Genomic DNA, 57,671 nt, shown 5'->3' with positions numbered 1-57,671 from the left:
CGGCCTTCACTGGGACGGCGAAGTTGTCTGGCAATCAACACGTCACGACGCCTACCGGGAACGTCTGGCCTGGCTCGCTGAGCAAGGGCTCTCATATAACTGCACCTGTACCCGCGCGCGCATACAGAGCGTGGGGGGCGTCTATGACGGCCACTGCCGCACGCTCAACCACGGCCCGGAAAACGCCGCCGTTCGTCTGATCCAGCGTGCCCCTGTGCTCCACTTTAACGACCTGCTCTCTGGCGACATTCATGCGGATGAACGGCTGGCGCGGGAGGATTTTATTATCCACCGCCGTGACGGGCTGTTTGCCTATAACCTGGCGGTGGTGGTGGATGACCACTTTCAGGGCGTCACCGAAATTGTGCGCGGAGCCGATCTGGTTGAACCTACGGTGCGGCAAATAGCGTTGTATCACCAGTTTGGCTGGACGGCACCGGATTACATTCATCTGCCGCTGGCCGTCAACGAGCGGGGCGATAAGCTGTCGAAGCAAAACCACGCCCCCGCTCTGCCAGATGGCGATCCGCGCCCCGTTTTGATCGACGCGTTACGATTTCTCAACCAGAATGTAACCAACGAATGGCAGGATCTTTCCATTGACGAATTGCTGAAACAGGCCGTTGCCACCTGGTCGCTCTCGAGCGTGCCAAAAATCCAGCATTCTCAAATGCGTTGCGCTGAGCTATGATTAGCCGCTTTTTTCATAACAAAACACACTACGAGGTGTACCATTTTTACCCGAGTCGCTAATTTTTGCCGTAAAGTGCTAAGCCGCGAAGAGAGCATGGCGAATGACGCTATTGCGCAACCACAGATGTCGGTTATCCCGCGTGAGCAGCACAATATTTCCCGCAAAGATATCAGTGAAAATGCCCTCAAGGTGCTCTATCGTCTGAATAAAGCGGGCTACGAGGCCTATCTCGTTGGCGGTGGAGTACGTGATTTACTGCTGGGCAAAAAACCCAAAGATTTCGACGTGACGACCAGCGCCACGCCCGAACAGGTGCGTAAATTATTCCGCAATTGCCGTCTCGTTGGCCGCCGTTTCCGTCTGGCACACGTCATGTTTGGGCCGGAAATTATTGAGGTGGCGACGTTCCGTGGTCACCACGAAGCGGGCGCATCCGATCGCACAACTTCCCAGCGCGGCCAGAACGGTATGCTGCTGCGCGACAACATCTTCGGTTCGATCGAAGAAGATGCCCAGCGTCGCGATTTCACCATCAACAGCCTTTACTACAGCGTGGCGGATTTCACCGTGCGTGATTACGTCGGCGGCATGCAGGATCTGAAAGAGGGCCTGATTCGCCTGATCGGCACGCCGGAAACCCGGTATCGCGAAGACCCGGTGCGGATGCTGCGCGCCGTGCGTTTCGCCGCCAAGCTGGATATGCGCATCAGCCCGGAGACGGCAGAGCCGATCCCGCGTCTGGCGACGCTTATCAATGACGTACCGCCTGCCCGCCTGTTCGAAGAAGCGCTCAAACTGCTGCAAGCCGGTCACGGATTTGCCACCTATAACCTGCTGCGCGAATACAACCTTTTCCAGCCGTTATTCCCGTCCATTACCCGCTACTTCACCGAAAATGGTGACAGCCCAATGGAACGCATGATTGCGCAGGTGCTGAAGAATACCGACACCCGTATCCGCAACGATATGCGTGTGAACCCGGCGTTCCTGTTTGCGGCGATGTTCTGGTATCCGCTGCTGGAAACGGCTCAGCGTATTACCCAGGAAAGCGGCCTCGCCTATTATGACGCTTTCGCCCTGGCGGCAAACGACGTGCTGGACGAAGGCTGCCGTACGCTGGCCATTCCGAAACGTATTACCACGCTGGTGCGTGATATCTGGCAGCTTCAGCTGCGTATGTCCCGTCGTCAGGGCAAACGCGCCTGGAAGCTGATGGAGCATCCTAAGTTCCGCGCGGCCTTTGATCTGCTCTCTCTGCGTGCTGAAATTGAACGCAACCAGGAGTTGCAGCGTCTGGCGCAGTGGTGGGCCGAGTTCCAGGTCTCCGCACCGCCGGAGCAGAAAGACATGCTCACTGGCCTTGATGAAGAGCCGGCGCCGCGTCGTCGTCACCGTCGTCCGCGCAAGCGCGCACCGCGTCGCGAAGGCACGGCATGACCCTCGCGTATATCGCTATCGGCAGCAATCTGGCCTCTCCTCTGGAGCAGGTTAATGCTGCCGTTCAGGCGCTGGGTGAGATCCCCCAGAGCCGCATTGTGGCAGTCTCCTCGTTTTACCGTACACCGCCGCTCGGCCCGCAGGATCAGCCTGATTATCTGAATGCCGCCATGGTGCTGGACACCGCGCTGGATGCCGAAACGTTGCTGGATAACACCCAGCGCATTGAGCTGCAACAGGGTCGCGTGCGTAAAGCAGAGCGCTGGGGGCCACGTACCCTTGACCTCGACATCATGCTGTTTGGCAACGAGGTGATTAACACTTCACGCCTGACGGTGCCGCATTACGACATGAAAAATCGCGGATTTATGCTCTGGCCGCTGTTTGAAGTCGCCCCCGATCTCACCTTCCCGGACGGCATCCCGCTCAGGGAGATCCTGGAAAACCTCCACGCAGAAAAACCCGCTCGCTGGTAAGCCTGTGCCCCCGCGCATCAGCCACAAAATAATTGTGGCTAATAGACGACCTAAAATCATTGTTCCCTCGAATGTTACTGTTAGAATGCGCAAAGATTCGCTTTGGGTTATCAGGAAACAGTATGAAACCAACCACCATCTCCTTACTGCAGAAATGCAAACAGGAAAAGAGACGCTTCGCCACCATCACCGCATATGACTACAGCTTCGCCAAACTGTTTGCCGAAGAGGGGATCAACGTCATGCTGGTCGGGGACTCGTTAGGGATGACGGTACAAGGACATGACTCTACCCTGCCGGTCACGGTCGAGGATATTGCTTACCACACCCGAGCCGTGCGCCGTGGTGCACCTGCCTGCCTTCTGCTTTCCGATCTGCCGTTTATGGCCTACGCCACGCCGGAGCAGGCTTTCGACAATGCGGCGGCCGTGATGCGCGCCGGTGCTAATATGGTCAAAATCGAAGGCGGCGCCTGGCTGGTGGAGACGGTAAGAATGCTCACCGAACGCGCCGTGCCGGTGTGCGGACATTTGGGCCTCACACCACAGTCCGTCAATATCTTTGGCGGTTACAAGGTGCAGGGCCGCGGTGATGCCGCGCAGGCGCTGTTTGACGATGCCCTCGCGCTGGAAGCAGCGGGCGCACAGCTGCTGGTGCTGGAATGTGTACCGGTTGAGCTGGCAAAACGCATCACCGACGCGCTGTCTATTCCGGTCATCGGGATTGGGGCTGGCAACGTGACCGACGGTCAGATTCTGGTGATGCACGACGCCTTTGGCATCACCGGCGGCCATATCCCGAAATTCGCCAAAAATTTCCTTACTGAAGCGGGCGACATGCGCGCCGCGGTCAGGCAGTATATTGCCGACGTCGAATCCGGTGTTTACCCGGGTGAAGAACACAGTTTCCATTAAGGAGTCTCGTTGTGCTAATCATTGAAACCCTGCCGCTGCTTCGCCAGCATATTCGCCGTGCACGACAGGAAGGTAAACGTATCGCACTGGTCCCGACCATGGGTAACCTGCATGACGGCCATATGAAACTGGTCGACGAAGCGAAAGCCCGTGCAGATATCGTGGTGGTCAGTATCTTCGTTAATCCGATGCAGTTTGACCGCGCGGACGACCTGGCGCGCTATCCTCGTACGCTGCAGGAAGATTGCGAGAAGCTGAAAAAGCGCCATGCGGACTTCGTCTTTGCGCCGGCACCTGCAGATGTCTACCCTCAGGGTACGGAAGAGTCCACGTACGTTGATGTCCCGGGCATTTCGACCATGCTCGAAGGGGCCAGCCGTCCAGGCCACTTCCGCGGCGTGTCCACCATCGTCAGCAAGCTGTTCAATCTGGTGCAGCCGGACGTTGCCTGCTTTGGTGAGAAAGATTTCCAGCAGCTGGCGCTGATCCGTAAGATGGTTGCCGACATGGGTTATGATATCGAGATCGTGGGCGTGCCGATTGTACGCGCCAAAGACGGTCTGGCGCTCAGCTCCCGTAACGGTTATCTGACCGCTGACCAGCGTAAGATTGCCCCAGGATTAAGCAAAGTCATGAATAGCATGGCAGAGCAACTGTCGGCGAAAGAGTTGACCACTGAAGAGATCGTGGCCCTGGCTGAACAAGCGCTGAACGATAAAGGCTTCCGCGCTGACGATATTCAAATCCGTGATGCTGACACGCTGCTTGAGTTAACCGACGCCAGCAAGCGCGCGGTTATTCTGGTGGCTGCATGGCTCGGCCAGGCGCGCCTTATCGACAACAAAGTGGTTGAACTGGCATAACCTTCTTACCCTCCCCTCTTACAGGAGGGGTTAACGCATGATTAAAGGTACACGTAATGATTCGCAAAATGCTGCAAGGTAAGCTTCACCGTGTGAAAGTCACGCAGGCCGACCTGCACTATGAAGGCTCCTGCGCGATCGATCAGGATTTTCTCGACGCGGCGGGTATTCTTGAAAACGAAGCGATTGATATCTGGAACGTGAACAATGGCAAACGCTTCTCCACCTACGCGATTGCCGCAGAGCGCGGGTCTAAGATCATCTCCGTTAACGGTGCCGCCGCGCACTGTGCAGACGTAGGGGATATTGTGATCATCGCGAGCTTCGTCATGATGTCCGACGAAGAGGCGCGCCGCTGGCAGCCTAAAGTCGCCTATTTTGAAGGCGACAACGAGATGAAACGCACCGCAAAGGCGATTCCGGTACAGGTTGCCTGATGCCGCCAGGAGCGGAGCCTTCAGGTTCCGCTCCTCAAAGGTAAAGAAAACATCCTTTTTTTGTATACATAGCCTCTCCCTCATTTATTTCCCCTATTTTCTCCTCTCTTAGCGTTTCTCTTGGTTTAAAAAAACATTATTCTGAATGATATAATTAAAGGAATGATCTTTATCATTTATAATCTAAACAATCCAATATAATTTGGCCGCAATAAAAATCGTCTCTCTCCGTTCATTCAAAACAAATTTAAAGATCATTTTCAATAACTTATCAAACATTCAATTTTTCTAATAATGGCTTTTAGCAATTTTAAATACCCAACCCATTCATAGATCCCTATCATCATTTTGCTTAAATTAAATCTGTACAATGTTTTTAAATGGAATTTTAATCATGTTAAAAAAGACGTTATTAGCTTCAGCTGTAACTTTGTTTGCAATGGGTTCATTTTCAGCAATTGCAGGCACCGATATCGGTTTAATCACCTTTGACGGTGCGGTAACAGACACAACGTGTAATATTTCCACCGCCAATGGTGAATCACAAAATAATATTACTATTACCTTACCGGTTGTTAAAAAATCTGATGTTGAATCAACCACCGTCGATACCGGTGTCGGCTCTAAGAATTTTGAACTGCTGCTCACCAACTGCCCAGGAACATTAAAGACTGCTTCAGCAAGCTTTATGTCAAAAAATATGGGTGCCATTGCAAACGGTACTATTGAACCTGACGCCAACGTAGCAGGCTCAGCAACCAACGTTGCACTTGCCTTGTATAATAATGCCCCTACCGAATCTTCTCGTATTATGGTCGGCCAGCCTGCTAATAATACGCAGAAAGCCAATCTCACCGCCGGTTCCGGCAAGCTGTTCTACCGCGTTGCATACGTTCCGGGCTCCAACTGGGTGAAAGACACGAACCCAGTGCAGTCAGGTAAAGTCAGCGCCAACGCGTACTTCACCATGAGCTACGAATAATTTTATCCCTCCCGTTAATGTGCCCTGTTGGGCACATTTTTGCCTATTTTTTGAGAGTAAACATGCACGTACTGAATATTAAGAGCGGACTAAAAGCCCTGCTGCTGGCCTCGGTGAGCGTTTTTGCTTTTAACGCCAGTGCAGATATTGTGATTTCCGGCACTCGTGTCATTTATCCTGAATCGGCAAAAGACGTAACGGTGTCAATGGATAACCGTGGCACCCGGCCTCTGCTGGTACAGACCTGGCTTGATGATGGAAGAGATACCACTAACCCTCAGGAGCTGAAACTTCCTTTTATTGTGACACCGCCCGTTTCGCGTGTTGAACCGCAAAAAGGGCAAACCGTCAGAATCACCTGGCTGGGTCAGGCATTGCCAAAAGATAAAGAGTCGCTGTTCTGGTTTAACGTTCTGGAAGTTCCGCCGAAGGCTAAGGAGAGCGATAACCAAAGTATGCTTCAGCTTGCTTTCCGTACCCGCATTAAACTCTTTTTCCGTCCCACTGGGTTAAAAGGGGAACCGACAGACGCGGCCAAAAATCTTAAGTGGTCCCAAATCCGACAAGGGCAAAAAATCGTTTTAAGTGCGAAAAATGATTCGCCTTATTATGTTTCGCTGGCAAGTGCGGCGCTTATTTCAGGCAGTAAAAGTTACGAGATCGAAACGCATTATATTGAACCGTTCTCAAGCCAGACGATGAATGTGAAAAATTACACCTCATCCGGAAATAGCAAAATAACCTGGCAAGCCATTAATGATTTCGGTGGAATTGATAAGTATGAGTCTATACCGCATTGATTCCCTGTCAGCTTCAGAACATTCACAAAAACTATAATTAGCGTTGCCCTGGGACAGAGTTCATCATGCACTTTAGACGTTCGCTACTATGTTTATCGATAAGTGCGGTATTGCCGTTATGTGCATTTGCTGCTGAAAATAATAACGAAGAAGACGTGCAGTTTAACGAGCAGTTTCTTTATAACACTGGCGCATCCATTGATATCAGTCGTTTTTCAAAAGGCAACCCTGTTATTGCCGGAACCTATAAGGTGAAGATGATCGTAAACGGGAAACCTTCCGTTACCACGGTTCTTCTGTTTAAGGAGAATGGCACACCGCGCGCCACTCCTTGCATCACCCCGAAACTACTCACGCAGGCAAATGTCACCACCGAGCAACTGAAACACCCTGAGGAGGATTCTGCTGACACCTGTGTCTCTATGCCAGACGCCTATCCCGGCTCGCGTGTGGCTTACGATCCCTCCACACAGGAGTTAGACCTTTCCATTCCTCAGGCTTTCGTCATTCAGCGTCCTGCGGGATTTGTCGATCCTTCACTGTGGGAAGACGGGATCCCGGTGGCCATGCTCTCATGGGATCTTAACGGCTGGCACGCAGACATGCCGGATTCCAGCACTGATACGGCCTATGCAGGTCTGCGCTATGGGGCAAACCTGGGGCCATGGCGACTCCGCGCGCGAGGCAACCTGAACTGGGATCAGGATTCCGGTACTCATTACGCCAGCCAGGATATCTATCTTCAGCGTGATATCACGCCGCTGAAAGCGCAGTTTATCGCCGGCGATTCCTATACCCGTGGCGACGCCTTCGATTCCATTAGCCTGCGCGGGGCGCGTTTATATAACGATGACCGTATGCTTCCGAATGGTATATCGACCTATGCGCCGGTGATCCGAGGGGTTGCAAACAGCAACGCCAAAGTCACGATCGCCCAAAGCGGCAATACGATTTACGAAACCTCCGTCCCCCCAGGACCGTTTGAAATCACGGATCTCAGTACAACAGGTTACGGTAGCGATCTTATCGTCACGGTAGAAGAGACGGATGGGAGCAAACGTTCCTTCTCGGTCGCCTATTCTTCCGTCGCACAAATGCTACGTCCTGGCTACTCCCGATGGGATGTCGGCGTGGGTGAACTGCGTGACGACAGCCTGCGCGACAAACCAAAGGTGGGATATGCAACGGGCTACTATGGCTTAACCAATACCTTCACGGGGTATGCGGGCCTGGAATATACCGATAGCGATTTCTACGCCGCATTGTTGGGTCTTGCCATGAATACCGGAGTTGGTGCATTCGCTCTTGATGTCACGCATTCGGATGCCCGGATAGACGGCTTACGACATCTCACGGGCGAAAGTTATCGCGTCTCCTACAGCAAACTCATGGAAGCCACGAATACCTCTTTCAACGTCGCCGCCTACCGGTTTTCGACGTCTGACTATCTCAGCCTGAACGATGCGGCCTCGTTGACCAATGAGATCAAATACCGTGACAGGGAACGTAACCCGGAACGTAACAACAGCGACGTGTATCAGACCTTCCAGCGCATGAAAAACCAGATCCAGGTGAATATCAGCCAACCGCTGAATATTGCCGATCTTGATTTGGGATCGCTGTACGTCAACTCAACCTGGCAGGACTACTGGAATGAAAGCAGTTCGTCGGCGCAATACTCGGTTGGCCATAGTCATTCGTTAAGCTGGGGAAGTTATAGCCTCACCGTGCAGCGCACCTACAATGAGTTTGGGGAAAAGGATGACAGCGTCTATCTGAACCTCACAATCCCCTTCGACACGCTGATGGGTAACAGCAAGCGAGCGGGTGGATTCTCCTCACTTACGACGGGCATCGGCAGCGATTTAAAAGGCGGCAGTAGCTTTAACGCCAGCGCCAATGGCAACACCGAAGATAACCGTTTCAGTTACAGCATTACCGAAAGCACCACGCGTTACGACGATACGTTAAATCAGTTAAGCGGGTACGGCAGTTACAACGGCCCGCATGGACCGCTAAGCCTTTCCGTCTCCGCCTCAGATGACGGTACACGACAATATTCTGCCAGCTATAGCGGCGGAATGGTTCTGCACTCGGGTGGCGTAACACTCGCCCCAGGCAGCATCAGCGAAAGCGATACGCTTGCCTTAATTAAAGCTGAGGGGGCAGAAGGCGCCCGCGTCTCTATCGGAAACGGTGAAATCGGCGCCTCAGGCTATGCCCTTATGCCCTATCTGTCCGCTTACCGTGAAAACAGCGTTGGTCTTGATATCAGCGAAATGCACTCTGACGTGGAAGTGAAAAATACCCGCTCCACCACCGTTCCCCGTAGCGGTGCCGTTGTGCTGGTTAACTTTGAAACCGATCAGGGGCGCTCAGTGTTAATGGAACTGATGCGTGACGATGGCGGGTTTATCCCGTTAGGCGCCGATGTGCAAACCGATCAAGGCGTATCCGTGGGTAGCGTGGGTCAGGCCGGGCAGGCCTGGATCCGCGGAATTGAAGATAAAGGGACGTTAAACATCGTCTGGGGAAATGAGCCCGGCACATCCTGTACCGTCTCCTACCACATCCCACCGGATGCGAGAAAGATTGGACCGACAACGCTGCTGACGGGCCAGACCTGCCGCGTCACAGCCTTATAAAGGGAGTTAAAACATGCTTTTTAGAGCCTGGAAAAAAACAGGGTTATTTATTTTAAGCACGGGGCTAATGGCGCTGTCGCTGGAAACACACGCCGATAATCTCGATATTACCTTTACCGCAAATATCCGTGACACCACCTGCGATATGAAAATCGAAGGCGGCAGCGGTGATGGCACCAGCAACGTTATCCCCATTGGGACTAACGGCAAGGTGCGCCTGGATTACATCATCCTGAAAAATGCCAAAGCCACGACCAACTTTAAACTCAAAATGGTCTCATGCCCGCCGAGTCTGGCATCGCTGAAAACCACCATCAGCGGTAGCGCCAGCCCGCTGACGACGGCAATTAAGAACTCACTCTCCGGCGACGGCAGTGCGGAAAATATTGGCGTGGCGATTTCCCGTACCGCCACCCCGAATGCCCCTTTTGTCATTAATTCATCCACCGATACACAGCGCCTCGTCTGGTCGAGCGGAGAGATAAGTGCTGGCGAGGTACCACTTCTGGCAACGCTGGTGGAAACCGCAAACGGCCAGGGCACGACCGGCAATTTTAGCGGTATCGCTACGTTTAATTTCACCTATGAATAACTGGCAGCAATGCGGAGCGTTGATATGAAAATGAAAATGACATTACTGGTGCTTGCAATGACTGCCACCCTGCCTTCCGTTGCGTTAAGTGCGATTACGGGGACGACGAGCGTGCAGGCAACGTTTACATCCACCATTGAGGCCGGGACCTGTAACGCGGAGATCCAAAACGCCAGCGGAGCCCCGATTGACATTTTGCCGTTTGGCGATGTGTTTAAGTCTGACCTGGTGAGCCAGAGCCGACGAGAAGCCTTCAAAATCGCCTTTACGAACTGTGCCGGGGTAAAAAACGCCACCATTCAGGCCATGCCGGGTGCGGGCGGGTCGTGTACCGGTAACGCGTATGCAGCCGGGCATAACGTCGGTTTTGAAATCTGGAAAGGCTCTGTCGACTCAGGCTCCATATTGAACTGCGCCACTGTCCCGACGTCTGTTATCAACCTGTCTAACGGGACGGGAAATTTTGAGATGGATGCGCGCATCGTCATTGCAAAAGGTAAAACGATTTCGGACGTGACGACAGGTTCGGTCAATGCGCCCGTGACGTTTACCGTGACCTATCAATAATGTTTATTCAGACAGGTAGCTTAAACAGGATGTGCCAGTCCCGCTTAATCTTAAGAAATGCGATGTCATGGCTGGCCCTCTGCCTGGGGTTTCCCGCAGCGGGTTTTGCCTCCAGCCTGGAAATGGATATGACGGCAAACATTATCAACAATACGTGCCAGGTCAGTATTCCAGAAAGTGGAAACGTAACGCTGCCAACGGTGGGGAAACCGTGGTTTTACACCGCGGAGGGCACCGATCGACTTCAACCAGCAGACCCCGCGGGAGGAACACGCTTTATGATTCAGGTTGTGGACTGCAGCGGGGATGAATCGGGATCCGGGCAAGCGCTGCACTTTACCTTTAAACCGCAGTCTGCCCACATTGATGGGATTTCAAAACAGATATTCAGTAATGAAACATCCGCCCTTGCTGGCGGCGCTGAAAACGTGGGGATTGTAATTTTTTCTGAATCCAATAATCAAAATGTCCTCGACAGCGAGGGGCAGTCTGATGTGGAGGTCAAAATAGCGACCCCATCAGACCAACAAAGCTATTTGAAAGCGTATAACTTTTACGCCCGCTACCAAAATTACGGCCCGGTCAGCGCAGGAAAAGTGACCGCGCGCGCATTAGTCAGCGTGACATATCGCTAACAGGCAACGCTAAAAGGAATAACTATGGCACAGCGTCCTGGGATAACTGTTTCCCCACGTTTTTACGGTTTTATTATTTTATTTATGTGCTTAACCATGAGCGCCTTCTACGCCCATGCAGCCGAGGAGTGCCAGGTTGGTAGGGCTAAGCCACGTTCGGTTGGCGATTTCACAGGCGGAAAACCAACGCTGAGAGCCGTTGATGCCGTCACCACTCCTACAAAAATCAGCTCACTCTATCCCTTAAGCCTAACCCCCCGGTTAATGAGCGTATGTTCAGGCGGACAGCATGGAGAAAACATCTTCACCGCAACACGGGCTAACCTGCAGGTTGGTAGTATTGACGGAAAAGCCTTATTCAAAACCAATGTAACCGGCATTGCTTATGCACTGGCGTTTCGCACAAAAGGTACGGGAGTTACGGCCTATTTTGCCCCCAGCACAACCTGGTATCTGACGTTGCATATGGAAGATCAAGATGAATTATTGCAATACCAAACCTGGGAGGCCGCGGTCGAGTTTTATCAGCTTCCCAGCTTTGCCGGGGTTCCCGCAGAGGTGGTCTCCGTTGGCCCTGTCGGAGGGACTATCGGAGACTTTGGTATCGGCGATCCCTATGCGCCTAATGATGACCATCCAGGCACAACCATCAGCATCGCCGACATGGCATTTAAAACCCCTATAGAAATACCGACCTGCACCCTTACGGCTCCTAAAACCGTAGACCTGGGGGATTATGGTGTATCCGATATCGAGAACGATAAAACCATAAACGCCAATTTTGGGGTGACAGGGAATTGCACCAACACCCGTAAAGTCACCGTGAAGTTGACCACCAGTAAAACAACCGGGACTGATGGCTCATTACTCGCCAACACCGCATCGTCGAACGCGGCAAAAGGCGTGGGCGTGTTACTGAAGTGGCCGAACAACAGGCAGATAGTGCCTAATTCAACTAGCAGCTTTACCGCACAAGAGAACACTACCCTTGCCCTATTCAGCTTGTTACTTACGGCCCGGTTAGTTAAGTCTGATACAGAAAAAGTCACTTCAGGCACGTTCAGCGCCATCGGCACCCTGCAGTTCACCTACGAGTAGCTTAGCCCTGCGGCTGGTTGCTGATCAGCCGCGACATGGTCTCCAGCGAATCCGTTCTTAAGATGTACAGGCGTTTCAGTAAGAACGGATTATCCCCCGGCTTGACCTTCCCTTTTACCGTTGTCACTGCGAGGTGAAAACCGGCGTCATTCGCGGCTTTTATGGCTTTATTGTCATAGCCACCAAACGGATAAGAGAGATACAGCACGCGCGGGTTAAACTGCGCCAGCGCCCGGCGCGAGCGTTCGAAATCAAACAAAATCACGTGGTAGCTGCGGCTCAGTAGAATCGGATGCTTGTTACCATCCACGCGGTGCAGGAAGTGCGTGTGGGACTGAATATCAAACACGTCCTGGATGCCCTTCAACTCCTGAACGCTCATAAACTGCAGTGATTTCGGATCCCACTTCTGCGGATGTCGCTTAATGCGGGATGAGATGATAAACGCCGTGGCGTTAAACCCGTACTCTTTCAGAATCGGGTAAGCATAGCGGCTTACGGATTTCAGTCCGTCATCAAACGTAATCACCACCGATTTGGCCGGCAGGTTCAGTTTGTTACGCACATACCCTTCCAGCTGATACATCGTCAGGGTGGTATACCCCTGGTCACGCAGCCAGGCCATCTGGTTATTGAACGCGCGCACGCTGGTGGTGGTAGAGGTATGCCGGAAGCGCGTGTTCTCTTCATCACGCAGAATATGATGGTAGGTCAGCACCGGGAGGCCATTATCTTCCTGCGCGTCCAGGCTGCTGATCCATGCCAGGCGATTGCCGATACGGATCTGGTACCACGTCTGGTTTAAGCGGTCTTTGAGTTTGCTTAAAACCGGATACCGCAGATTGGCGCTCAGCGTACCGAATGGCGCACTGCCGCTGGACGGCGCGTTGTAGACCGGTGTGTCTTTCCAGGTGATCAGGTTTTGATTACTGAGCGGCTTATTAAGATCGCCAAGGCTGTCCTCAACGCGCTGCTTTCCCTGCACCTGCTCCAGATGGCCTTTATCGATAAATCCTGTCCCGAAGCCGAAGCGAAACTCGTAATAATCCGCAGCGGTAGGCACAACGGCAAGGATCTGTCCGGCTCTGACATGGCCGACGTTAACGACCTCGTTTCCCACCTGCGCCCAGATAGCCGCATCTTCAGTGGTTTGCATGTACTGGGCTGGAAGACCTTGCTGACTTAATAAACTGGCTGATGCCCCGCCAGAGAGAACCAGCAGGCACAGGAACAAAATACGCGTGAACATGTATGTGATATCGGTACGAATAAACTGGTGCCATTGTAACAAATGCACCATCAATACCAATGTTTAATTCTTATACAGGTCGTGAAGAAGAACGAAGGGGGGATTTTTCTGCTGCTGATGCCACAAGCTGCTGACGCCCGGCTCACCCTGCGCCACGATGGCATCGCGAAACTCTGCGCTGCTTAATAATTCACGCCGTGGATACATTAACTCAAGCAGGGGAAGATCAATACCGGAGATCACTTCGCAGCAGTCGTGTTTGTGGCTCAACAGAGCAGCCGCGCGATACGGCGCTGCGCCAGATTTATCGGTGAGAAAGATAACGCCTTCGCCAGTGTCGGTTTCATGCAGGGCATCACACATCATCCGGCTCAGCATGTTGGTGCTCAGCCCTTGCCAGTAATTCACCGCACGACATTGCGCCAGTGGACCAAACCTGGCTTCAAGCTTTATCAACATCTCCTGCGCCTGTTCATCGTGGCAGGTAATGACCCATCCCAGCATAACTCTCTCCTTAGCAGGCGAGTAGTTTAGCGAAGTGAAGATTAGCTTACGGTGATAACAGTCAAAGAAAAGGCCCGGCAACCCGAAAGTCACCGGGCGGAAGGTTAGCTGCGCAGTCCGCGTCCGCGCTGGATTAAGTACCAGCACAGCAGGTAGAAGGCGACGATAAACACCACCAGCACCGCAACGGTAGTGAACAGTGGTACGTCAGTAATGCCGAGGAAGCCGAAGCGGAAACCGCTGATCATGTAGACAATCGGGTTCAGGTGCGACAACGCCTGCCAGAACGGCGGCAGCAGCGTCAGGGAATAAAACACCCCACCCAGATAGGTCAGCGGCGTCAGCACAAAGGTCGGGATCAGGCTGATATCGTCAAACGTTTTGGCAAACACCGCGTTCAGCAGACCGGCAAGCGAAAACAGGATCGCCGTCAACAGCAGCGTCAGCCCCACGAACAGCCAGGAGTGCACCTGGAACGGCACGAAGAACAAGGAGATAGCCGTCACCAGGATCCCGACGCACAGGCCGCGCGCCACACCACCGCCAACGTAACCCGCGATGATTACATGCGTTGGCACCGGTGCCACCAGCAGCTCCTCAATGTTGCGCTGGAACTTAGCGCTAAAGAAAGACGAAGCCACGTTGGCATAGGCGTTGGTGATCACCGCCATCATGATCAAACCCGGAACGATAAACTGCATATAGGTAAAGCCATGCATCTCACCAATGCGGGAACCAATCAGATTACCGAAGATGATGAAATAGAGCGTCATGGTGATCACCGGCGGCACCAGGGTTTGTACCCAGATGCGCATAAAGCGGTTAATCTCTTTCGCCCAGATGCTTTTCAGCGCGACCCAATAAAGATGCGTCATGCCTTGTCTCCTTGTTTATCCTGCACCAGAGAGACAAACAGCTCTTCCAGTCGGTTCGCTTTGTTACGCATACTTAAAACCTGAATGCCCTGGGCACTCAACTGGGAGAAGACGCTGTTAATGCCCTGCTCCCGCAATACTTCCACCTCCAGCGTGGAGGTGTCGACCAGGCGATACTGGTACCCTTCAAGCTTCGGCAGCGCGCTTTTTGCCGCCAGATCCAGAATGAACGTTTCTGATTTGAGCTTCGAGAGCAGATCCTTCATTGAGGTGTTTTCCACCAGCTCGCCGTTCTGAATGATGCCGATGTTGCGGCAAAGCATTTCCGCTTCTTCAAGGTAGTGCGTCGTCAAAATAATGGTGGTGCCTTTGTCGTTGAGATCTTTCAGGAACCCCCACATTGAGCGACGAAGCTCAATATCTACCCCGGCGGTGGGCTCGTCGAGGATCAACAGTTTTGGCTCATGCATCAGCGCACGGGCAATCATCAGACGGCGCTTCATGCCGCCAGACAGCATACGCGCACGTTCGTTACGTTTTTCCCATAGATCAAGCTGCTTCAGGTACTTTTCGCTGCGAGCTAACGCTTCTTTTCGCTCAACGCCGTAGTAGCCCGCCTGGTTGACGACGATCTGCTGCACCGTCTCAAACGGGTTGAAGTTGAACTCCTGCGGTACCAGACCGAGCTGACGTTTGGCGTTGACCACATCTTTTTGCAGATCGTAGCCAAACACGCAGACCCGGCCAGAGGTCTTATTGACCAGCGAGCTGATAATGCCGATGGTCGTCGATTTCCCCGCGCCGTTCGGCCCCAGAAGCGCATAGAAATCCCCCGCTTCTACTTTGAGATCTATCCCGCGTAGCGCCTGAACGCCGCCCGGATAGGTTTTTTTAAGCTGCTCAAGCTCCAGTGCAATCGCCATGAATTAAACTTACCTTAGGTTCTGACACACGTTGTGTGGTTTCATTAAAAGTCGGGTTACCCTATAGTAGCGCAACGCAATCACTTGGTTACAGGTCGCTAACCTCCATGAACAACATAGATACACTCATCAGCAACAATGCACTATGGTCAAAAATGCTGGTGGAGGAAGACCCCGGTTTTTTTGGAAAGCTCGCGCAAGCGCAGAATCCACGCTTTCTCTGGATTGGATGTTCCGACAGCCGTGTTCCGGCTGAGCGACTGACGGGCCTTGAGCCCGGCGAACTGTTTGTTCACCGTAACGTTGCCAACCTGGTGATTCATACCGATCTCAACTGCCTGTCTGTCGTTCAGTACGCCGTAGACGTCCTTGAGGTCGAGCACATCATTATTTGCGGTCACTACGGCTGCGGCGGTGTGCAGGCCGCTGTGGAAAACCCGGAACTGGGGCTCATCGATAACTGGCTGCTGCACATCCGCGATATCTGGTTCAAACATAGCTCACTGCTGGGTGAAATGCCGCAGGAGCGCCGGATGGACACGCTGTGTGAACTGAACGTGATGGAGCAGGTGTATAACCTGGGTCATTCAACGATCATGCAGTCAGCGTGGAAGCGCGGTCAGAAGGTCTCTATCCACGGCTGGGCGTACGGCATTCACGACGGCCTGCTGCGCAATCTGGAAGTGACCGCCACCAACCGCGAAACGCTGGAGCAGCGTTACCGTTCGGGCATTGCCAACCTCAAGCTTAAGCATGTGAACCATAAATAAAGCGGGGATTTTCTCCCTCTCCCTGTGGGAGAGGGCTGGGGTGAGGGCACCAGGCCGCACTACTCGTCCAGAAGCACAACCTTCCCAACATAAGGCAGATGGCGGTAACGCTGCGCGTAGTCAATACCGTAACCGACGACGAACTCGTCCGGAATAGAGAAACCAACAAACTCCACCGGTACCTGCACTTCACGGCGGTCTGGTTTATCCAGCAGAGTACAGATGGCCAAGGATTTCGGCTCACGCAGGCTCAGGATCTCGCGCACTTTAGAAAGTGTGTTACCGGAGTCGATGATGTCTTCGACGATCAACACATCTTTGCCACGAATATCTTCATCCAGATCTTTCAGGATTTTCACATCACGGGTTGTGGACATGCCGCTGCCGTAGCTGGAGGCGGTCATAAAATCGACCTCATGTGACACCTGCACTTCACGGCACAGGTCTGCCATGAACATGAAAGAGCCACGCAACAGACCAACCAGCACCATTTCGCTGCCGCTGTCCTTGTAATGTTCGGTGATTTGACGACCCAGTTCGGCGATACGCGCTTTGATCTCGGCTTCCGGGATCATCACTTCAACAGTATGTTTCATATTACTAACCATATGATTTTAATGAAAATCTCTCAATGCGGATGAGTGTTATTCCGGCATCGATACGCAAGCCAGCCATTATATCAGCAAATGGCTAAGCCTGGCGTATGAGTTATAAAAAGCAAATATTGTGATTCCGATCACACTTGTTAATACCTATAATTAGTTGCTAGCAAATTATTAACAAAAACTGACGAGTACACTTTCTATGGCTGAAACAAACTCTAAACAGCCGCGTCTACTGGTGACACTAACAGCGTTATTCGCCGCCTTCTGCGGCCTGTACCTGTTAATCGGTGGCGTCTGGCTGGTCGCAATTGGCGGCTCCTGGTACTACCCCATTGCGGGCCTGGTTATGCTTGGCGTAACTGTTCTGCTCTGGCGTAGAAAACAATCCGCACTGTGGCTTTATGCGGCATTACTCCTCGCAACCATGATCTGGGGCGTCTGGGAAGTCGGGTTCGACTTCTGGGCACTGACGCCACGCAGCGACATTCTGGTCTTCTTCGGTATCTGGCTGATCCTGCCGTTCGTCTGGCGTCGCCTGATTGTACCTTCCAGCGGTGCCGTTGCGGCGCTGCTTGTCGCTCTGCTAATCAGTGGCGGTATCCTGACCTGGGCCGGCTTTAACGACCCGCAGGAGATCAACGGTACGCTGAATGCAGAATCCACCCCTGCGGCGGCTATCTCGCAGGTGGCTGACGGCGACTGGCCAGCGTATGGCCGTAACCAGGAAGGTCAGCGCTACTCCCCGCTGAAGCAGATCAACGCGGACAACGTGAAAAACCTGAAAGAAGCCTGGGTATTCCGTACCGGCGATCTGAAGATGCCAAACGATCCGGGTGAACTGACCAACGAAGTGACGCCAATTAAAGTGGGCAACATGCTTTATCTGTGTACGGCGCACCAGCGCCTGTTCGCGCTCGACGCGGCCACCGGTAAAGAGAAATGGCACTTCGATCCGCAGCTGAACTCCAACCCGTCGTTCCAGCACATCACCTGCCGCGGTGTCTCTTACCACGAAGCGCGTGCGGATAATGCCAGCCCGGACGTCATTGCCGACTGTCCTCGCCGCATTATGCTGCCGGTGAACGATGGCCGCCTGTTCGCGATTAACGCCGAAACGGGCAAGCTGTGCGAAACCTTCGCCAACAAAGGTATCCTGAACCTGCAGACCAACATGCCGGACACCACGCCGGGTCTGTATGAACCCACCTCACCGCCAATTATCACTGATAAAACCATCGTGATTGCTGGTTCGGTGACGGATAACTTCTCCACCCGCGAAACCTCTGGCGTTATCCGTGGTTTCGACGTGAATACCGGTAAACTGCTATGGGCCTTCGATCCGGGCGCGAAAGATCCTAACGCGATCCCGTCTGATGAACACACCTTTACCTTCAACTCGCCAAACTCCTGGGCACCGGCTGCGTATGATGCGAAGCTGGATCTGGTCTACTTGCCAATGGGCGTGACCACGCCTGATATCTGGGGCGGTAACCGTACCCCTGAGCAGGAACGTTATGCCAGCTCCATTCTGGCGCTGAACGCGACCACCGGTAAACTGGCGTGGAGCTACCAGACCGTACACCACGATCTGTGGGATATGGATATGCCGTCCCAGCCAACGCTGGCAGACATTACCGTTAACGGCAAAACCGTTCCGGTGATTTATGCTCCGGCGAAAACCGGTAACATCTTCGTACTGGACCGTCGTAACGGCGAGCTGGTTGTGCCTGCACCGGAAAAACCGGTTCCTCAGGGCGCGGCTAAAGGCGATTACGTCACAAAAACGCAGCCGTTCTCCGAACTGAGCTTCCGTCCGAAGAAAGACCTCAGCGGCGCAGACATGTGGGGTGCCACCATGTTTGACCAGCTGGTGTGCCGCGTAATGTTCCATCAGCTGCGCTATGAAGGCATCTTTACCCCGCCTTCTGAGCAGGGCACGCTGGTCTTCCCGGGTAACCTTGGGATGTTCGAATGGGGCGGGATCTCCGTTGACCCTAACCGCCAGGTAGCGATCGCCAACCCGATGGCGCTGCCGTTTGTCTCTAAACTGATCCCACGTGGTCCGGGTAACCCGATGGAGCAGCCGAAAGACGCGAAAGGCAGCGGTACCGAAGCCGGTATTCAGCCGCAGTACGGCGTACCGTTTGGCGTGACCCTGAATCCGTTCCTGTCTCCGTTTGGTCTGCCGTGTAAACAGCCTGCCTGGGGATATATCTCCGGTCTGGATCTGAAAACCAACCAGATCGTGTGGAAAAAACGTATTGGTACCCCGCAGGACAGCATGCCGTTCCCGATGCCGGTTCCGGTGCCGTTCAACATGGGTATGCCAATGCTGGGTGGCCCAATTTCCACCGCCGGTAACGTGCTGTTCATCGCGGCAACCGCAGATAACTACCTGCGCGCGTACAACATGACCAACGGTGAGAAACTGTGGCAAGGCCGTCTGCCAGCCGGTGGACAGGCAACGCCGATGACCTATGAAGTGAATGGCAAGCAGTACGTTGTCATCTCTGCGGGCGGTCACGGTTCGTTTGGCACGAAGATGGGCGACTATATTGTCGCGTATGCGTTGCCGGATGACGCAAAATAAATGCAAAACGGCAACCTCGGTTGCCGTTTTTTATGTTTGTTCCCTCTCCCACCGGGAGAGGGCCAGGGTGAGGGCATCAGGCCGCACCTGCGAAATGTAGGCCGGGTAAGGCGAAGCCGCCACCCGGCTTTTTTATACGGTAAAACCCAGCATCATCCCCGTATCTTCGTGTTCCAGCAGATGACAGTGCGCCATATAGGCAAACTCCTTCGGCGCCTCGTGGTCAAACTTCACCAGCACCTCGCTGACGCCGCCTTCCACTCTCACTGTATCTTTCCAGCCCGCGCGATGCGCATCCGGCGCTTTGCCGTTCTCTGAAAGAATACGGAACTGGGTGCCGTGAATATGGAACGGATGCAGCATCATGTCGCCTTCGCCTGAAATCACCCAGCGCTCAAACTGCCCTTTTGTAGCAGCAAACATTGGCGTGTTCATATCGAACGCTTTGCCGTTGATCATGTTGGCATTGTGGAAATCAAACCCGTGACCGCCGTGATTCATACCGCCCATCTTGCCGTGATCCATGTTCATATGGCCCATCATCTGCCCGTGGTGCATCCCCGCCATCGCCTGATCGCCATACTTTTTCACCAGCGCCTGCATGCCCATCATGTCGAGCATCGGATCCATGGAGAGCTGCAGCTTACGTTGCGTAAGCCCAGCCAGCGATGGAAGCGCCGGCAGCGTGGTTAAGGTGTCCGGCAGCGTACCGGAGGCGGTGATCTGCAGCGGCTGAATACGTAAAACCGGGTGTGGCTTATCGAATGGCGCAACGGCCATCCCCATCTGGCTGACCGGGAGCGTCACCAGGTCAAATGACTTACCGTCGCTGATGTCCACCAGCACCTCAAAGCGCTCGCCCATCAGCACAGGGAGTTCATTCACTTTGACCGGCTCAGGCAGCAGTCCACCGTCGCTCGCCACGACGTACAGCGGACGATTATCGCTGGTGGCAAAGTTCAGCGAGCGCGCGTTGCATCCGTTGAGCAGACGTAACCGCAGCCAGCCTTTTGGTGCAGCGTGCTGGGGGTAGATCGCGCCATTGGTCAGCAGCGTATCGCCAAACCAGCCTACCGCCGCGGTCATCACATCCAGCTGATAATCAATCTGACCGTCTGTGGAGAATTTTTTGTCCTGCACAATGACCGGCACATCGTCGATACCCCACTGTTTGGGCAGACGCAGCAGGCGACTTTCGTCATCTTCAATCAGCACCAGACCTGCCAGCCCCATGGCCACCTGATGGCCCGTTTTACCATGCTGATGCGGGTGGAACCAGCAGGTCGCCGCCCGCTGCTCGGGGGTAAAGGTCACGGTGCGCTTCCCGCCTGCTTTTATAATCCCTTGCGGGCCGCCGTCAACCTCGCCCGGCACTTCCAGCCCGTGCCAGTGCAGCGTCGTCTCTTCTGCCAGCGTGTTGTGAATATCAACGGTGACGGCTTTTCCTCTGCGCAGTTGCAACGCCGGGCCAAGCACATTGCCGTTATAGCCCCAGGTGGTGGCGTTATATTTGCCAAAGGCCGTTTTACCGGACTGAACCACCAGCTGGATACGGCCACGGGCATCGGCGGTCAATAAATCAGGAATGGGTAAGGCAGGTCTGTCAGCCGCCAGAACCGCGCGACTCCACAGTGGTAATGCGCTGGCAACCCCCAACGCAACGGAATATTTTAGAAATTCACGACGTTGCATATTCATTTCCTTATTTCGTGCAGACGATCTTTTGAGCATAAACCCTCCCCTTACCGGAAGGTCAAGTAACGCGGCAATAATAAAGATCGTCGCACTGGCACCAAATATGCTAACGTTGATTTTCCGTGATGCAGTGGTAGAAGCAATGAAGACGTTTTTCAGGACAATTTTGTTCACCAGCCTGATGGCAATGTGTGCGAACAGCTATGCGCTCAGTGAAAATGAAGCGGAAGATATGGCCGATCTGACGGCGGTTTTTGTATTCCTGAAAAATGATTGTGGCTACCAGAATTTACCCAACGGGCAAATTCGTCGCGCACTGGTCTTTTTTGCCCAGCAGAACCAATGGGACCTCAGCAACTACGACAGCTTCGACATGAAAGCGCTCGGTGAAGACAGTTACCGTGATTTAAGCGGTATTGGCATCCCAACGGCAAAAAAATGCAAAGCGCTGGCCCGCGATTCGCTTAGCCTGCTCGCCTACGTGAAATAACCTTCCCGACGCCTCTTGTTTCGCTGGAACCGTGCAACCACGGTTATAGTTAGCTATCATGTTTCGCTCATTTTTCGTGAGTGTAACGGATGTTAACGAAGAGGAGTCCGCGTATGGCCGACCACACGTTGTGGCATGAAACACTGCATGACCAGTTTGGTCAGTACTTTGCCGTTGATAACGTGCTATATCATGAGAAAACCGATCATCAGGATCTGATCATCTTCGAGAATGCCGCTTTTGGCCGCGTAATGGCGCTGGACGGCGTGGTGCAAACCACCGAGCGAGATGAGTTTATCTATCATGAGATGATGACCCACGTCCCGCTGCTGGCCCATGGCCACGCGAAGCACGTGCTGATTATCGGCGGCGGCGACGGGGCGATGCTGCGCGAAGTATCCCGCCACCAGTCCATTGAAACCATCACCATGGTAGAGATCGACGCGGGCGTGGTCTCATTCTGTCGTCAGTACCTGCCTAACCATAACGCGGGTAGCTACGACGATCCGCGCTTTAAGCTGGTGATTGACGATGGCGTGAACTTCGTCAACCAGACAACTCAGACGTTTGACGTCATTATCTCCGACTGTACCGACCCTATCGGCCCGGGCGCCTCGCTGTTTACCTCATCGTTCTACGAGGGTTGCAAGCGTTGTCTGAACCCTGGCGGTATCTTCGTGGCGCAAAATGGCGTCTGCTTCCTGCAGCAGGATGAAGCGCTCGACAGCCACCGCAAACTGAGCACCTATTTTGGCGATGTTAGCTTCTATCAGGCTGCCATTCCGACCTACTACGGCGGGATCATGACCTTTGCCTGGGCGACGGATAACGACGTCCTGCGTCATCTCTCCACGGAGATTATCCAGGCGCGCTTCCATCAGGCAGGTCTCCAGTGCCGTTACTACAATCCGGCGGTCCATACCGCAGCCTTCGCCTTGCCGCAGTACCTGCAAGATGCACTGTCCTCCCAGGGGGTGAACTAATTGAAAAAGCTTAAACTGCATGGCTTTAACAACCTGACCAAAAGCCTGAGTTTTTGTATTTACGATATCTGCTATGCCAAAACAGCGGAAGAGCGCGATGGCTACATCGCCTATATCGATGAACTCTACAATGCCAACCGTCTGACCGAGATCCTGTCGGAAACCTGCTCTATTATCGGCGCAAATATTCTGAACATCGCCCGCCAGGATTATGAACCTCAGGGCGCCAGCGTGACCATTCTGGTCAGCGAAGAGCCGGTCGATCCTAAGCTTATCGACAAAACCGAGCATCCGGGCCCGCTGCCTGAAGTGGTTGTCGCCCACCTTGATAAAAGCCATATCTGCGTGCACACCTACCCGGAGAGCCACCCGGAAGGCGGCCTGTGTACGTTCCGCGCCGATATCGAAGTATCCACCTGCGGCGTGATCTCCCCGCTAAACGCGCTGAACTATTTAATTCACCAGTTGGAATCCGATATCGTCACCATTGATTATCGTGTGCGTGGTTTTACGCGCGATATCAACGGCATGAAGCACTTTATCGATCACGAGATCAACTCCATTCAGAACTTTATGTCCGAGGACATGAAATCGCTGTACGACATGATGGACGTGAACGTGTATCAGGAGAACATCTTCCACACCAAGATGCTGCTTAAGGAGTTTGACCTTAAGCACTACATGTTCCACACAAAGCCAGAAGATTTAAGCGAAGAAGAGCGTAAGGTCATTACCGACCTGCTCTGGAAAGAGATGCGCGAAATCTACTACGGCCGCAATATTCCGGCCATGTAAGACTCGCACGGAGCAAGGACGCTCCTGTGTGCTATTTCTGTTTCATAAACTCCCGGTACGCCGCCACGACCTGCAGAAAGTCCTCCACGCCACACAGCGACAGGCTCTCTTCGTCGTAGTAACTCATCCCCTCTTCTATCTCGTCACCCGAGAATTCCAGCTGATTGGCCCGCACCATCACCTCTTCGCCATCCATCCACAGCGTGTATTCATGACCCGCACGTTGCCAGGAGCGTTCACTGCCTTTTATCGTATTCGCCGCCTGTTCAACTTCATCAAGAAGCGCTAGATTTTCTTTCACTTCTTCGTTAAACCAGTGTCCAACGGCTTCGTGGCCCATCGACATACGCACTTTCACCACCCCGGTGATGTCGCGCAGAAATTCGTAATCCATAGTGTTTTCCTCTGCAAAGCCATTACGGTAATTATCGCAGCAGAGAGGCAGAAAAAAAGCGTGTGAGGTGGGAGGAATGAAAATAAAAAGGTGAGAGCAAGGCCCTGCGGCCTGATGCCCTCACCCCGGCCCTCTCCCACGGGAGAGGGTGCAAACACTAAAAACCGTCTCGTGGAGACGGTTTTGCTTTTATACCGCCGTCTGGAAGATCACCCCGTCAGCTTTCTCGGTGTACTGAGAGAGCTGGTCGAAGTTCAGATAGCGATAGGTATCCACCGCCGTCTTATCAACCTGAGCAACGAAGGTCTGGTACTCTTCCGGCGTTGGCAGTTTGCCAATCAGCGCCGCAACCGCCGCCAGCTCAGCAGACGCCAGGTAGACGTTCGCACCGGTACCTAAACGGTTCGGGAAGTTACGGGTAGAGGTGGAGACCACCGTCGCACCGTCTGCCACGCGCGCCTGGTTACCCATACACAGGGAACAGCCAGGGATTTCGATGCGCGCACCGCTCTTACCAAACACGCTGTAGTAACCCTCTTCAGTCAGCTGCGCCGCATCCATACGGGTTGGTGGCGCTACCCACAGGCGGGTTGGCAGCTGGCCTTTGTGAGTATCCAGCAGTTTACCGGCAGCACGGAAGTGACCGATATTGGTCATACAGGAACCGATGAACACTTCGTCGATCTTATCGCCCTGCACGTCAGACAGCAGACGCGCATCGTCAGGATCGTTCGGCGCACAGAGAATTGGCTCTTTAATGTCTGCCAGATCGATGTCGATCACCGCCGCATATTCTGCGTCAGCATCGGCTTCCAGCAGCTGCGGATCCGCCAGCCATTTCTCCATCCCCTGAATACGACGCTCCAGCGTACGACGGTCGCCGTAGCCTTCCGCAATCATCCACTTCAGCAGGACGATGTTAGAGTTCAGATACTCAATGATCGGTTCTTTGTTCAGCTTGATGGTACAACCCGCGGCGGAACGCTCTGCAGACGCATCGGTCAGCTCGAATGCCTGCTCAACTTTGAGGTCCGGCAGCCCTTCAATTTCCAGGATGCGGCCAGAGAAGATGTTCTTCTTACCTTTCTTCTCAACGGTCAGCAGGCCCTGTTTGATGGCATACAGCGGGATAGCGTGAACCAGGTCGCGCAGGGTGATACCCGGCTGCATTTTACCTTTGAAGCGCACCAGTACCGATTCCGGCATATCCAGCGGCATCACGCCGGTCGCTGCGGCAAACGCCACCAGACCGGAGCCCGCCGGGAAGGAGATACCAATCGGGAAACGGGTATGCGAGTCACCGCCAGTACCCACGGTATCCGGCAGCAGCATACGGTTCAGCCAGGAGTGGATAACGCCGTCGCCCGGACGCAGAGAGACGCCGCCACGGTTCATGATGAAGTCTGGCAGCGTGTGGTGCGTGGTTACGTCAACCGGCTTCGGATACGCCGCCGTGTGACAGAAGGACTGCATGACCAGATCGGAAGAGAAGCCCAGGCACGCCAGGTCTTTCAGCTCGTCACGGGTCATTGGGCCGGTGGTGTCCTGAGAGCCCACAGAGGTCATCTTCGGCTCGCAGTAAGCGCCAGGACGGATACCGGCCACGCCGCACGCGCGGCCAACCATTTTCTGCGCCAGCGAGAAGCCACGATTGCTTTCTGCTACGTCTTTCGCATGACGGAACACGTCTGAGTGCGGCAGACCCAGCGCTTCACGCGCTTTGGTGGTCAGGCCACGACCGATGATCAGCGGGATACGGCCACCGGCACGCACTTCGTCGATCAGCACGTCGGTTTTCAGCTCGAAGCTCGCCAGCAGCTCGTTGGTGTCGTGGTTACGGACTTCACCTTTATACGGGTAAACGTCAATCACGTCGCCCATGTTCAGGTTAGAGACATCCACTTCGATTGGCAGTGCGCCAGCATCTTCCATGGTGTTGAAGAAGATTGGGGCAATCTTACCGCCAAGGCACAGGCCGCCACCGCGTTTGTTCGGCACATGCGGAATATCGTCACCCATAAACCACAGGACGGAGTTAGTGGCGGATTTACGGGAAGAACCGGTACCGACAACGTCACCGACGTAAGCCAGCGGGAACCCTTTTTTCTGCAACGCTTCGATCTGTTTGATCGGGCCGACAACGCCTGGCTGATCCGGCTCAATGCCTTCACGGGCGTTTTTCAGCATCGCCAGAGCGTGCAGCGGGATATCCGGGCGAGACCATGCATCCGGTGCCGGAGAAAGGTCATCGGTGTTGGTTTCACCGGTGACTTTGAATACGGTAACGGTAATTTTTTCAGCCAGCGCAGGACGGTTCAGGAACCATTCAGCATCGGCCCAGGACTGCATCACCTGCTTCGCATAGACGTTGCCTGCTTTGGCTTTTTCTTCCACATCGTAGAAGTTATCGAACATCAGCAGCGTTGAAGAGAGCGCTTTAGCGGCAATCGGTGCCAGCTTGTCGTTATCCAGCGCGTCAATCAGCGGATGAATGTTATAACCACCCTGCATGGTGCCGAGCAGTTCAATGGCTTTTTCAGGAGTAACCAGTGGGGAGGTGGCTTCGCCTTTGGCGATAGCAGCAAGGAATCCGGCTTTTACGTAGGCAGCTTCATCTACGCCAGGCGGTACGCGGTTGATCAGCAGATCTAACAGGAATTCTTCTTCGCCCTTAGGCGGGTTCTTCAGCAGCTCGACGAGCGCGGCCATTTGGGTTGCATCTAACGGTTTGGGTACAATTCCCTCGGCGGCACGTTCTGCTACGTGCTTACGGTATTCTTCTAGCACGACGGTTCTCCTCGCTCTCATTGTCATATGCGGCGGGCGTTCTCTTCACGCTCCTGTGAGACAGCAGTTTGTAGGGTAAATGCCCGATACCGCGTCGGGCAGCATAGCAGGATTTCTACACAGTGTTAATCCGTTTACAAAAAAGCAACATTAAAAAATTTGCTGAATCGTTAAGCATGGTGTAGAGGGCTGACGGGGGGAATTTTGGCAACTCGCTGCGGTCCGCTCGCAAGAGCGGCCTTCTGAAATCCCAGCGGCTTTTCAGCTATCACATATAATTGTGTAATAAATACTCACACTCTTTATCCGGACGTACCGGCAGTTCCCCAACAAAAGTCAAAACAGTAAAAGGCGAGTGAATAATACTCACGCCAACCGTAACGCCTCACGGCACAGCGCTTGTCTCGTTGGAGTCATTTTATGAAGTTGCCCTTTAAACCACATCTGCTTGTTCTTCTGTGCAGTGCCGGGCTGTTTGCCGCCTCAGGCGTCATGTTTGTCAAAAGTCGGGCGACAGAGCCTCTCGTCCCCGCTCCCGTCGCACAACAACCGGTCCCCCCCGCAGCAGTGCAACCCGCCCCTGTCGTCGCCCCAGCCTATACGGCCGCACAAATCGATCAGTGGGTTGCTCCCATCGCGCTCTATCCGGATGCCCTGCTGTCCCAAATTTTAATGGCCTCGACCTACCCGGCCAACGTCATCCAGGCGGCGCAGTGGTCCAAAGACAACCCTAAAATGGAAGGAGACGCCGCTATCCAGGCCGTTGCAAGCCAGCCCTGGGATCCCAGCGTAAAATCGTTGGTCGCGTTTCCTCAACTGATGTCGCTGATGGGTGAAAACCCGCCGTGGGTACAAAATCTGGGGGATGCGTTTCTCGCGCAACCGAAGGATGTCATGGATTCCGTCCAACGCCTGCGCGCGCTGGCTCAAAAGACCGGCGCCTTACAATCAACGCCTCAGCAGACGGTCACCACCGTGACGAAACCTGCCCCGGTCAAATCGGCCACCAGCGAATCGACGACTTCCACCACGCCTGCCCCGACGGTGATCAAAATTGAATCCGCGGATCCGCAGGTCGTATACGTCCCCACCTATAACCCCAATACCGTTTACGGTACCTGGCCAAACACGGCTTACCCGCCAACCTATCTTCCTCCTTCTCCGGGAGAGCAGTTTACGGATAGTCTGGTCAAAGGCTTAGGCTTCAGCCTGGGCGTGGCGACAACCTACGCCATCTTCAGCAACATCGACTGGGATGATGACGACGACTGGGACCACCATCATGACGATGACTGGAATCACGGCGGCTATAACCGCAACGGTGATAACAATATCAATATCAACGTTGAGAACTTCAATAAAATCAGTGGCCAACGACTGACGGATGCCAACCGCACCTGGCAGCATAACCCGGCATATCGGGAAGGTGTGCCCTACCCCACCAGCCAGCTCAATAACCGCTTCCATTCCACTGACACGGTAACGGGGCTCAGTTCTACGCAGCAAAAACCGATTAACCGCGACAGCCAGCGTCAGGCGGCCCTGAGCCAGATGGAGAAATCGACAGGCAAAACCTTCCCGCAAACCGCGCGTCCGGGAACCAAAGATGCACAGCGCCAGGCTTCAGGCGAACAGCTGAAGCAGATATCCCAGCGCAACAACTACCGTGGCTACGACACCAGACCGCAAACGGCAAAGCGAACCACCTCGCAGCAGCGTGATAATCACCCTGCCGTAACCCAGCGGCAGGAGAAACGGATCGCGCAGCCTGCTCAGCAACGCCATATCCCGCAGCGAACCAGCCAGCCTCGCGCAAATGCCCTGAGCGGCAACGACAGCCGCTCTGCCAACTGGCAAGCCCAGCAGCAGCGTGGTGCGCAAAGCAGACAACTGGCTGCCCGTCATCAGCAGCCGCGTCAGGCCCCTGCCGGACGTGCTGAACACCGTGAATTCCGTCATCGTTAAGGGAGCCAACATGAAAAAGAATCTTGTCTGTGGAATGGTGTTGTTCATGATGTCCGCCGCTGCGATGGCACAGCAATCCTTCAGCACGCCCGCTCAGGCGACCGATGCGCTGGCGCATGCCATCAGTGAGCAGAATGAAACGGCGATGAACAATCTGCTTGGAGAGAACTGGCGCGATTTTCTGCCGCCAGAAGGGGTCGATCCTGAGGCCGTCGATCGTTTCCTGCGCGACTGGAAGGTGCGGCACAACACGGTTATCGATGGTAATACGGCGCATCTGGTCGTCGGAAATAACGACTGGCAGTTGCCCATCCCGGTTGTCAAAACCGCTGCCGGATGGCAATTCGATATCAAGGAGGGCGCCGAGGAGATCCTGACCCGCGAGATCGGGCGTAACGAGCTTGCCGCCATCGAAGCATTACATGCCTATGTGGATGCCCAGCAGAGCTATTTCGCCATGAATCAAAAATACGCGCAGAAAATTGTCAGCTCTGAAGGGAAAAAAGATGGTCTCTACTGGCCCGTTTCTCCGGGTGAAGCCCCCAGCCCGCTGGGGCCGGCCTTCAGCCCCAAAGAGCCCGGTGCAGGCTATCACGGCTATCGGTTCCGTATCCTGCCTGATGAGAAAGGCTTTGCGATGGTGGCGTGGCCCGTCAGCTATGGCCAGACAGGCGTCATGAGCTTTGTGATAAACCAGGATGACAAAGTGTACCAGGCCGATCTCGGCAATGACTCTGAGCAGAAAGCCCGGGCGTTAACTACCTATAATTCGGATAAAACCTGGCAGCCTGTGGCTCCATAACTTCCAGTTGGTACTTGGCTTGTGAGCCAAAAGATTAAAAGTTTGAATGGCCGGGTAAGATCACCTTACCCGGCATAAAGGCATTTAGTTAAAGCTATAGGTTACCTGTCCCTGTATATCTGCAGGCATCTTTGTAAACGATGGAGAATCCTCTGCACCCCATTCAAAAATATGACCGTCATCTCTTAGCGCGCATAAACTGTATCCGCTTGCGTAGATTGCGCGGATATTATACAGCTCATCTTTTACTGAGGTTGTATCCCCACCTCCAGGCATTCCCCAAGCAACAACGGTGCCGTCACGGCGGAGTGCTGCAAACGAATCACATGATGCAGTCAGGGAAACAACATCAGATAAATCCTCCGGCATTTTTATATCGTATATTAATACTTCACCCCAACAATAAACTTTACCTTCAGATGTTAAAAAAGCATAACTGCCGTTTACAGCCCCTTGGACATCAATGATATTTGTCAGATTTGCAATATCTTGAGGCATTTCACGCAGGTGTATGCCATATCCCCAAAAAACAACACTACCATTCTTTCTTAAAGCAATAAATGAATGGCTAGTAGTATGTATTGAGGCAATATCGGTTAAGCTGGCAATACTTTCTGGAATTTGGCCACCATAATAAGTGTTACCCCATGCAAAAATGCTTCCAGACTTTCTCAACGCAACGAAAGCCCCTTTATTAGCATAAAGTGTAGCAACATCATTAACACTCTTTAAGTGCTCCGGAAGTTCACCACCATAAGACGCTTGCCCCCATGTTACAATATGACCACTCGATGTTATTGCAGCAAAGGCATATTCATTGGTTTGTATAGCAACTAAATCTTTGCGCTCTGCAATGTCCTGTGGGAAATCATCATGAGACATGCCATCGGTCCACTGGACGACCTGATTATTTGCTCTTAATGCCAGATAGGTATAATTTCCATTATCATCACCATATTGAGCAACTTTAATATCAACAATATCATTCAGTACGGCAACATTATCGGGTAACGGATTATTGTCATCAACGGACCAGGTAAACACCTGTCCATTGGCATTAACGGCCGCCGAAGCATCCACTCCACCGTAAATAGCATTGACGTTATGATTGCGATCGCTTGTAGGAGAAGTTCCACCACACGTTGGCGTTCCCCACGCAACTACCGTTCCGTCATTTTTGATTACGGCTAAAGCAAAGCCTGCTCCACCAAAATTACTGATATTGATAATTTCCCCCTGCCGATATACATCAGAAACTGCAAGCAGGCGTTTGTTCGGTCGTGTATCGGTAAAAATAGTACCGGTGAAACGAACCGTGGGTTCATCTTCATAACTCCAGTCAACGCTTACAGGCTGTAATGTCTCCTGATCAAGCGCAACCAGTTTATGAACAGCGTTTTTCATATAACCTTGCCCGCATTGCGTTCTGGCCCCCATTATTCGTAACGTTTTATTTCCAGACGCTACTTGTTTATTGTCCATGCTCGATTCTTCTCTTTGTTCCATTAATTAAAAGAGAGTATTCACGATATAAAATAGCCAGCGCAAGAATAATAACCATCCGGAACAGGACATTAATATTAAATGATATTTTGAAATTAAATCCGTTAAAATTCTCAAGCATAATAAAAAAGCCCCTACTCATCAGCAACCTGACTTTCGGGGCTTCATTTAGTTGGAACAACTAAAGAATGCTATATTACTTCTTCTTCGCTTTCGCGTTTGGCAGGTCGGTGATGCTACCTTCAAACACTTCTGCCGCCAGGCCCACGGACTCGTGCAGAGTTGGGTGAGCGTGGATGGTCAGCGCGATGTCTTCCGCGTCGCAACCCATTTCGATCGCCAGACCGATTTCACCCAGAAGCTCGCCGCCGTTGGTACCGACAATCGCACCACCGATAACGCGGTGAGTCTCTTTGTCGAAGATCAGTTTGGTCATACCGTCTGCGCAGTCGGAAGCGATAGCACGGCCAGAAGCAGCCCACGGGAAGGTGGCGGTTTCGTAGCTGATGCCTTTCTCTTTCGCTTCTTTCTCGGTCAGACCGACCCATGCCACTTCTGGCTCGGTGTACGCGATAGATGGGATCACTTTCGGATCGAAGTAGTGTTTCATGCCGGCGATAACTTCAGCGGCAACGTGACCTTCGTGAACACCTTTGTGCGCCAGCATTGGCTGACCGACGATATCGCCGATAGCAAAGATGTGCGGCACGTTAGTGCGCAGTTGTTTGTCAACGCGGATGAAGCCACGGTCGTCCACTTCCACGCCAGCTTTACCTGCGTCGAGGTTCTTACCGTTCGGCACACGGCCGATCGCCACCAGCACGGCGTCGTAACGCTGTGGTTCGGATGGCGCTTTTTTACCTTCCATGGAAACGTAAATACCGTCTTCTTTCGCTTCAACGGCAGTCACTTTGGTTTCCAGCATCAGGTTGAATTTCTTGCTGATACGCTTGGTGAAGACTTTAACGATGTCTTTATCCGCAGCCGGGATAACCTGGTCGAACATTTCAACCACGTCAATGTCTGAACCCAGCGCATGGTACACGGTACCCATTTCCAGACCGATGATACCGCCGCCCATAACCAGCAGACGTTTTGGAACGGTTTTCAGTTCCAGGGCATCGGTGGAATCCCACACGCGTGGATCTTCATGTGGAATGAATGGCAGTTCGATTGGACGAGAGCCCGCCGCGATGATCGCGTTGTCGAAGTTGATTACGGTTTTGCCGTTTTCGCCTTCCACTTCAAGGGTGTTCGCGCCGGTGAATTTACCCAGACCGTTAACCACTTTCACTTTACGGCCTTTCGCCATGCCAGCCAGACCTCCGGTCAGCTGAGTGATAACTTTCTCTTTCCAGGTACGGATTTTATCGATATCGGTTTTCGGCTCGCCGAAGACGATACCGTGTTCAGCCAGCGCTTTGGCTTCTTCGATAACTTTCGCTACGTGCAGCAGCGCTTTAGAAGGGATACAACCTACGTTCAGACAAACACCACCAAGGGTGTTGTAACGTTCTACGATGACGGTTTCCAGACCTAAATCAGCGCAACGGAAGGCTGCAGAGTAACCTGCGGGACCTGCCCCAAGTACCACGACCTGAGTTTTGATTTCAGTACTCATCATGACCTCTTATTGATTTCCGGCGGTCCAGGTACTTGTCGCCCTTCATCCACCGGGACGTTCTATCCGCCCGCAGTTTACAAAATTGTTAACAATTTTGAAACAACAAACGGCTCACGAATTGTCGCTTTCGCCAATAACCTCACAAACCACATGAGATTAACAGAAAAAAGCCGGCCGACTGGCCGGCTTTTCACTTACATCACCAGGCGGCGAATGTCGCTCAGCATGTTGTTGATGATGGTGATGAAACGCGCACCATCAGCACCGTCGATCACGCGGTGGTCGAAGGACAGAGAGATTGGCATCATCAGACGCGGCACGAACTCTTTGCCATTCCACACCGGCTCCATCGCGGACTTGGACACACCGAGGATAGCCACTTCCGGCGCGTTAACAATCGGTGCGAAGTGGGTAGTACCCAGGCCGCCGATGCTGGAGATAGTGAAGCAGCCGCCCTGCATTTCGCCGGCAGTCAGCTTACCATCACGCGCTTTTTTGGAGATGGTGGTCAGTTCACGGGACAGCTCAGTGATGCTCTTCTTGTTCACGTCTTTGAAGACCGGAACAACCAGACCATTTGGCGTATCAACCGCAACACCGATGTTGATGTATTTCTTCAGCGTCAGCTTCTGGCCATCTTCGGACAGGGAGCTGTTGAAGCGTGGCATCTGCTCCAGGGCAGCGGCAACGGCTTTCATGATGAAGACCACTGGGGTGAATTTCACGTCCAGTTTACGCTTCTCAGCTTCGGCGTTCTGCTGTTTACGGAACGCTTCCAGATCGGTGATATCGGTTTTGTCGAAGTGCGTAACGTGCGGGATCATGACCCAGTTACGGCTCAGGTTAGCACCAGAGATTTTCTGGATGCGGCCCAGTTCCACTTCTTCAATTTCGCCGAACTTGCTGAAGTCCACCTTCGGCCATGGCAGCATGCCCGGGATACCGCCGCCTGCGGCTGCAGCTGGTGCAGCTTCAGCGCGTTTCACCGCGTCTTTTACATAAGCCTGAACGTCTTCGCGCAGGATACGACCTTTACGGCCAGTCCCTTTCACTTTCGCCAGGTTCACGCCGAATTCGCGCGCCAGGCGACGAATCAGCGGGGTCGCGTGGACGTAAGCGTCGTTTTCAGCGAACTCAGATTTGCTTTCCGCTTTTGCAGCAGGTGCCGCTGGTTTAGCAGCCTGAGCCGGTGCAGCAGCCGGTGCTGGAGCAGCCGCGGCAGCCGGAGCGGCAGCAGGCGCAGCGCCTTCCACTTCGAAGACCATGATCAGAGAACCGGTAGAGACTTTGTCGCCGGTGCTGATTTTGATCTCTTTAACGGTACCCGCGAACGGCGCAGGCACTTCCATAGAGGCTTTGTCGCCTTCAACGGTGATCAGTGACTGTTCAGCGGCAACTTTGTCGCCCACTTTCACCATCACTTCGGTCACTTCGACTTCGTCACCGCCGATGTCAGGAACGTTAACGTCTTTCACGCCGCCTGCTGCTGGTGCAGCCGCTGGAGCCGGAGCAGCAGCCTGAGCTGGCACAGCGGCAGGTGCAGCACCCGCCACTTCGAAGATCATGATCAGAGAGCCGGTAGATACTTTGTCACCGGTGTTGATCTTGATCTCTTTAACGGTGCCCGCGAACGGCGCCGGCACTTCCATAGACGCTTTATCGCCTTCTACGGTGATCAGAGACTGCTCAGCCGCAACGGTATCGCCCACTTTCACCAGGATTTCAGTGACTTCAACTTCGTCACCACCGATGTCAGGCACGTTAACTTCTTTCGCTGCCGCGGCAGCTGCTGGAGCAGCGGCGGCCGGAGCTTCTTTCTTCTCTTCCTGCGCAGGTGCAGCAGCTGCTGCACCGTCGGCGGAATCGAAAATCATGATCAGTTTGCCAGTCTCGGTTTTATCGCCAACAGAGACTTTGATCTCTTTAACGATGCCAGCCTGAGGAGACGGGACTTCCATAGAGGCTTTGTCGCCTTCTACGGTGATCAGCGACTGTTCAGCTTCAACTTTGTCGCCTACTTTGACCAGGATCTCGGTGATTTCAACTTCATCAGCCCCGATGTCCGGTACATTGATTTCGATAGCCATTATTTTTTTACCTCTTACGCCAGACGCGGGTTAACTTTTTCTGCATCGATGTTGAATTTGGTAATTGCGTCCGCAACCACTTTCTTATCGATTTCGCCACGTTTAGCCAGTTCGCCCAGTGCTGCTACAACCACGTAAGAAGCATCAACTTCGAAGTGGTGACGCAGGTTTTCGCGGCTGTCAGAACGACCGAAGCCGTCAGTACCCAGTACGCGATAATCATCAGCTGGAACGTAAGTACGAACCTGCTCAGCGAACAGTTTCATATAGTCAGTAGACGCCACCGCTGGCGCGTCGTTCATCACCTGAGCGATGTACGGAACGCGTGGGGTTTCCATTGGGTGCAGCATGTTCCAGCGCTCACAATCCTGGCCATCACGCGCCAGTTCAGTGAAGGAGGTCACGCTGTACACGTCGGAACCCACACCGTAGTCTTTCGCCAGAATCTGCGCTGCTTCACGAACGTGACGCAGAATAGAACCGGAGCCCAGCAGCTGAACTTTACCTTTGCTACCTTCGATGGTTTCGAGTTTGTAGATACCTTTACGGATACCTTCCTCGGCACCTGCTGGCATTGCCGGCATGTGGTAGTTTTCGTTCAGGGTGGTGATGTAGTAGTAAATGTTCTCTTGCGCTTCGCCGTACATGCGCTGCAGACCGTCATGCATGATGACTGCCACTTCGTACGCGTAAGACGGGTCGTAAGAGATACAGTTAGGGATAGTCAGAGACTGAATGTGGCTGTGGCCATCTTCGTGCTGCAGACCTTCACCGTTCAGGGTCGTACGACCGGAAGTACCACCAATCAGGAAGCCGCGAGCCTGCTGGTCGCCTGCCTGCCAGCACAGGTCACCGATACGCTGGAACCCGAACATGGAGTAGTAAATGTAGAACGGGATCATCGGCAGGTTGTTGGTGCTGTAGGAGGTCGCAGCAGCCAGCCAGGATGCGCCTGCGCCCAGCTCGTTGATACCTTCCTGCAGGATCTGACCTTTCTCGTCTTCTTTGTAGTAAGCAACCTGCTCACGGTCCTGCGGGGTGTACTGCTGGCCGTTCGGGCTGTAGATACCGATCTGACGGAACAGACCTTCCATACCGAAAGTACGCGCTTCGTCAGCGATGATTGGCACCAGACGATCTTTGATCGACTTGTTCTTCAGCATCACGTTCAGGGCACGAACGAAAGCGATAGTGGTGGAGATCTCTTTGTTCTGCTCTTCCAGCAGCTGAGAGAAGTCTTCCAGCGCTGGCAGTTCCAGTTTCTCGGTGAAGTTAGGCTGACGAGCTGGCAGGTAGCCTTTCAGCGCCTGACGACGTTCGTGCAGGTACTTGTACTCTTCAGAACCTTCCGGGAAGGTGATGTAAGACAGGTTTTCTACCTGCTCATCGGTCACTGGCACGTTGAAGCGGTCGCGGATGTAGCGCACGCCGTCCATGTTCATTTTCTTAACCTGGTGAGCGATGTTTTTACCTTCTGCGGTATCACCCATGCCGTAACCTTTGATGGTGTGGGCCAGGATTACAGTCGCTTTACCTTTGGTTTCGCGCGCTTTTTTCAGTGCAGCGTAGATTTTCTTCGGATCGTGACCACCACGGTTCAGCGCCCAGATCTGCTCGTCAGTCCAGTCTGCAACCAGTGCGGCGGTTTCAGGATATTTGCCGAAGAAGTGCTCACGAACGTAGGCACCGTCTTTGGATTTGAAGGTCTGGTAGTCACCGTCAACGGTTTCGTTCATCAGCTGGATCAGTTTACCGCTGGTGTCTTTACGCAGCAGTTCGTCCCAACGGGAACCCCACATTACTTTGATAACGTTCCAGCCAGCACCTGCGAAGATGCCTTCCAGTTCGTTGATGATCTTACCGTTACCGGTTACCGGACCATCCAGACGCTGCAGGTTACAGTTGATGATGAAGCACAGGTTGTCCAGCTTCTCACGGGTAGCGATGGTGATCGCACCTTTAGATTCTGGCTCATCCATCTCACCGTCGCCCAGGAAGGCGTAAACGGTTTGCTCAGAGGTATCTTTCAGACCACGGTGTTCCAGGTACTTCAGGAATTTCGCCTGATAGATTGCACCAATTGGGCCCAGACCCATGGATACGGTCGGGAACTGCCAGAATTCAGGCATCAGTTTAGGGTGCGGGTAAGAAGACAGACCTTTACCGTGAACTTCCTGACGGAAGTTGTTCATCTGCTCTTCAGTCAGACGACCTTCCAGGAATGCACGTGCATAGATGCCCGGAGAGATGTGGCCCTGGAAGTACACCAGGTCGCCGCCGTCTTTCTCGTTAGCAGCACGGAAGAAGTGGTTGAAGCACACTTCGTAAACGGTCGCAGAGGACTGGAAGGACGCCATGTGGCCACCCAGCTCCAGATCTTTCTTGGACGCACGCAGAACGGTCATGATGGCGTTCCAGCGGATGGCAGAACGGATACGGCGTTCCAGATCCAGATTGCCCGGGTATTCCGGTTCGTCTTCAACGGCAATCGTGTTTACGTAGTTGCTAGCCCCTGCACCTGAAGCAACCTTCACGCCGCCTTTGCGGGCTTCAGAAAGCAGCTGATCAATCAGATACTGAGCGCGCTCAACACCTTCTTCACGGATGACCGATTCGATCGCCTGTAGCCAGTCGCGAGTTTCGATCGGATCCACGTCATTTTGGAGACGTTCTGACATGGGGGTATTCCTTATCTATCTAATACGTTGATTTGTCTGGAACCTGTCCCATTGTATTTTCGTCAGAAAACACAATAAGACAGGTTCTGCGTTTAGTTGCCGCGCTCTAAAAGTACCTGGCGCTTAATCCTTTCGTTGCTGTATGCGGCGTAATGAACGTTCGCGACGCGATTGTTCTCGGCTGCGGTCCAGCAAGATTTCCTCAATGAAAGCCAGATGTCGGTGCGACGCTTCGCGCGCCTGCTCCGGTTCCCCGGCCATTATCGCCTCGAATACTCGGGTGCGATGGTTGCTTACCAGCGGGAGCATGTCCCGACGGGCATACAACAATTCAAAATTTTGACGAACGTTCTGGGCCAGCATCGGCTCCATGCAGCGTAGCAGATGGAGGAGCACTACGTTGTGTGCCGCTTCGGTGACGGCAATCTGATACTGGACGACGGCATTGGACTCGGCGTCTAAGTCGCCGGACTGCTGTGCCCGTTCAATGGCCTGATGCAGTTCGCGGATACGCACGCGATCTTCATCAGTGCTGCGAAGGGCGGCGTAATAGGCCGCGATACCTTCAAGCGCGTGACGGGTCTCAAGCAGATCAAACTGGGATTCTGGGTGGTCAGAGAGAAGTTCTACCAGCGGATCGCTGAAGCTCTGCCACAGGCTGTTTTGAACAAAGGTTCCGCCGCCCTGGCGACGAAGCAGCAAGCCCTTTGCTTCGAGGCGTTGAATCGCCTCACGCAGAGAGGGGCGGGATACGTCGAACTGTTTAGCCAGCTCGCGTTCTGGCGGAAGTTTCTCACCCGGGCGCAGTGTCCCCTCGAGGATTAAAAACTCCAGCTGCTGCTCAATCACATCGGATAGTTTTGGTTGGCGAATTTTGCTGTAGGCCATATTCCCTGTCTTACGCCTTTTTGCCCGGAGTCAATTGGTCTTACCAATTTCAAGTTCGTATCGCTAAAGTAACAAAGTATTCACCTTCTGTCCATATTGGTTTTGATTGAAATCAGTAAACCCTGCACATTTTAACAACCTTACAGAAATAACGTTTCAGAAATGTAACTTTGCACAAATGAGCTGATTACTACTAAAGAGGGAGTTTTAACCATAATGAAACGAGGGCTTTTGCAATCTGAAGCGATTCAACAACGCAAAAAATGAAAATTCGCCCACTTTTAAGGCATTTCTATTCTATAGGTTGGGGTAGTAAGAATTAACGGTGCGATTTACAAATGCTTTCTTTTTATTCAACTCGTCATCAGCCCTTCATAAAGCAGGTGCATTCACAGGCGCTTACCACTATTCTTGCGCTTACGGAAGACATCTCCGCTTTTTTCGGTCTTATTAACCGTAAAGAAATAAATACAGAAAACGGATATTCATAATTACACACGCACAGCGTGAACATAACAACCACACACGAGGTTTCAAATGGAAGCTCAACAGCACGGCGATCAGCTAAAGCGCGGCCTTAAAAACCGCCATATACAGCTCATCGCATTGGGTGGTGCTATCGGCACAGGCCTGTTTCTGGGAAGCGCATCCGTCATCCAGTCTGCCGGTCCAGGCATTATTTTGGGTTACGCTATCGCAGGTTTTATTGCGTTTCTGATCATGCGCCAGTTAGGTGAGATGGTCGTTGAAGAGCCGGTTGCAGGCTCGTTCAGCCACTTTGCCTACAAATACTGGGGCAGTTTTGCCGGTTTTGCTTCCGGCTGGAACTACTGGGTGCTTTACGTTCTGGTGGCCATGGCAGAACTGACCGCCGTGGGGAAATACATCCAGTTCTGGTATCCCGAGATCCCAACCTGGGTTTCTGCGGCAGCGTTCTTCGTCATTATCAACGCCATCAACCTGACCAACGTAAAAGTGTTCGGTGAGATGGAGTTCTGGTTTGCCATCATCAAAGTCATTGCCGTGGTGGCGATGATTATCTTTGGCGGCTGGCTGCTGTTCAGCGGCAACGGTGGCCCACAGGCCACGGTGCGTAACCTCTGGGAGCAAGGTGGATTCCTGCCTCACGGGATGACCGGTCTGGTGATGATGATGGCCATTATTATGTTTTCCTTCGGGGGGCTGGAGCTGGTGGGGATCACCGCCGCTGAAGCCGACAACCCGGAGCAAAGCATCCCGAAAGCGACGAATCAGGTTATCTACCGAATTCTGATCTTCTATGTGGGTTCACTGGCCGTTCTGCTCTCGCTGCTGCCGTGGACACGCGTCACGGCCGACACCAGCCCGTTCGTCCTTATCTTCCACGAACTGGGCGATACCTTCGTGGCGAATGCGCTCAATATCGTCGTGCTGACGGCGGCGCTTTCCGTCTACAACAGCTGCGTGTACTGCAACAGCCGCATGCTGTTCGGCCTTGCGCAGCAGGGTAACGCACCAAAAGCCCTGCTGAACGTCGATAAGCGCGGCGTGCCGGTCAATACCATCATTGTTTCGGCTATCGTGACGGCGCTTTGCGTGCTGATTAACTACATGGCCCCCGAATCGGCGTTTGGCCTGCTGATGGCCCTGGTGGTCTCGGCTCTGGTGATTAACTGGGCGATGATCAGCCTGGCGCACATCAAGTTCCGCCGCGCTAAACAGCAGCAGGGCGTAACCACCCGCTTCCCTGCCCTGCTCTATCCGCTGGGTAACTGGGTTTGCCTGCTATTTATGGCGGGCGTGCTGGTGATTATGCTACTCACCCCAGGCATGGCAATTTCCGTTTACCTGATCCCGGTCTGGATTGCGATCCTCGGCGTGGGGTATCTGGTAAAACAGAAAAACGGTAAAACCGTAAAAGCACATTAATAGCCCTTCAGCTCAGCACTCGTTTCGCGGGTGCTGAGCGTTTGTTACCTTCCTCACAAATTCACCTCGTCAGCCGCTTTATCCATATCACCGCCCTGATACTGCAACGCATATATCGATTAGCCAGCAAATAATTCTCTCCATACCGTCACCCGGAGAGCAGTCAATGGATAACAATAAACTGTCAGTAAAAGAGAAGATCGGCTATGGGATGGGCGATGCAGGATGCAATATCATCTTCGGCGCCATCATGTTGTTTGTTAATTATTTTTATACCGATATTTTCGGTCTGGCACCTGCACTGGTCGGCGTGTTGCTGCTGTCCGTGCGCGTCATTGATGCCGTTACGGACCCGATCATGGGGGCCATCGCGGACCGTACCCGCAGTAAATATGGGCGGTTTCGTCCATGGCTTTTGTGGATTGCGTTCCCCTATGCGCTATTCAGTATCCTGATGTTCACCACGCCAGACTGGAGCTATAACAGCAAAGTTATCTATGCCTTTGTGACCTACTTCCTGCTCTCGTTAACCTATACGGCCATCAACATTCCCTACTGCTCGTTGGGCGGCGTGATCACCAATGACCCAAAAGAGCGCGTGGCCTGCCAGTCCTATCGCTTTGTGATGGTGGGTATTGCCACGCTTTTACTGTCGCTCACGCTCCTGCCGATGGCGGACTGGTTTGGTGGCGATAACAAAGCCAAAGGCTACCAGATGGCGATGACCGTGCTGGCGCTGATTGGTACCTGTATGTTCCTGTTCTGCTTCGCCACCGTGCGCGAGCGCGTACGTCCGGCGGTGCAGACCCATGATGAGCTGAAAAACGATCTGAAGGACGTATGGAAAAACGACCAGTGGGTACGCATTCTGCTGCTGACCCTCTGCAACGTCTGCCCGGGCTTTATCCGCATGGCGGCCACCATGTATTACGTCACCTGGGTAATGGGCCAGAGCACTCACTTTGCCACCCTGTTTATCAGCCTGGGCGTGGTGGGAATGATGCTCGGCAGTATGCTGGCGAAAGTGCTGACCGACCGCTGGTGTAAACTGAAAGTGTTCTTCTGGACCAACATCGTGCTGGCGCTTTTCTCCTGCGCGTTCTATTTCTTCGACCCGAAAGCGACCGTCACCATCGTGGTGCTCTACTTCCTGCTTAACATTCTTCACCAGATCCCGTCGCCACTGCACTGGTCGCTGATGGCTGATGTGGACGACTATGGCGAATGGAAAACCGGTAAACGCATCACCGGGATCAGCTTCTCGGGCAATATCTTCTTCCTCAAGCTGGGGCTGGCGATTGCCGGCGCGATGGTGGGCTTCCTGCTCTCCTGGTATGGCTACGACGCCGGCGCGAAAGCACAAAGCGCGGATGCTATTAACGGGATCGTCCTGCTGTTTACGGTGATCCCGGGCGTAGGTTATTTGATCACTGCCGGCGTAGTGCGACTGCTGAAAGTGGATCGGGAAACCATGAAACAGATCCAGCTCGACCTGGAGAAACGCCGCGCCAACTACAGCGAACTGAACGCCTGGCAGGAAACGAGAGTCGAAACAAAAGAAGGAACGCCGCATGCATAACTGGCCTAACCCGTTTATTGAACAACGCGCCGACCCGTACATTCTGCGCCATGAAGGGCAATATTATTTTATCGCCTCCGTGCCGCAATACGACAGGCTGGCGATCCGCCGGGCAGCGTCGCTGGAAGGGCTGCGCAGTGCCGACGAGGTGGTCGTATGGCGCAAACCGCAGACCGGCCCAATGAGCCAGCTTATCTGGGCACCGGAACTGCATCATATCGACGGTAAGTGGTACATCTATTTTGCCGCCGCGCACACCCAGGCGCTGGATGGTCTGGGCATGTTCCAGCACCGCATGTTTGTGCTGGAGTGTGCCGACCGCGACCCGCTAACCGGCACGTGGACTGAAAAAGGCCAGGTAAAAACGCCGTTCGACACCTTTGCGCTGGACGCGACCACGTTCGTGCATCAGGGGAAACGCTGGTATCTGTGGGCGCAAAAAGCCCCGGATATCTCCGGCAACTCCAATCTCTATTTATGTGAAATGGAGAACCCGTGGACGCTGAAAGGCGAGCCGGTGATGCTCAGTAAACCGGAATATGACTGGGAGTGCCGGGGCTTCTGGGTCAACGAAGGCCCGGCGGTGCTGTTCCACGGCGACAAGTTGTTTATCAGCTATTCCGCCAGCGCGACCGACGAGAACTACTGCATGGGACTGCTGTGGACAGAGATCAATGCCGATCCGCAAAATCCTGCCAACTGGCACAAGGCCTCGCGCCCGGTCTTCGTCACCAGCTACGAAAACCGCCAGTATGGGCCAGGCCATAACAGCTTTACACAAACGCCGGAAGGAGAAGATGTGCTGGTGTATCACGCGCGAAATTACACCGAAATTGAAGGCGATCCGCTTTATGACCCCAATCGTCATACCCGCCTGAAGCTCGTCCGCTGGCACGAAAACGGGATGCCAGATTTTGGCATCCCGCCTGCAGATACGCCTTAACCGCTACGGCACGCGGGTTCAGACCAGCGTGCCGTAAATGGTTAGCAACGCTACGATAACGACCACCACAAACGACGTTTTCTTCGCCATCGAGACCGCCGCTTTCGGCGTTTCTATCTTGTCGGTATGCGGCTCACGCGCCAGAGAGAACTGCGCCAGGCGTGTCAGCACCTGGTACTGCGAGGTATGACGGTCGCCAAGCGACGCGAACCACGCCGGGAGCGCTTTTTCGCCGTGGCCAATAAGCGCGTAGACCACACCCACCAGACGAACCGGAAGCCAGTCGAGCACGTGCAGGATCGCATCAATGCCGGAGAGCAAACGTTCATGCGGGGTGAGATAGCGGGCAAGCCAGGTCTGCCAGGCGCGCAGGAACGCATATCCCATCAGCAGTACCGGCCCCCACGGGCCCCCCACCACAAACCAGAACAGCGGCGCCAGGTAGTAGCGGAAGTTAATCCACAGCAGCGCGTTTTGCAGTTCACGCAGGAACTCGCGTTCATCGCAATCCGGCGGCACGCCGTGGATCATCGTCAGCTCGCTGGCCATGGCGCTACGTGCATGCGCATCATCACGGGAAGCGGCTTTCAGATAAGCGTGATAGTGCATACGCACTTTGCCTGCGCCAATGCACAGCACGCCGAGCAGGATCCACACCACCAGTAGCGGCACGTTGAAAAAGAGGCCGTATAACGAGCGCAGCAGCAAGAACGTAATCACCATCACGCCCGCGGTCATCAGCAGCGTACGCAGCATGGAAAAATGGTTAATCCGGCGGAAAAGCACCTCCAGCCGGTGATCCAGATGCCAGTGCTCACCGAGTTTGAACAAGCGTTCTGCGATGATGACCAGCAGCATGGTAAACAACGTCATGTTATCTCCTTATTCTGACGACGCGGTAAGCATGGCGCGAAACCGGGGCCAGTCAAATGCAGGGCCAGGATCGGTTTTTCGCGCCGGGGCGATATCACAGTGTCCCGTCATGTTCTCTGCAATCGCAGGGTAAAGCCTGATAAGCGTTTGGGTGATATCCACCAACCGCTGGTACTGTGCATCGGTATAAGGGGTGGTGTCCGTGCCTTCCAGTTCAATCCCAATAGAGAAGTCATTGCAACGCTCGCGCCCCTGATACATCGAGACACCCGCATGCCAGGCGCGCTTATCAAAAGGAACATACTGAACCACTTCGCCATCGCGACGGATCAGGCAGTGCGCCGATACGCGCAGATGCGCAATCTCAGCAAAGAAAGGATGGGCATCGGGATCTATCGTTCCCGTGAATAACGCATCGATCCACGGACCGCCAAACTCACCCGGCGGGAGACTAATGTTATGAACCACCAGCAGTGTGGGCTTTTCATCCTCCGGGCGGCCATCGTGGTGCGGCGAGGGTACACGCCGCGCATCCACCAGCCATCCGTCTTCTAACAACATGCTGGAACTCCTTATGTATGGTGCTGTTACTCGGTTCAGAGTAGCATGTTTCAATATTATGATTCGTTACCAATTTGGAGTTTTATCATGCCGTCTCGCCGCTACAACCCCGACCACCGACGTGAAGCGCTTCTGGAACGTATTAATATGGATATTCCGGCAAGCGTTGCCCATGCTTTGAAAGAAGATCTGGGCGGTGACGTCAGCGCGGACAACGATATTACCGCACAATTATTGCCGAAAGAGACACGCTCACACGCCGTGATCATCACCCGTGAAGATGGCGTGTTTTGCGGCAAGCGCTGGGTTGAAGAGGTCTTTACTCAACTGGCCGGCGATGAGGTGCAAATCACCTGGCATGTTGAAGACGGTGACGCCATTACCGCAAACCAGCCGCTGTTTGAGCTTGAAGGCCCGTCCCGCGTGCTGCTGACCGGTGAACGTACCGCGCTTAACTTTGTGCAGACCCTGTCAGGGGTGGCAAGTGAAGTGCGTCGTTACGTTGACCTGCTGGCCGGTACCCATACGCAACTGCTGGACACCCGTAAAACGCTGCCAGGTCTGCGCACGGCATTAAAGTACGCGGTGCTTTGTGGCGGGGGAGCCAACCACCGTCTGGGGTTGTCCGACGCCTTCCTGATTAAAGAGAACCACATTATTGCCTCTGGCTCCGTGCGTCAGGCGGTGGAGAAAGCCTTCTGGCTGCACCCGGATGTGCCGGTTGAAGTGGAAGTTGAAAACCTCGAAGAGCTGGAGCAGGCCATCAAGGCCGGTGCCGATATCATCATGCTCGATAACTTTGAAACAGCACAGATGCGCGAGGCGGTGAAGCTCACCAACGGCCAGGCACAGCTCGAAGTTTCAGGGAACGTCACCTTCGAAACGATCCGTGAATTCGCCGAAACCGGCGTGGACTACATTTCTGTCGGGGCGCTGACCAAGCACGTTCGCGCCCTCGATCTCTCCATGCGCTTCAAATAACGTCGTTTCCCCTCTCTGCTGGAGAGGGGAAATTTCAGCCCTCCTCGCAATCTCTCTGTTCTTCTCTGCAAGTAAGTACAAATTCCCTGAACGCCGCTTCACGTTCCATTTTTTGCCCCTCGTCTGCTTTTTTCCACACTGTCAGAGTAGCGTCACTTAACCCTGAGGAGCAGATATGAACAGACAGCAAGGCTTCACGCTCATTGAGCTGATGGTGGTAATCGGCATTATTGCCATCCTGAGCGCCATTGGTATTCCCGCCTACCAGAACTACCTGCGAAAAGCGGCCCTGACCGACATGCTACAAACGTTCGTGCCCTATCGCACGGCGATTGAGCTTTGTGCCCTGGAACATGGCGGCGTAACGAGCTGCGACGGCGGCAGTAACGGTATCCCTTCTCCAACAACAACACGCTATGTCTCGGGAATGAGCGTGACGCAGGGCGTCGTGTCGTTAACCGGGCAGGAGAGCCTTAACGGACTTGAGGTGGTGGTGACGCCGCAATGGAGTAGTGGCAACGGTATGACGGGCTGGAAACGTAGCTGCAATATCAGCAATGACGGTGCGCTCAAAGAGGCCTGCGAAGATGTTTTCCGTTTCGACAGTAACTGACAGGAGCGGATAATGAATTCAGATCAACTCGTCACCCTGTGCCAGCGCCACCATGCTTTGCTGCTGACCAGCGACGCCGACATGATTAGCATCGCCGTCGTGGGAAATCCCGCCGCTGAAATGATGGAAGCGCTGCGTTTCGCCACGCAAAAACGTATTGATATTGAATGCTGGACAGCGGAGCGCATGGAAAAACACCGGCAGTTAACCGCGCAATCACACCTCCCGGTTGTTTTAACGCCGCATAACACGGTGGATATTCTCAACCACACCCTGCAGCAGGCGATCAACCAGCGCGCATCTGACATTCATATCGAACCGATGGGGGATATCTGTCAGGTCCGCTTGCGTATTGACGGTGTGCTTTGTCCGCTGCCTCCGCTTTCTGCAGCGGTGGCAAATACCCTCACCGCTCGCTTAAAAGTGCTGGGCCAACTGGATATTGCGGAGCGCCGTTTACCGCAGGATGGTCAATTTACGATTGAACTGGCAAGCGAGCCGGTCTCTTTTCGCATCGCCACGCTTCCCTGCAGCGGCGGAGAGAAAATTGTGCTGCGCCTGCTGCATCAGGTTCATCAGGCGCTGGAACCCGAAAAACTGGGAATGAGTGCGAAACAGCTGGCCCGCTTTAACGAGATCCTTCATCAACCGCAGGGGCTGATTTTGGTCACGGGCCCCACTGGCAGCGGAAAAACGGTCACGCTCTATAGCGCATTGCAGGCGCGTAATACCCCTGACGTTAACATCTGCAGCGTGGAAGATCCGATCGAGATCCCGCTTGCGGGGCTGAACCAAACGCAGATTAATCCCCGTGCGGGCTTAACCTTTCAGAGCGTTCTGCGGGCGCTCCTGCGCCAGGATCCGGACATCATTATGGTAGGCGAAATCCGCGATAGTGAAACGGCAGAGATCGCCATTAACGCCGCACAGACCGGGCATCTGGTGCTGTCGACACTGCACACCAACTCCACGACGGAAACCGTCATTCGCCTGCAGCAGATGGGGGTCGCACGCTGGATGATCTCCTCTGCACTTTCGCTGGTGATTGCCCAGCGACTGGTGCGTCGTCTGTGTCCTCACTGTCGGCAGGAAGCCAACAGCCGCGCAGAATTACCGCGCACCGTATGGCCCCGGCCGCTTCCTCGCTGGCAACCTGGCGGCTGCGATCGCTGCTATCACGGCTTTTATGGCCGCGTCGCCATTTTTGAAGTCCTCGCCATCGACACCACGCTCCGGCAGGCCATCGCCAGTGGCGCCTCGATAGAGGTCATCGAAGCCAGCGCCCGTCAGGCGGGAATGACATCGTTATTTGAGCAGGGTTGTCTGGCCGTTGAGCAAGGACTCACCACGCTCGAAGAGTTGCTGCGCGTGCTGGGAATGCCCAATGAGTGTTAATCATCTCTGGCGCTGGCGGGCGCTATCCAGTGAAGGCGAATCTCTGTGTGGGGTGCTGTGGGCGCCAGATCGCGAAACGGCCTTCGTCAGGCTGATGCGTAAAGAGTTACACCCACTTTCGCTCACCCGATGCTCGCTGACGCACCGCTGGCGACCCCAGCATTGCTATGAGATGTTTCGCCAGCTTGCCACGCTGTTGCAGGCTGGCCTGACGTTATCGCAAAGTCTGCAAATGCTGGCCGAGCAGCATCCTGTCAAACACTGGCAGGCGCTGCTGGAAAACATGAATGATGATCTGAGCGAGGGATGCGCCTTTTCAGAGGCGCTGAAGCGATGGCCTGCGGTATTTAGCCCGCTGTATGTCTCGATGGTAAAAACAGGGGAGCTAACGGGAAAGCTGGAAACGTGCTGCCGCCAGCTCGCTCAGCAGCAACAATCCCAGCAGCAACTCACGGCAAAAGTGAAGAAGGCGTTGCGCTATCCGACGATCATCCTGGCGCTGGCCGTTCTGGTCGTTCTGGCCATGGTCACCCTGGTCTTGCCGGAGTTCGCGGCCATCTACAAAACGTTTAATACTCCCCTGCCGCTGCTGACACAGATGGTCATGGGCCTGTCGGCGTTTATCCAGACATACGCCATCGCCCTGTTCGTGCTGTTGCTTATTCCCGTGACCATCGCCTGGGCGCTGCGACAGGATCCGCGCTGGCAACGTATCCTGATGCATATTCCCGTGACGGGAAGGCTGGCTAGAGGGCAAAAACTGGGGCAGATCTTTACCGTACTGTCACTCACCCAGCAGGCGGGCATCCCCTTTTTACAGGGATTACAGAGCGCAGAAGAAACTGTTGATAGCCGGTACTGGCAAGGCATATTGCGCAGCGTTCGTGGGGACATTGAACAAGGCTTTACCGTCTGGTCTTCATTTCAGAAAGCGGCCGTCTTTACCCCGCTGTGCATTCAACTCATACGCACCGGAGAGGTCTCTGGGTCACTCGATATTATGCTGGAAAACCTTGCCCGCCATCATACGGAGCAAACCTTTCAACTGGCAGATAATCTGGCCGCGCTTCTGGAGCCAGTGCTTCTGATTGTGACGGGGGTGATTATCGGTACGCTGGTGGTGGCGATGTATCAGCCCATTTTCCATCTCGGGGATGCAATGAGCGCGGGATAACGCTGGCGTACGGACATACGCCAGCGGAAACATTACAGGCTATTGAAAACGCGGTTTTCCTGCTCCTGAACGCGGATAAACGTCGTACGTTTTGTCAGCTCTTTCAGACGGGATGCCCCAACGTAGGTACATGCGGAACGCAGGCCGCCCAGGATGTCACGAGCCGTGTTTTCGACCGGGCCACGCAGGGGCAGCTTCACGGTTTTGCCTTCCGCAGCACGGTATTTTGCCACGCCACCTACGTGACGGGTCATTGCTGATTCTGAGCTCATGCCGTAGAACAGCATGAACTTCTCGCCGTTCTCTTCAACCACGGTACCGCCGCTCTCTTCATGACCCGCCAGCATGCCGCCAAGCATCACGAAATCCGCGCCGCCGCCAAAGGCTTTCGCGACATCACCCGGCATGGTGCAACCGCCGTCGCTGATGATCTGGCCGCCCAGACCGTGCGCGGCATCAGCACACTCAATCACCGCAGAAAGTTGCGGGTAACCCACACCGGTCTTCACACGCGTGGTACACACGGAACCCGGGCCAATGCCCACTTTTACGATGTCTGCACCGGAAAGGATCAGCTCTTCACACATTTCACCGGTTACCACGTTGCCCGCGATAATGGTTTTGCTGGGCCAGGCCTCACGCGCCTTGCTGACAAACTGCACGAAGTGCTCGGAGTAACCATTTGCCACATCAATACAGACAAAATTGAGCGCCGGGTTAGCGTTAAGAATCTGTTTGGTCTTCTCGAAATCGGCATCGGAGGTACCGGTGGAAACCATGACATGCTTCACCACATCGTCCGATGCAGAGGCGATAAAGGCATTCCACTCTTCCGGGCTGTAGTGCTTATGCACAGCGGTAAGGATATCGAATTTCGCCAGCGCGGTCGCCATCTCGAAGGTTCCCACCGTATCCATATTGGCTGCGATGATCGGCACGCCAGACCAGGTCTGACCGGAATGTTTAAAGGTGAATTGACGTTCGAGTTCAACGTCTGAGCGACTTTTCAGTGTAGAGCGTTTAGGGCGGATAAGAACGTCTTTGAAACCTAACTTCAGATCTTCTTCGATACGCATGTGCGGATTCCTGGGGTTAGAGGCAAATATGTTAAAAGCACAACTCCAGTGACGTTATCATACGCACTAATACCTGCTCCGCAAGACTGCGAAATTCTCTTTTTTTACGCTACAATCCTATAAATTTACCTGGTAAAAAGCCGGTAAAGAGAGCCAAACAGTGGCTGGCGCACGTTTGAATTTTAACCAACTGATTTTAATAATGAATAATTCCCAGGATTTGATTTAATGGGGTATATCGTCGCATTAACCGGCGGCATCGGTAGCGGGAAAAGTACCGTTGCGGACGCATTTTCTCGTCTGGGTATCACCATAATCGATGCCGATATCATTGCCCGTCAGGTGGTAGAGCCAGATACACCCGCACTAAACGCCATTAAGGCACATTTTGGTCAGGCAATTATCAACGCGGATGGCACGCTAAATCGCCGCAAGCTTCGTGAGTGCATTTTTTCTGATTCTTCAGAAAAGGCCTGGCTTAATGCTCTGCTCCACCCCATTATCCATCAGGAAACCCAGCGTCAGATTGCCGCAGCCCGCTCGCCGTATGTTCTGTGGGTGGTTCCGCTGCTGGTAGAGAATCAACTGCACAATAAAGCCGACCGGGTACTGGTCATTGATGTCTCACCCGAAACGCAAATCCAGCGCACCGTGGCGCGCGACCATGTCTCGCGCGAACAGGCTGAACAAATTCTTGCCGCTCAGGCCACGCGCGCTCAGCGCCTTGCCGTTGCGGATGATGTTATTGATAATAACGGCGCACCAGATGCCATTGCATCGGATGTTGCCCGCCTGCACGCGCAGTATCTGACGTATGCCGCGCAGGCCGTTGCACAGGAAAAACCATAATGTCGACCCACATCCTTTTTGAGCATCCGCTCAACGAAAAAATGCGTACCTGGCTGCGTATCGAATTTCTGATTCAACAACTCTCACAACATTTGCCCATCAACGATCATGCTACGGCGCTGCACTTCTTCCGCAATGTGGGCGATCTTCTGGATGTGATTGAGCGAGGCGACGTTCGCACCGAGCTACTGAAAGAGCTGGAGCGCCAGCAGCGTAAACTACAGGCCTGGGCCGAAGTACCGGGCGTTGACCAGAGCCGAATTGATTCACTCCGTCAACAGCTTAAAAACAGCAGCAGTACGCTGATGGCCGCTCCCCGCGTTGGGCAGTTTTTGCGTGAAGACCGCTTAATCGGGCTGGTGCGCCAGCGCCTGAGTATCCCGGGCGGCTGCTGCAGCTTTGACCTGCCGACACTGCATATGTGGTTGCATATGCCGCAGGTCCAGCGTGATGCACAGGTGAAAAGTTGGCTGGACAGCCTGGAGCCAATGCATCAGACGTTATCCCTGATCCTCGATCTCATCCGTAACTCGGCGCCATTCCGCAAGCAAACCAGCCTGAACGGTTTCTACCAGGACAACGGTGATGATGCGGATCTGCTGCGTCTGAATCTCTCTCTGGGTGAACAGCTTTACCCGCAAATCTCCGGGCATAAGAGTCGTTTTGCGATTCGCTTTATGCCGCTGGATAGTGAAAATGGCACCGTGCCGGAACGCCTCGATTTTGAACTGGCCTGTTGTTAAGGAGTGCCTATGTCTGATGTAACCACCGTAAACTGCCCAACCTGTGGCAAAATTGTTGTCTGGGGAGAGGTGAGTCCGTTTCGCCCATTCTGCTGTAAGCGCTGTCAGTTAATTGACCTGGGCGAATGGGCGGCGGAAGAGAAACGCATTCCAAGTGAAGGCGATCTCTCAGACAGCGATGACTGGAGCGAGAACCAGCAGTAGAGTTCAAAGCCTGCTGGCGCTTCGCTTAGCAGGCCTACAGGTTGCCCGTTAGCCGGGATATGACGGGCGCATTTGCCGGAGGAAATTTTTCGGCATCACTCGCGTGAAGCGAAACCCAGCCACCCGGTTGACCCTCTTTCCCCCAGGGTTCCCCCTCCCAGCTTTCCACAAGCCAGAACCACAACGTGATGTGACGATCCGGAAACTGGTATTCCAGCTTATCAAACAGAGTTGCGCCAATCGGAGTGATGCCGACCTCTTCCTGAAGCTCACGCACCAGCGCCTGCTCCGGCGTTTCACCGGACTCGATTTTCCCGCCAGGAAACTCCCACTTGTTTGCCATGTGGGCGTCAGCGGCACGTTGCGTGATGAAGATTTGGTTTTGCGGGTTGCGAATAATCCCGACAGCAATTTGCAGTATTTTCATATTGTCACTTCCATAAAAAAGGCGCAGATTTCTGCGCCTTTTCGTTTTTTATGAACTTAGCTCAGACGGCCGTGGCACGCCTTATATTTTTTACCGGAGCCGCATGGGCACGGATCGTTACGCCCCACTTTGCGATCGCCAGTTTGCGCGGCGATCGCCGCAGCGGCTTCGCTATCGTCAGTCTGGTGGCTGAGCTGCTGCATCTGTGCCAGACGCTCGGCTTCCTCACGACGCTGTTGCTCCATCGCTTCCACTTCTTCCGGCATACGCACCTGCACTTTGCTCAGGGTGCTGATAACTTCATATTTCAGCGACTCCAGCATGGAGGCAAACATCGAGAAGGATTCGCGCTTGTACTCCTGCTTAGGATCTTTCTGCGCATAGCCACGCAGGTGGATCCCCTGACGAAGGTAGTCCATCGCCGCCAGGTGCTCTTTCCACAGTGAGTCCAGCGTCTGCAGCATCACCCCTTTTTCGAAGTGACGCATCATCTCAGCGCCAACAACCTCTTCCTTACGCTTGTATACCTCCAGCGCGGTTTCGTAGATACGTTCGCGCAGGGTCTCTTCGTGCAGCTCAGGCTCTTTATCCAGCCACTCTTTGATTGGCAGGTCGAGGTCGAAGTCGTTTTTCAGGCGCTCCTGAAGGCCTTCGATATCCCACATCTCTTCCAGAGACTGAGGCGGAATGTGCGCATCGATAGTCGCTTTGAACACATCTTCACGAATGCTGTTGATGGTTTCGCTCACGTCGGATACGTCCAGCAGTTCGTTACGCTGGGTATAGATAGCACGACGCTGATCGTTGGCGACGTCGTCATATTCCAGCAGCTGCTTACGAATATCGAAGTTGCGGCTTTCCACTTTACGCTGCGCGTTGGCAATCGCTTTGGTCACCCATGGGTGCTCAATGGCTTCACCAGGTTTCATCCCCAGCTTACGCATCATGCCGGAAACACGGTCAGAGGCGAAGATACGCATCAGCGCATCCTCCATCGACAGGTAGAAGCGGGAAGAACCGGCATCACCCTGACGACCTGCACGACCACGCAGCTGGTTATCGATACGACGTGATTCGTGACGCTCAGTACCAATGATGTGCAGACCACCAGATGCCAGAACCGCGTCATGACGCACCTGCCAGTCGGCTTTGATCTGCGCAATCTGTTCCGGCGTTGGGTTTTCCAGCTCAGCCACTTCGGCCTGCCAGCTACCGCCCAGCATAATATCGGTACCACGACCCGCCATGTTGGTGGCGATGGTCACAGCCGCCGGATAACCTGCCTGCGCAACGATATCTGCTTCTTTGGCGTGGAATTTGGCGTTCAGTACGTTGTGCTTGATACCCGCTTTGGTCAGCTCATTAGACACCACTTCGGATTTCTCGATGGAGATGGTCCCCACCAGAACCGGCTGGCCTTTAGCAGTACGTTCGCGAATATCTTCGATGATTGCCTGAATTTTTTCCGCTTCGGTCATGTAGACCAGGTCCGGCATGTCCTTACGGATCATTGGACGGTTGGTTGGAACGACAACGGTATCCAGTTTGTAGATGGAGCTGAATTCAAACGCTTCGGTATCTGCTGTACCGGTCATCCCTGCCAGCTTCTCGTACAGACGGAAGTAGTTCTGGAAGGTAATAGACGCCAGCGTCTGGTTTTCGTTTTGAATATCCACGCCTTCTTTGGCTTCAACGGCCTGGTGCAGACCGTCAGACCAGCGACGACCCTGCATGGTACGGCCGGTGTGCTCATCAACGATGATGACTTCGCCGTCTTTGACGATGTAGTCGACGTCGCGAGTGAACAGCGCATGGGCGCGCAGTGCGGCAGTCACGTGGTGCATCAGCATGATGTTGCTCGGGGAGTAAAGAGATTCACCCTCTTCCATGATGCCTTCAGCCACTAACAGCTCTTCAATTTTAACCAGACCACGTTCGGTCAGGTTGACCTGGCGCGCTTTTTCATCAACGGAGAAGTGGCCTTCACCCTGGAAGGTATCGGAGTCTTCTTTCTCCTGACGCAGCAGGTGTGGAATGATTTTGTCGACTTTACGGTACATATCAGAGCTGTCTTCGGCCGGGCCGGAGATGATCAGCGGGGTACGCGCTTCATCGATCAGAATGGAGTCCACCTCATCCACCAGCGCATAGTGCAATTTACGCTGCACACGTTCTTCAGGGCTGAACGCCATGTTGTCACGCAGGTAGTCGAAGCCGTATTCGTTGTTGGTACCGTAGGTGATATCGGCGTTATACGCTTCGCGCTTGGCTGGCGCAGGAAGACCGGACATGTTGATGCCGACGGTCATCCCCAGGAATTCGAACAATGGACGGTTATTTTCGGCGTCACGCTGTGCCAGATAGTCGTTGACGGTCACGACGTGCACGCCTTTACCGGTCAGTGCGTTCAGATAGGCAGGCAGCGTCGCGGTCAGGGTTTTACCTTCACCGGTACGCATTTCCGCGATGCAGCGCTCGTTAAGCACCATACCGCCCAGCAGCTGCACGTCGAAGTGACGCATGCCGAATACACGTTTACTCGCTTCACGCACAACCGCGAAGGCTTCCGGGATCAGGCTTTCTAAGGTTTCGCCTTTTTCCAGGCGTGCGCGGAATTCTGCGGTTTTCGCTTTCAGCTCGTCATCAGACAGCTTTTCCATCGCCGGTTCCATACCGTTGATGACAGCGACAGCTTTGCGCATACGGCGCAGGGTACGATCGTTACGACTACCAAAAACTTTGGTTAATAATTTGATTAGCATAATAAATTCTCAAACGCCCCATAACGGGCAGATAAATTAAGGTATTGAAAACGGTTAATTTAACTGAGGCGCTGAGGCCCGGCGCGGATGCCATGAACCTGGCTTATCCACGTCGAGACAGAGAATGTGGCGGGTGAAAGAACGATGGATTGCGCTGTCTGCGGAACGCTAACAGCTGGCTGGCTGTCCTGCGTCAACAGCGCGTTGAGCGTATCCAGCAGCGCAAGGTGTTGCGCCTGAACCGGCAGCGTCTCTTCAGCAACCGGTATGGCCTGCGGCGCCATTGCAAATGACAGATGGCGGATAACCGTGCGGATGGCGTGCTGCTGCCAGTAATCTACCGAAAAGTTAGGACGGCGGCTGGCTTCAAGCCACGCAAGATTGGTGAAGTTAACGCGCGCGGTGAGATCGTGTTTGGTGGTTGACGTCTTTGCCGGTGTGGCAGTTTCAGCGCTGTTGCTGAGCGCAGGCAAGCCGAAACTCGCCGCGACCATCCCTAATAAGAGATGCGGCCAGAAGTAACGTCTGCCAAATTGTCGCCAGCGCGTCAGAATTCCGCTCACTTGCTCCACCACATAAGCCCGTCTTACACAGGCTGAGTTCAGTTATTCTTTTAAGCGCCCAGATATTACCACTAAAGCCAATACACAGCAGCAGGAATGACGTACTGCAGCGGGGAAAAACGGTCAAGAATGCAGCTAACGCACAGATTTTCTACGCCTGCTAAGCGAAAGGGGAAGCTGGGGCAAAATGAAGAAAGGTGAAAATAAAAACGACTGGTTTCCCTGGTCGGAGAGAGTACCAGGTTAACCAGTCGATTTTTTTACGAAACGGCTTGAACCGTTACGCCAGAACCAGGCCAGGGGCTTTGAAGGCCAGCGGCAGTTCAGCTTCGTCTTCGAAGGTCACATACTCCCAGGCTTCCTGTTTTGCCAGGACGGCCTGCAAGAGTTTGTTATTCAGCGCATGACCGGATTTGAACGCGGTAAATGCACCAATAATGTTGTGACCACACATGAACAGGTCGCCAATTGCATCAAGCATTTTGTGGCGAACGAATTCATCTTCGAAACGCAGACCGTCTTCGTTCAGTACGCGATAATCGTCAACAACGATGGCACAATCGAAGCTGCCGCCCAGGCACAGGCCGCGGGACTGCAGATATTCGATATCACGCATGAAGCCGAAAGTACGAGCACGGCTGATCTGGCGCATAAACGCATCAGCAGAGAAGTTCATCGCATAGCGCTGGGTACTGGCATCAATCGCCGGATGGTTAAAATCGATGGTGAAGTCCAACGAGAAACCATTGTACGGTTTGAATTCAGCCCACTTGTCGCCATCTTCGACGCGAACGGTCTCTTTGATGCGAACAAATTTCTTCGCGCAGTTCAGTTCTTCGATGCCGGCATCCAGCAACAGATAAACGAACGGAGCAGCACTACCATCCATGATCGGGATTTCTGGCGCATCGACTTCAACAATAATGTTGTCGATACCCAGACCCGCCAGGGCGGCGTTCAGGTGCTCTACGGTAGAAATCCGCACGTCATGCTCGTTCACCAGACAAGTACAGAGCATAGTATCACGCACAGATTTGGCATCGGCCGGAAAATCTACCGGTGGATTCAAGTCGGTGCGACGATAGATGACCCCGGTATTGGCCGGCGCAGGGCGTAACGTCAGGGTGACTTTCTTGCCGGTATGTAAACCGACACCCGTCGCCTGAACGATACGTTTAAGTGTCCTTTGTTTGATCATCGTATAATCTCGCCAAATTAACTATCCAACCGAGAGTGTATATCACTAACGGTGGGCCAGTTTAGCACAAAGAGCGGAAATCCCCAAATTCCAGCCAATTCTTAGTCAGCTTGCTTACGCAGGAACGCCGGGATATCCAGATAATCTGGCTCTTTCGCCGTTTGCGGCGTTGGGTCATTAACCACTTTCGCGGCCGGTTTTTGCTCCTGAGTCAGAGGAGACATACCGTGCTGCTGGTAACGATCCATTACCGGTTGCTGAGTCTGCTTGTTCGTCACCAGAGTGATTTCAGGACGCTTGTCCATACCGATACCGGTAGCAACAACCGTTACACGCAGCTCGTCGTTCATTTCCGGGTCAAGGGAGGTACCGATTACCACGGTCGCGTTGTCAGAGGCGAACGCACGGATGGTGTTACCCACGGTTTCGAACTCATCCAGACGCAGGTCAAAGCCAGCGGTGATGTTGACCAGCACGCCACGCGCACCCGACAGATCGATATCTTCCAGCAGCGGAGAAGAGATAGCCATTTCAGCCGCTTCTTCCGCACGGTCTTCACCGCTCGCCACGCCGGAGCCCATCATCGCGTAGCCCATTTCGGACATCACGGTGCGAACGTCAGCAAAGTCAACGTTCATCAGGCCAGGACGGGTAATCAGTTCAGCGATACCCTGAACCGCGCCTTTCAGCACGTCGTTTGCTGCGCCAAAGGCATCCAGCAGAGAGATACCGCGACCCAGCACTTTCAGCAGTTTGTCGTTCGGGATGGTGATCAGCGAGTCCACATGCTTGGACAGCTCGGTGATACCCTGCTCCGCGAAGGCCATACGTTTCTTGCCTTCAAAATTGAAAGGCTTGGTCACGACAGCAACGGTCAGGATACCTAAATCTTTAGCCACTTCAGCCACAACAGGTGCTGCGCCGGTACCTGTACCGCCACCCATTCCTGCTGCGATGAAGACCATGTCCGCACCTTCCAATGCAGCACGCAGCGCTTCACGATCTTCTTCAGCCGCATTGCGACCCACTTCCGGGTTAGCCCCTGCGCCCAGACCTTTGGTGATGCCACCACCAATCTGGATAGTCTGGCCAACTGCCGTCTTACGCAGTGCCTGTGCATCGGTGTTAACCGCAAAGAATTCAACACCTTCAATGCGCTCGCGCACCATATGCTCTACGGCGTTACCGCCGCCGCCACCGACGCCGATGACTTTAATCACCGCGTCGTTGGTCAGTTCCATAGGTTCAAACATAATTTCTCTCTCCGTTGTGCCTGTCGCCCGAGACCGTTAATTCTCTCCGGTCTCTTAAAAAAATTAAAACTCTTTTCGCAGCCAGTTGTTCAGTCGTTTGACCCACGACCCCACTGAGACGCGTTTTTCCACTTCTGCTTCACCACTGAGATGGGATTCTTTCCCGTAGTGGAGCAGGCCCACAGCCGTTGAATAGTAAGGCTCCTGGGCATAATCCGTTAA

The 57,671-nt window shown here is 53.8% G+C and carries 52 protein-coding genes (2 of these 52 running past the window's edge); 30 read left to right on the top strand and 22 right to left on the bottom strand.

The genetic code is table 11. From position 1 onward, the window contains the following. The 13 genes from gluQRS to AC2FAK_RS02150 all read left to right on the top strand — a co-directional run. Positions 1-691, top strand: partial view of a tRNA glutamyl-Q(34) synthetase GluQRS gene (gene gluQRS, locus AC2FAK_RS02210; protein WP_095455340.1) — the 3' portion only. It extends 200 nt beyond the left edge of the window; only the last 691 of its 891 coding nucleotides appear in the window; its start codon lies off the left edge, out of view; the stop codon is at positions 689-691. 42 nt (positions 692-733) lie between these two features. Beyond that, entirely contained in the window at positions 734-2,131 is a 1,398-nt protein-coding gene (pcnB, locus tag AC2FAK_RS02205; protein ID WP_072193776.1) for a polynucleotide adenylyltransferase PcnB, read from the top strand. Next, a complete protein-coding gene (gene folK, locus AC2FAK_RS02200) occupies positions 2,128-2,607 on the top strand; it encodes a 2-amino-4-hydroxy-6-hydroxymethyldihydropteridine diphosphokinase (RefSeq protein ID WP_095455341.1) in 480 nt (159 codons plus the stop codon). The genes pcnB and folK overlap by 4 nt, the downstream gene beginning before the upstream one ends. Positions 2,608-2,729: 122 nt before the next feature. Continuing rightward, positions 2,730-3,521: a 3-methyl-2-oxobutanoate hydroxymethyltransferase gene (panB, locus tag AC2FAK_RS02195; protein WP_013095628.1), complete on the top strand. Its 792-nt coding sequence runs from the start codon at positions 2,730-2,732 to the stop codon at positions 3,519-3,521. A gap of 11 nt (positions 3,522-3,532) precedes the next feature. Further along, positions 3,533-4,384 (top strand): pantoate--beta-alanine ligase, encoded by an 852-nt coding sequence (gene panC / locus AC2FAK_RS02190; protein ID WP_047023389.1) that lies wholly within the window; start codon positions 3,533-3,535, stop codon positions 4,382-4,384. Between the two features lie 56 nt (positions 4,385-4,440). After that, entirely contained in the window at positions 4,441-4,821 is a 381-nt protein-coding gene (gene panD, locus AC2FAK_RS02185; RefSeq protein WP_003856284.1) for an aspartate 1-decarboxylase, read from the top strand. A 394-nt stretch (positions 4,822-5,215) separates the two neighbouring features. Then, on the top strand, positions 5,216-5,803 hold the full coding sequence (locus AC2FAK_RS02180) for a fimbrial protein (RefSeq protein WP_095455342.1): 588 nt from the start codon (positions 5,216-5,218) through the stop codon (positions 5,801-5,803). A 62-nt stretch (positions 5,804-5,865) separates the two neighbouring features. Then, complete coding sequence (locus tag AC2FAK_RS02175; RefSeq protein ID WP_095455343.1) at positions 5,866-6,603, top strand: fimbrial chaperone; 738 nt, start codon at positions 5,866-5,868, stop codon at positions 6,601-6,603. Between the two features lie 65 nt (positions 6,604-6,668). Continuing rightward, entirely contained in the window at positions 6,669-9,248 is a 2,580-nt protein-coding gene (locus AC2FAK_RS02170) for an outer membrane usher protein (protein WP_095455344.1), read from the top strand. Positions 9,249-9,261: 13 nt separating this feature from the next. Further along, entirely contained in the window at positions 9,262-9,840 is a 579-nt protein-coding gene (locus AC2FAK_RS02165; protein WP_095455345.1) for a fimbrial protein, read from the top strand. Between the two features lie 24 nt (positions 9,841-9,864). Further along, positions 9,865-10,407 (top strand): fimbrial protein, encoded by a 543-nt coding sequence (locus AC2FAK_RS02160; RefSeq protein ID WP_052767899.1) that lies wholly within the window; start codon positions 9,865-9,867, stop codon positions 10,405-10,407. Next, positions 10,407-11,042: a fimbrial-like protein gene (locus AC2FAK_RS02155; protein ID WP_246949837.1), complete on the top strand. Its 636-nt coding sequence runs from the start codon at positions 10,407-10,409 to the stop codon at positions 11,040-11,042. The genes AC2FAK_RS02160 and AC2FAK_RS02155 overlap by 1 nt, the downstream gene beginning before the upstream one ends. 24 nt (positions 11,043-11,066) lie before the next feature. Then, complete coding sequence (locus AC2FAK_RS02150) at positions 11,067-12,140, top strand: fimbrial protein StkG (protein ID WP_095455346.1); 1,074 nt, start codon at positions 11,067-11,069, stop codon at positions 12,138-12,140. 1 nt (position 12,141) lies between these two features. Here the strand turns inward: AC2FAK_RS02150 and AC2FAK_RS02145 are convergent, their stop codons facing one another. The 4 genes from AC2FAK_RS02145 to AC2FAK_RS02130 form a co-directional block, all read right to left on the bottom strand. Next, on the bottom strand, positions 12,142-13,389 hold the full coding sequence (locus AC2FAK_RS02145; protein ID WP_029883642.1) for a polysaccharide deacetylase family protein: 1,248 nt from the start codon (positions 13,387-13,389) through the stop codon (positions 12,142-12,144). 63 nt (positions 13,390-13,452) lie between these two features. Then, the gene (locus AC2FAK_RS02140) at positions 13,453-13,893 is read right to left on the bottom strand and encodes a PTS sugar transporter subunit IIA (RefSeq protein WP_013095618.1); all 441 of its coding nucleotides are present in this window, start codon (positions 13,891-13,893) and stop codon (positions 13,453-13,455) included. Between the two features lie 104 nt (positions 13,894-13,997). Beyond that, complete coding sequence (locus tag AC2FAK_RS02135; RefSeq protein ID WP_013095617.1) at positions 13,998-14,768, bottom strand: ABC transporter permease; 771 nt, start codon at positions 14,766-14,768, stop codon at positions 13,998-14,000. Then, positions 14,765-15,691: an ABC transporter ATP-binding protein gene (locus AC2FAK_RS02130; protein ID WP_013095616.1), complete on the bottom strand. Its 927-nt coding sequence runs from the start codon at positions 15,689-15,691 to the stop codon at positions 14,765-14,767. The genes AC2FAK_RS02135 and AC2FAK_RS02130 overlap by 4 nt, the downstream gene beginning before the upstream one ends. A gap of 107 nt (positions 15,692-15,798) precedes the next feature. Between AC2FAK_RS02130 and can the strand changes: the two genes are divergently transcribed. After that, positions 15,799-16,461: a carbonate dehydratase gene (gene can / locus AC2FAK_RS02125; RefSeq protein ID WP_013095615.1), complete on the top strand. Its 663-nt coding sequence runs from the start codon at positions 15,799-15,801 to the stop codon at positions 16,459-16,461. 59 nt (positions 16,462-16,520) lie between these two features. Here can and hpt read toward each other — a convergent pair whose 3' ends face one another. Beyond that, positions 16,521-17,057, bottom strand: a complete 537-nt coding sequence (gene hpt, locus AC2FAK_RS02120) for a hypoxanthine phosphoribosyltransferase (RefSeq protein WP_013095614.1) — start codon at positions 17,055-17,057, stop codon at positions 16,521-16,523. 208 nt (positions 17,058-17,265) lie between these two features. Here hpt and AC2FAK_RS02115 point away from each other — a divergent pair, with 208 nt between their 5' ends. After that, complete coding sequence (locus tag AC2FAK_RS02115) at positions 17,266-19,656, top strand: glucose/quinate/shikimate family membrane-bound PQQ-dependent dehydrogenase (protein WP_013095613.1); 2,391 nt, start codon at positions 17,266-17,268, stop codon at positions 19,654-19,656. Positions 19,657-19,788: 132 nt separating this feature from the next. Here the strand turns inward: AC2FAK_RS02115 and cueO are convergent, their stop codons facing one another. Beyond that, a complete protein-coding gene (cueO, locus tag AC2FAK_RS02110) occupies positions 19,789-21,348 on the bottom strand; it encodes a multicopper oxidase CueO (RefSeq protein WP_095455347.1) in 1,560 nt (519 codons plus the stop codon). Positions 21,349-21,493: 145 nt separating this feature from the next. Between cueO and AC2FAK_RS02105 the strand changes: the two genes are divergently transcribed. The 3 genes from AC2FAK_RS02105 to speD all read left to right on the top strand — a co-directional run bounded on the left by AC2FAK_RS02105 (position 21,494) and on the right by speD (position 23,619). Beyond that, positions 21,494-21,841 carry a YacC family pilotin-like protein gene (locus AC2FAK_RS02105; protein ID WP_014830675.1) on the top strand — a complete coding sequence of 116 codons (348 nt, stop codon included), beginning with the start codon at positions 21,494-21,496 and terminating at the stop codon, positions 21,839-21,841. Positions 21,842-21,954: 113 nt separating this feature from the next. After that, on the top strand, positions 21,955-22,824 hold the full coding sequence (gene speE / locus AC2FAK_RS02100) for a polyamine aminopropyltransferase (RefSeq protein WP_013095610.1): 870 nt from the start codon (positions 21,955-21,957) through the stop codon (positions 22,822-22,824). Next, entirely contained in the window at positions 22,825-23,619 is a 795-nt protein-coding gene (gene speD, locus AC2FAK_RS02095) for an adenosylmethionine decarboxylase (RefSeq protein ID WP_095455348.1), read from the top strand. A 31-nt stretch (positions 23,620-23,650) separates the two neighbouring features. On the opposite strand, the gene yacL is transcribed toward speD, so the two are convergent. Next, on the bottom strand, positions 23,651-24,013 hold the full coding sequence (gene yacL, locus AC2FAK_RS02090; RefSeq protein WP_023620926.1) for a protein YacL: 363 nt from the start codon (positions 24,011-24,013) through the stop codon (positions 23,651-23,653). 189 nt (positions 24,014-24,202) lie between these two features. Continuing rightward, positions 24,203-26,800 carry a bifunctional aconitate hydratase 2/2-methylisocitrate dehydratase gene (gene acnB / locus AC2FAK_RS02085; RefSeq protein ID WP_013095602.1) on the bottom strand — a complete coding sequence of 866 codons (2,598 nt, stop codon included), beginning with the start codon at positions 26,798-26,800 and terminating at the stop codon, positions 24,203-24,205. A 420-nt stretch (positions 26,801-27,220) separates the two neighbouring features. Here acnB and AC2FAK_RS02080 point away from each other — a divergent pair, with 420 nt between their 5' ends. Both AC2FAK_RS02080 and AC2FAK_RS02075 read left to right on the top strand, forming a co-directional pair. Next, the gene (locus AC2FAK_RS02080) at positions 27,221-28,765 is read left to right on the top strand and encodes a DUF3300 domain-containing protein (RefSeq protein WP_095455349.1); all 1,545 of its coding nucleotides are present in this window, start codon (positions 27,221-27,223) and stop codon (positions 28,763-28,765) included. A 10-nt stretch (positions 28,766-28,775) separates the two neighbouring features. After that, the gene (locus AC2FAK_RS02075; RefSeq protein ID WP_095455350.1) at positions 28,776-29,567 is read left to right on the top strand and encodes a DUF2950 family protein; all 792 of its coding nucleotides are present in this window, start codon (positions 28,776-28,778) and stop codon (positions 29,565-29,567) included. Positions 29,568-29,651: 84 nt separating this feature from the next. On the opposite strand, the gene AC2FAK_RS02070 is transcribed toward AC2FAK_RS02075, so the two are convergent. From AC2FAK_RS02070 to pdhR, 5 genes are all read right to left on the bottom strand, one after another. Next, positions 29,652-31,049, bottom strand: a complete 1,398-nt coding sequence (locus AC2FAK_RS02070; protein ID WP_231501508.1) for an RCC1 domain-containing protein — start codon at positions 31,047-31,049, stop codon at positions 29,652-29,654. A gap of 217 nt (positions 31,050-31,266) precedes the next feature. Then, a complete protein-coding gene (lpdA, locus tag AC2FAK_RS02065; protein WP_014830669.1) occupies positions 31,267-32,691 on the bottom strand; it encodes a dihydrolipoyl dehydrogenase in 1,425 nt (474 codons plus the stop codon). A 197-nt stretch (positions 32,692-32,888) separates the two neighbouring features. After that, positions 32,889-34,781: a pyruvate dehydrogenase complex dihydrolipoyllysine-residue acetyltransferase gene (gene aceF, locus AC2FAK_RS02060; protein ID WP_095455351.1), complete on the bottom strand. Its 1,893-nt coding sequence runs from the start codon at positions 34,779-34,781 to the stop codon at positions 32,889-32,891. A gap of 14 nt (positions 34,782-34,795) precedes the next feature. Next, positions 34,796-37,459, bottom strand: a complete 2,664-nt coding sequence (gene aceE / locus AC2FAK_RS02055) for a pyruvate dehydrogenase (acetyl-transferring), homodimeric type (RefSeq protein WP_013095597.1) — start codon at positions 37,457-37,459, stop codon at positions 34,796-34,798. A gap of 123 nt (positions 37,460-37,582) precedes the next feature. Beyond that, complete coding sequence (gene pdhR, locus AC2FAK_RS02050) at positions 37,583-38,347, bottom strand: pyruvate dehydrogenase complex transcriptional repressor PdhR (RefSeq protein WP_013095596.1); 765 nt, start codon at positions 38,345-38,347, stop codon at positions 37,583-37,585. A 537-nt stretch (positions 38,348-38,884) separates the two neighbouring features. Between pdhR and aroP the strand changes: the two genes are divergently transcribed. From aroP to AC2FAK_RS02035, 3 genes are all read left to right on the top strand, one after another. Next, on the top strand, positions 38,885-40,255 hold the full coding sequence (gene aroP / locus AC2FAK_RS02045) for an aromatic amino acid transporter AroP (protein WP_013095594.1): 1,371 nt from the start codon (positions 38,885-38,887) through the stop codon (positions 40,253-40,255). A 166-nt stretch (positions 40,256-40,421) separates the two neighbouring features. After that, a complete protein-coding gene (locus AC2FAK_RS02040; RefSeq protein ID WP_058681544.1) occupies positions 40,422-41,834 on the top strand; it encodes a glycoside-pentoside-hexuronide (GPH):cation symporter in 1,413 nt (470 codons plus the stop codon). Beyond that, on the top strand, positions 41,827-42,777 hold the full coding sequence (locus tag AC2FAK_RS02035) for a glycoside hydrolase family 43 protein (protein ID WP_058681543.1): 951 nt from the start codon (positions 41,827-41,829) through the stop codon (positions 42,775-42,777). Before AC2FAK_RS02040 ends, AC2FAK_RS02035 begins: the two co-directional genes overlap by 8 nt. Before the next feature lie 18 nt (positions 42,778-42,795). Here AC2FAK_RS02035 and ampE read toward each other — a convergent pair whose 3' ends face one another. Beyond that, positions 42,796-43,650 carry a beta-lactamase regulator AmpE gene (gene ampE / locus AC2FAK_RS02030; protein WP_020688508.1) on the bottom strand — a complete coding sequence of 285 codons (855 nt, stop codon included), beginning with the start codon at positions 43,648-43,650 and terminating at the stop codon, positions 42,796-42,798. Positions 43,651-43,659: 9 nt separating this feature from the next. Continuing rightward, positions 43,660-44,211, bottom strand: coding sequence for a 1,6-anhydro-N-acetylmuramyl-L-alanine amidase AmpD (ampD, locus tag AC2FAK_RS02025; RefSeq protein ID WP_047352025.1), 552 nt, complete (start codon positions 44,209-44,211; stop codon positions 43,660-43,662). A gap of 87 nt (positions 44,212-44,298) precedes the next feature. Between ampD and nadC the strand changes: the two genes are divergently transcribed. The 4 genes from nadC (at position 44,299) to hofC (ending at position 48,374) form a co-directional block, all read left to right on the top strand. Then, positions 44,299-45,192 (top strand): carboxylating nicotinate-nucleotide diphosphorylase, encoded by an 894-nt coding sequence (nadC, locus tag AC2FAK_RS02020; protein WP_058681542.1) that lies wholly within the window; start codon positions 44,299-44,301, stop codon positions 45,190-45,192. Positions 45,193-45,367: 175 nt separating this feature from the next. Next, positions 45,368-45,805, top strand: a complete 438-nt coding sequence (gene ppdD, locus AC2FAK_RS02015; protein ID WP_023620000.1) for a prepilin peptidase-dependent pilin — start codon at positions 45,368-45,370, stop codon at positions 45,803-45,805. A gap of 12 nt (positions 45,806-45,817) precedes the next feature. Further along, positions 45,818-47,200 (top strand): type II secretion system protein GspE, encoded by a 1,383-nt coding sequence (gspE, locus tag AC2FAK_RS02010; protein ID WP_058681541.1) that lies wholly within the window; start codon positions 45,818-45,820, stop codon positions 47,198-47,200. Then, a complete protein-coding gene (gene hofC, locus AC2FAK_RS02005) occupies positions 47,190-48,374 on the top strand; it encodes a protein transport protein HofC (RefSeq protein ID WP_058681540.1) in 1,185 nt (394 codons plus the stop codon). The genes gspE and hofC overlap by 11 nt, the downstream gene beginning before the upstream one ends. Before the next feature lie 32 nt (positions 48,375-48,406). Here the strand turns inward: hofC and AC2FAK_RS02000 are convergent, their stop codons facing one another. Further along, entirely contained in the window at positions 48,407-49,450 is a 1,044-nt protein-coding gene (locus AC2FAK_RS02000) for a GMP reductase (RefSeq protein ID WP_023620004.1), read from the bottom strand. Positions 49,451-49,678: 228 nt separating this feature from the next. Here AC2FAK_RS02000 and coaE point away from each other — a divergent pair, with 228 nt between their 5' ends. From coaE to yacG, 3 genes are read left to right on the top strand one after another with little or no spacing between them, the layout of a single operon-like run. Then, positions 49,679-50,299: a dephospho-CoA kinase gene (gene coaE / locus AC2FAK_RS01995; RefSeq protein ID WP_014830656.1), complete on the top strand. Its 621-nt coding sequence runs from the start codon at positions 49,679-49,681 to the stop codon at positions 50,297-50,299. After that, complete coding sequence (zapD, locus tag AC2FAK_RS01990) at positions 50,299-51,042, top strand: cell division protein ZapD (RefSeq protein WP_013095583.1); 744 nt, start codon at positions 50,299-50,301, stop codon at positions 51,040-51,042. Before coaE ends, zapD begins: the two co-directional genes overlap by 1 nt. Positions 51,043-51,051: 9 nt before the next feature. Further along, the gene (gene yacG, locus AC2FAK_RS01985; protein ID WP_040022085.1) at positions 51,052-51,246 is read left to right on the top strand and encodes a DNA gyrase inhibitor YacG; all 195 of its coding nucleotides are present in this window, start codon (positions 51,052-51,054) and stop codon (positions 51,244-51,246) included. 34 nt (positions 51,247-51,280) lie between these two features. Here the strand turns inward: yacG and mutT are convergent, their stop codons facing one another. The 6 genes from mutT to ftsA form a co-directional block, all read right to left on the bottom strand. Continuing rightward, the gene (mutT, locus tag AC2FAK_RS01980) at positions 51,281-51,673 is read right to left on the bottom strand and encodes an 8-oxo-dGTP diphosphatase MutT (RefSeq protein WP_013095582.1); all 393 of its coding nucleotides are present in this window, start codon (positions 51,671-51,673) and stop codon (positions 51,281-51,283) included. Between the two features lie 56 nt (positions 51,674-51,729). Next, positions 51,730-54,435 (bottom strand): preprotein translocase subunit SecA, encoded by a 2,706-nt coding sequence (gene secA, locus AC2FAK_RS01975; RefSeq protein ID WP_013095581.1) that lies wholly within the window; start codon positions 54,433-54,435, stop codon positions 51,730-51,732. 59 nt (positions 54,436-54,494) lie between these two features. Continuing rightward, entirely contained in the window at positions 54,495-54,998 is a 504-nt protein-coding gene (gene secM / locus AC2FAK_RS01970; RefSeq protein WP_170942759.1) for a secA translation cis-regulator SecM, read from the bottom strand. Between the two features lie 280 nt (positions 54,999-55,278). Continuing rightward, on the bottom strand, positions 55,279-56,196 hold the full coding sequence (lpxC, locus tag AC2FAK_RS01965; protein ID WP_013095578.1) for a UDP-3-O-acyl-N-acetylglucosamine deacetylase: 918 nt from the start codon (positions 56,194-56,196) through the stop codon (positions 55,279-55,281). A 101-nt stretch (positions 56,197-56,297) separates the two neighbouring features. Continuing rightward, on the bottom strand, positions 56,298-57,449 hold the full coding sequence (ftsZ, locus tag AC2FAK_RS01960; RefSeq protein ID WP_008501978.1) for a cell division protein FtsZ: 1,152 nt from the start codon (positions 57,447-57,449) through the stop codon (positions 56,298-56,300). 63 nt (positions 57,450-57,512) lie between these two features. Then, positions 57,513-57,671, bottom strand: the end of a protein-coding gene (gene ftsA, locus AC2FAK_RS01955; RefSeq protein WP_006173845.1) for a cell division protein FtsA. It continues 1,098 nt past the right edge of the window; only the last 159 of its 1,257 coding nucleotides appear in the window; the start codon falls outside the window, past its right edge; the stop codon is at positions 57,513-57,515.

It is taken from the genome of Enterobacter cloacae complex sp. 394F7 (assembly GCF_057320385.1).
The sequence above is the reverse complement of the archived record's forward strand: the minus strand, read 5'-3'. Positions and strand labels throughout refer to the sequence as shown.

Bases quoted from the DNA above. Each gene is read 5' to 3' on its own strand.
- yacG (WP_040022085.1), top strand. From the start codon at position 51,052: ATGTCTGATGTAACCACCGTAAACTGCCCAACCTGTGGCAAAATTGTT.
- AC2FAK_RS02105 (WP_014830675.1), top strand. From the start codon at position 21,494: ATGAAGACGTTTTTCAGGACAATTTTGTTCACCAGCCTGATGGCAATG.
- zapD (WP_013095583.1), top strand. From the start codon at position 50,299: ATGTCGACCCACATCCTTTTTGAGCATCCGCTCAACGAAAAAATGCGT.
- AC2FAK_RS02000 (WP_023620004.1), bottom strand. From the start codon at position 49,450: ATGCGTATCGAAGAAGATCTGAAGTTAGGTTTCAAAGACGTTCTTATC.
- AC2FAK_RS02150 (WP_095455346.1), top strand. From the start codon at position 11,067: ATGGCACAGCGTCCTGGGATAACTGTTTCCCCACGTTTTTACGGTTTT.
- cueO (WP_095455347.1), bottom strand. From the start codon at position 21,348: ATGCAACGTCGTGAATTTCTAAAATATTCCGTTGCGTTGGGGGTTGCC.
- AC2FAK_RS02040 (WP_058681544.1), top strand. From the start codon at position 40,422: ATGGATAACAATAAACTGTCAGTAAAAGAGAAGATCGGCTATGGGATG.
- speE (WP_013095610.1), top strand. From the start codon at position 21,955: ATGGCCGACCACACGTTGTGGCATGAAACACTGCATGACCAGTTTGGT.
- AC2FAK_RS02075 (WP_095455350.1), top strand. From the start codon at position 28,776: ATGAAAAAGAATCTTGTCTGTGGAATGGTGTTGTTCATGATGTCCGCC.
- AC2FAK_RS02130 (WP_013095616.1), bottom strand. From the start codon at position 15,691: ATGGCGATTGCACTGGAGCTTGAGCAGCTTAAAAAAACCTATCCGGGC.
- can (WP_013095615.1), top strand. From the start codon at position 15,799: ATGAACAACATAGATACACTCATCAGCAACAATGCACTATGGTCAAAA.
- AC2FAK_RS02135 (WP_013095617.1), bottom strand. From the start codon at position 14,768: ATGACGCATCTTTATTGGGTCGCGCTGAAAAGCATCTGGGCGAAAGAG.
- AC2FAK_RS02140 (WP_013095618.1), bottom strand. From the start codon at position 13,893: ATGCTGGGATGGGTCATTACCTGCCACGATGAACAGGCGCAGGAGATG.
- AC2FAK_RS02165 (WP_095455345.1), top strand. From the start codon at position 9,262: ATGCTTTTTAGAGCCTGGAAAAAAACAGGGTTATTTATTTTAAGCACG.
- AC2FAK_RS02070 (WP_231501508.1), bottom strand. From the start codon at position 31,049: ATGGACAATAAACAAGTAGCGTCTGGAAATAAAACGTTACGAATAATG.
- mutT (WP_013095582.1), bottom strand. From the start codon at position 51,673: ATGAAAATACTGCAAATTGCTGTCGGGATTATTCGCAACCCGCAAAAC.
- ftsZ (WP_008501978.1), bottom strand. From the start codon at position 57,449: ATGTTTGAACCTATGGAACTGACCAACGACGCGGTGATTAAAGTCATC.
- AC2FAK_RS02035 (WP_058681543.1), top strand. From the start codon at position 41,827: ATGCATAACTGGCCTAACCCGTTTATTGAACAACGCGCCGACCCGTAC.
- aroP (WP_013095594.1), top strand. From the start codon at position 38,885: ATGGAAGCTCAACAGCACGGCGATCAGCTAAAGCGCGGCCTTAAAAAC.
- aceF (WP_095455351.1), bottom strand. From the start codon at position 34,781: ATGGCTATCGAAATCAATGTACCGGACATCGGGGCTGATGAAGTTGAA.
- aceE (WP_013095597.1), bottom strand. From the start codon at position 37,459: ATGTCAGAACGTCTCCAAAATGACGTGGATCCGATCGAAACTCGCGAC.
- AC2FAK_RS02080 (WP_095455349.1), top strand. From the start codon at position 27,221: ATGAAGTTGCCCTTTAAACCACATCTGCTTGTTCTTCTGTGCAGTGCC.
- yacL (WP_023620926.1), bottom strand. From the start codon at position 24,013: ATGGATTACGAATTTCTGCGCGACATCACCGGGGTGGTGAAAGTGCGT.
- ampE (WP_020688508.1), bottom strand. From the start codon at position 43,650: ATGACGTTGTTTACCATGCTGCTGGTCATCATCGCAGAACGCTTGTTC.
- hofC (WP_058681540.1), top strand. From the start codon at position 47,190: ATGAGTGTTAATCATCTCTGGCGCTGGCGGGCGCTATCCAGTGAAGGC.
- AC2FAK_RS02145 (WP_029883642.1), bottom strand. From the start codon at position 13,389: ATGTTCACGCGTATTTTGTTCCTGTGCCTGCTGGTTCTCTCTGGCGGG.
- ppdD (WP_023620000.1), top strand. From the start codon at position 45,368: ATGAACAGACAGCAAGGCTTCACGCTCATTGAGCTGATGGTGGTAATC.
- secA (WP_013095581.1), bottom strand. From the start codon at position 54,435: ATGCTAATCAAATTATTAACCAAAGTTTTTGGTAGTCGTAACGATCGT.
- lpdA (WP_014830669.1), bottom strand. From the start codon at position 32,691: ATGAGTACTGAAATCAAAACTCAGGTCGTGGTACTTGGGGCAGGTCCC.
- pdhR (WP_013095596.1), bottom strand. From the start codon at position 38,347: ATGGCCTACAGCAAAATTCGCCAACCAAAACTATCCGATGTGATTGAG.
- hpt (WP_013095614.1), bottom strand. From the start codon at position 17,057: ATGAAACATACTGTTGAAGTGATGATCCCGGAAGCCGAGATCAAAGCG.
- panB (WP_013095628.1), top strand. From the start codon at position 2,730: ATGAAACCAACCACCATCTCCTTACTGCAGAAATGCAAACAGGAAAAG.
- lpxC (WP_013095578.1), bottom strand. From the start codon at position 56,196: ATGATCAAACAAAGGACACTTAAACGTATCGTTCAGGCGACGGGTGTC.
- coaE (WP_014830656.1), top strand. From the start codon at position 49,679: ATGGGGTATATCGTCGCATTAACCGGCGGCATCGGTAGCGGGAAAAGT.
- folK (WP_095455341.1), top strand. From the start codon at position 2,128: ATGACCCTCGCGTATATCGCTATCGGCAGCAATCTGGCCTCTCCTCTG.
- ampD (WP_047352025.1), bottom strand. From the start codon at position 44,211: ATGTTGTTAGAAGACGGATGGCTGGTGGATGCGCGGCGTGTACCCTCG.
- panD (WP_003856284.1), top strand. From the start codon at position 4,441: ATGATTCGCAAAATGCTGCAAGGTAAGCTTCACCGTGTGAAAGTCACG.
- nadC (WP_058681542.1), top strand. From the start codon at position 44,299: ATGCCGTCTCGCCGCTACAACCCCGACCACCGACGTGAAGCGCTTCTG.
- AC2FAK_RS02160 (WP_052767899.1), top strand. From the start codon at position 9,865: ATGAAAATGAAAATGACATTACTGGTGCTTGCAATGACTGCCACCCTG.
- AC2FAK_RS02115 (WP_013095613.1), top strand. From the start codon at position 17,266: ATGGCTGAAACAAACTCTAAACAGCCGCGTCTACTGGTGACACTAACA.
- AC2FAK_RS02175 (WP_095455343.1), top strand. From the start codon at position 5,866: ATGCACGTACTGAATATTAAGAGCGGACTAAAAGCCCTGCTGCTGGCC.
- AC2FAK_RS02180 (WP_095455342.1), top strand. From the start codon at position 5,216: ATGTTAAAAAAGACGTTATTAGCTTCAGCTGTAACTTTGTTTGCAATG.
- AC2FAK_RS02155 (WP_246949837.1), top strand. From the start codon at position 10,407: ATGTTTATTCAGACAGGTAGCTTAAACAGGATGTGCCAGTCCCGCTTA.
- gspE (WP_058681541.1), top strand. From the start codon at position 45,818: ATGAATTCAGATCAACTCGTCACCCTGTGCCAGCGCCACCATGCTTTG.
- AC2FAK_RS02170 (WP_095455344.1), top strand. From the start codon at position 6,669: ATGCACTTTAGACGTTCGCTACTATGTTTATCGATAAGTGCGGTATTG.